This window comes from Cryobacterium sp. Hb1, assembly GCF_004403585.1.
In the GTDB taxonomy this organism is placed as follows: Bacteria; Actinomycetota; Actinomycetes; order Actinomycetales; family Microbacteriaceae; genus Cryobacterium; species Cryobacterium lyxosi.
On the sequence record NZ_SOHI01000024.1, the window covers coordinates 1 to 54,984 of the forward strand.

Sequence of the window (54,984 nt, forward strand, 5' to 3'; positions counted from 1 at the left end):
AAGCCACCAGCCCGCCGCTGATACGGCATAGTAGAAAACACAGATAGTGGTCCTGTTTTCAAACGGCACTATTGGCCCCGTTTTGGCCCAGCGTTAACACGGCGCCGGATGCGGCGAACAACCAGGCCGCGAGCACGCGGCGCACGCGATAGTCCAGAAGCAAGAAAACAAAGTGAACAGCGAGGATGAGCACGGTATACAAGAAAATATAGGTTCCGGCTGCGACAATAACTGCGTAAAGAGCCCACCAGCGCCAGTCTCTGGTGCGCGCGGCCACCAGAAGGACGATGGTGACCCACACTGCAACCGCTGCACTCAGCGCAAACGAACGAGCTTCGATACCCATGGAGGTCGTGCGCGGGAGCACAGCAAAGATCACACCTGCGATGACGGCAACTCTCAGGCTCGTCATAGACGTGACCAAGATGACCAGCCCTGCAGCCGCAGCGCCAACGGCAAGCGCTGAGAGCGACCGTGTCGCCAACTCGGACGCGCCGAACATACCTACCCATAGCTTTAGTAGGGAGTAGTACGCGGCGTGCACCGCATCCTTGTGTTCGATAAACGCAAAGAGCTCCTGCCAACTGAGCCGGACCGCCCGAAGTGTCGCGACCTCGTCACTCCAAAAAGCGGGAACCCCGGAGCCAGCGATTGAGATGACGAGGGCAACCAGGCCAACGACCGCCGCTGTTCGGTTCCTCCTGCCGGGGGCATAATTGCTTACTTCGCCCGCGAGGTGGACTCTCGAAACCATAATTGGAAGTGCGTGCACGGTTGGCCCCCCTGATCGATTTCTGAGCCTATTCCATACGATCCTTTGGCGAGAACTCGCACGTCCCTCAAGCCGAACCTCCTACGGGACGTTCGGGCTCAGGCCACGCGGATGGGTTTTGATTATCGGAAGCTATCTTCCTATAGTGGAACTTATGGCACGTAGACGACCCGGCACACTTTTCCCGATCGAGGTCGACATTCTAGAGAGCGGGCTCGCGCTCCAAGCGAGCGAGGGCAGCTTTTATGGCTTCGCTTTGGCAAAGCATCTCTCCTCCCGCGATGGATCCGCGCTCACGTCGCACGGCACCCTCTACAAGGCGCTGTCTCGGATGGCTGAATCCGGCATCCTCGATGCCAGCTGGGAAGAACCGGCCAGCGCCGAATCCGAAGGTCGGCCCCGTCGCCGGCTTTACACGGTCACTGCGGAAGGTTCGCGTGCCCTCGTCAAAGCTCAGGTGGAAACGCACCGTACCGAGGCAAGCGCGCCCCGCATCGCCCAGGCAGGGGTGACTTTCGCATGAGTGTCTTGACCTCCACTTTCTATCATCACGCCGTTTCCCGTGTCTCTCGCTGGTGCTCGTGGTACACCCGCGAAGTTGATATCGAGGTCGCTGCCACGCGGAGGGACGAACTGGCCTCGGACCTCTATGAGCACGCGATCTGGGCCGATGAATCGGGAACTACGCCACGCGCGGCGGCTCGCGAGATTCTCAGCCGCGCGTTGAGGGGCGCTCCGGCCGACCTGACCTGGCGTCACGCACAGCGCAGAAAAGTCGCCTTGGCAGACCCGACCCGCTTTCGCCGACTTCGAATTGAGGAAGCCGTATCGTCGCTGGTATTAGTCGCGGCTTCCGCGGTGCTGGGCTGGGGACTGTTTGTTCTCACCCGGATTGTACTCAGCACGATCGGCGAGCAGATTCGACCTGGCTCCGCGACCGCCATAACAATCGCGTCGTTCACTGCCCTCGCTGCCTGTGGGCTTGTGTTGTTACTTCAACGGCGGACTCGTGTCGGGGGCGCTCTCATCATGGTGCTTCCGAGTTTTGGACTCGTTCACTTTGGGCTCTATCAGCTCTATTCCCTGAGCACAACGGTGGGAGCCCTGACCTTCACGATGCCAGGGTGGGAGCTTGCTAGCAACAGCCTCATCGTCGGACTCGGCATGTTCTTCACAGCGGCAGCGATCTGGTGGTGGCCGGAACGCCGGACCACCCCGGCAGATACCAGCACCCGACTCAAAACTATTGGAGAGATGGCTCGATGAAGAAGAAACTTGCACTCAGCATCGGTTTGGTCGGAGCAGCATTCCTCACCCTTTCACTGACGGTCTTCGGAATGGGCGCGGCGGCAACGCTCAACCACGCCGACCCGGACCGGCCAACCACACACGCGGCAGAAAGTGACGTCCCCGCCGCGGCAGTCGTCTCCGCCGATGCGATTATCCCCGCGCCAACTGAGACCCCAACAACGACGGAAACGTCGGACGCGGACTCCATCGAACCTTCCGACATCGTCGATCCGCTGCTATCCGACGCCTTCACAGCAATGACCCCCGATGAACAGGCCAACGGGCGCGAGTGGATGCAAACGCAGACGATCACGGCGGCCTGCATGAGAGACAAGGGATACGCGTACACCTTCGAACCATTCTGGGAAAGGGACAACGACAATGCCGTGCGTCCAGTGACGTGGATGAACACGCTTCCCGCCTCCGAGCAGGCAGCCGCCCGACTCGCCCTCAACGGTGACACCGGAGCCGGCGCCGACTACCACTGGGACGACGCTGGATGCTGGGGCTACGCCGTCCATAACATGGGCAACGACAACAAGCACTGACGAGTCGCCGACTTGCACGGCTCGGCTATCGCTGCGGCCGCCGCTTTGACCCACCGGCAATAGGCAACCCATGCCACGCGAAGAAGCACACGAGACCTTGACACTCGGAAGGAAATCATGACCGACAGCGCAACACCCATTCCACCGATCCGACCTGAGACAATCGATGCCCCGAGCACCCAATCGGTCGACATCACACCGTTCGTGACAGAAATGCTGACGCAACTCGGGCAGCGCGACGAGTCGTCGCTGACGACGTAGTCACGATGCTCCCACGGGGATGCCACCAAGGAGGACATCATCGGTCGCGATGGTGAGAGGACGTTCGGTCATAGACCGGGCGCAATGAACGGGGATTTTTGGCAGACACGAGCAGGCGAAGCAAACGGATGGTCGGGATCGCACGGCATGGTCGATTAAAGCGATCGAATCCGTACGCCACCGCCCTCAAACTGGTGGCGGCCATGCTGACCGTTGCCGTGGTCAGCACCTCAGCCGTAGGCGCTGTGGCGGTGTGGAGCTTCAGCAAGACGGTCGACGACAACGCCATCGACATCACCGCTGGCGATACGGCAGAGCCCGTGCCACAGCTCGAGAGCTACGAAAACGGCTTCAACATTCTCATGGTCGGCATCGACAATGATGCAACCCAAAGCGCGGCCTACGGAAAACGTGACGGCACCCGCAACGATGTGAACATTCTCGTGCACGTGTCCGCCGACCACAGCAACGCTGTCGTCGTGAGCATCCCCCGCGACCTCATCGTGCCGCACCCCGCATGCACGGATGCCGAGAGCGGTGCCGAGTTTTCGGCGATGGCCGCCCGCCCCATCAATGAGGCCATGTCCCGGGGCGGACTCCCGTGTGTGGTCAAGACCGTGTCCGAGCTGACGGGACTCACCATTCCGTATGCCGGACTTATCTCGTTCAACGGGGTCGTGCATATGAGCGACGCTGTTGGCGGAGTGCCCATCTGCCTGGATGCACCCATCAACGATGACTCTGCGGGCCTGTATCTGCCCGCGGGCACGAGCGTCGTCGCCGGGGACACCGCACTGGCATTTCTGCGCAGCCGCCACGGCGTCGGCGACCAAAGCGACCTGGCACGAATTTCCTCACAACAGATCTACATGGCGTCGCTCATGCGCACGGTGCAGGGCAACGGAACACTCACGAGCATTCCGACCCTGATCAACCTCGCCAACGCCGCGGCCACCAATATTAAGCTGTCGACGTCCCTCGCCAATATCGACACCATGGTGTCCATGGCCCTGGCCCTCCAAGACATCGACCTGGATCGGTTGCTGTTCGTGCAATATCCCGGCACGACCGGAGACTCCAACTTCCCCGGCAAGGTCGTTCCCCTGGAAGCGGTGGCCGCCGAAATGTTCGCCAAACTCGCCATCGATGAGCCCTTCACCCTCCCCGGAACAACACCAACACCAACACCGGATGCACCGGTGCCGGTCGAAACGTCAACGCCGGCGACGACCGAAACCGCCATCCCCGCCCCGCAGCCGACCGTTCCAGCGTTGAACGGACTCACCGGGCAAACAGCGCAAGATGACTCGTGCGCCCAAGCTTCCACCGGGTGACAGCGATCACACCGCGCTATGAAACGGACGAAATAGGCGCAGGTTTGTCCGGCCCGCCACGAACAATATCGTGTCCTCCCTGGGGTCCTCCAAGCCGAACCCCTCTAGGGGATGGCCGCCCCATCCCGCAGCCGCGTGCAACTGTAGCGTTTGAGGACGACACTTGATTGGCGGGGATGCGGCGGCAACGAGCGGCCGCGTTCAGGCTGTGGTGGCACGAAGTGCAGATTTCGATTGAAGGCGTTGTATGGGTGTGGATCTCGCTGATCGTTTCAAACCGAGGGCCGGCGCTTCAAGCTGATGCCAGGAAAGAGTCGCGACCGCCAGAGTGAAGACGATCGTCAATGCCACCGAGAACGCGACCGGAAGATCTGGATTCACTTGGATGACCAGCTGCTGGATTGGATATCCCCACAAGTAGACGCCGTAGGACAAGTCGACGCCAGAGCTCGATTCTCGAGAGCGCAGTGCAATGGCAAGGACGATCGCGGGTACGACAAGCCACGCAGCGGTCGTTGCGACCGGTGCGCTGAATTCGCCGAGCAGGAGCCATACAACGCCAAGGCTCACGATGAGCACGGTTGGGAAATGCCGATGATCCACGCGGAGGTGGCAGGCGAGGGCACCGATCGCGAAGTAGGAGCACACCGCTCCGACCGCGCGGAGCGATTCCAGTGCGCCTCCAGCGGGCTGCAGCGCGAGAGCGATGGCTGCCGAGCCGAGGATGAGGGTTCCGATCCAGGCGAATCTCCGCAGCGCGATGCCGAGAAGCGCGGTCGCGAGGTAGCAACAGGCTTCGATGCCCAGCGTCCACAGGGACCCGTTCACGGCTGGCGAGACGTGGGAGTCGAAGACACCGGGGAGTTCGTACTGGGGGACGAGCAGCACACCGGATAGGTAGAGCCAGGTCTGCGAGGTGCTCAGGTATTCGCGCAGGGTGAGGTCGGTTGCGAGCGGCCCGATGACGACGACTGTGAGGAGCACGACCGCCGCGAGGGCGGGCAGGATGCGTAATGCTCGATTGCGCAAAAAGGAGAGAAGGTTGGGCCAGCGGTTCCAACTCGACGTGATCAGGTACCCGCTAATCGTGAAAAAGATATACAGCCCGAGGGTGTGGAGAGGGATCCCGCCCACGCGTGGTGCCGGCGTTATACCGTTCAGGACGTACCCGTGCCCGACGACCACGGTAACAGCCGCGAGAAGTCTTAGCTGCCGCATGAGGCGAGCCAGTTGTTCACTGTGGTGCGCGCTTCAGCAAGGCTGTGGACGCCGATGAGGTCTCGAACCTCGGCGGGCGTATAGGCGATGGCGGTGAGACGCAGCTCGACGGAGTGCTCCATGCGCGGGAGCGCGGCTTCCGGTTCCGCACCCAGGAGGAGGGCGATGGCGTATTGCACGCCCTGCTCCCGCCCAAACGCGGGGCCGTCAACCACATTGGGGGCTGCGCAGCTTTCGGAGGTGTACACCGCTTGTCCATAGCTGGCGAGGATCGCAGCGTCCGAGTCGCCTAAACGCATGGAGACCGCATTGATTGGGGACCCGTGTTCCTGCCCATCGCTGAAGCCGCCGACATACGGGGTGACTGCCGCTCGCATCGGGAGGCCGGCGGCAACTCCACGGTGAAATGCCTGAGTCACGACGGGACGGATCGCCGGTCCGAACTCGGTATCCTGCTCAGGCCAGAGACACACTTGCGGGGATGTGCCCTCACACTGCAATTCGGTGAGGTCCCGTGCGACCTGACTGGCTTGACCCAGCGCAGGAACGGACGGTGCGAACGCCACGAGTATCGCCACGATTGTCACTGCCACGCCAGCGAACGACACCGACCTTCGCACGCCGGGGCGTACGGCGACCAGCAGCAGGGTGATTGCGGCGAGTGCTGCGCCACTGGCGATGGCGATGAGCTGAGCCTGCGGATGCGGGACGACATCGACCCAGAGGCAGCACTGGGTCAGGCCGGCGCCGGTCACATTGCGCCACGCCAGCACAACACCATCGAGGGGCACTGAGTACCACGCGTAGAGCAGCACGCCCGCGACAGGAACCGCCAGCACCGGGGGTAACACGGCACCGAGAGCGAAACCTACGGCCACCGCACCAAGTGCGAGCCCGGCAAACGCCAGCGGAACGATCAGTGCGCTTGGCGATCCCGTCGCGGGGAGGCCGGAAAAGAGAAGGCTCAGAAGAACCACCACCAGGTAACCGAGCAGCAGACTGGCCAGCACCGGCGTCATTGCCCATGCCGCCCTGGCTACGCGCTTCCGCGGCCCAACGCCTGAAGCGGCTCGCCGGCCGTGCTGGTGCCCTGTCATGGCGGCGATTGCCGCCGCCAGCGGGAGGGCGAACGGTGCCGACGATCCACCCGCCGCCAGGACCGCAGGCCAGTAGCGCTCCACCAAGAACGCGTTTGGCCCCTGCCCCGATGCCCACAGCATCACGATCAGCAGGACCAGCCCACCCCAGAAACTGGGCGACGTTCGAGCTCGCAGCCAGAGGCCCCGGCTGGCGAGATGAAAATCCTCCAGCAGGTCGCCATGCCGTCGCTGGCGCAGCTCGACGAGCGTGTCAACGACTTCAGCTCCGTACTGCTCCCGCCACCACTGGGGGAAAAGCCGGATCGCCAACCGGGTCGTCGGGCCGAGTGGCTTCACCGTAACGGGGTAACTCATGCCCAGGCTCCGCCACCCCAGCCGAAGGCGAAACCAGGGCGGTGCCGGAGGCGGATAGTTGCCCGAGCAGCAAGCTGCTCCATCCGAGCGATCTCCTGAGTGAGGGTCGCAGCGCCGTCATCGGTCAGTTCGTAATATCGACGCAGTCGACCATCAATGACTTCCTCCCCCGCAGGAGAGATGAGCCCTTCCTTTCGCAACCGATCCAACGCTGTGTATAGCGTCGCCACGCGAAGAGTCACTCGACCGTCCGAAAGCGTCTCAGCCTCAGCGATGAGGCCGTAACCATGTTTCCGTCCCTCCGCCAGAGCCGCAAGGATCAGAAATGTGGGCTCATGGAGGGCAGTGGAAGACATAAGATCAACATACATCAGCGACCGATACATATCAACGCTCGAGTGTTCATATGTTGATTTTCACGATACCGCTCACGAGGTCGTCGCTAACCAGCAGCAGGTGCGGAGGCACTACTAGGCGACCCTCGGCTCGCTTTCCGGAAGAGGAACGTCCACCGGGACACCCCGGCACGCACGGAGCACCGAAGGTGATCCGCACGGTTTCTGGGTGTGGCTTTTAGATTTGTATGGCGGTGTTTCTTCTGAATTTGATGGCGGCATTGACGGCGAGACCCCAATGACCCCGTCGTGTATCCCGGAATGACGGGACCAACCCACCATTTTCATCGGGAACTAACGGCATAACGGGACCACAGATCGCCACCATAGACCGGCAAAGTCCACAGGTGGTCAACAGCCGTAGATCAATCTGGGGTGCACCCCAACTATGCGTCAGGCGCCCTTATCTGAGGTCGTCAGGAGAGTGCCATGTTTTGATTGGTAGACCTCCGGGCATCCGCCGGAAGTCCCATCTCACCACATCAACCAAAGGAGATCCCATGTCCTCACCCCGCCGCGCCCTGATCGTCATCGACGCCCAACAGGAGTATTTCGAAGGACTGCTGCCGATCCAATACCCCGCACGCGATGAGTCACTTATTCGTATTACCGAGGCGATGGACGTTGCTGAGCAGGCTGGCATTCCGGTCGTCGTTGGGCAACATCAATCCCCTGCGGGTTTCCCGGTCTTCGCGCCGGAGTCGTCGACCTTCGAATTGCGTCCCGAGATCGCGAAGCGCGCCGACAACGTGGCCCATCGCTTCACGAAGTCATTCGCCAGTATCTTCGCGGGTACTGGCCTCGAGGAATGGTTGCGCGAGCGCGGGATCGACACAATCACCATCGTGGGCTACATGACGAACAACTGCGTTATCGGTTCCGCCGCCGCTGCCGAACCCCTCGGATTCACCGTTGAGGTGCTGTCGGATGCAACCGGAGCCATCGACATCGTGAATTCCGCCGGTTCTGCGCCGGCAAAGCGGGTGCACGAGACAATCATGGCCGTCCTGAACTCCAATTGGGCTGCGGTCGCCACGACGAGCGCCTGGACCGAAGCCGTAACATCCGAGAACGCTGTCGCAGGAGACAACCTCATCGAGTCAGCTGCCCGGGGGCGGGACGCCAGGTAATTCAACGGACAGCAGGAATCGGTACGCAATGTCGTACCGGTTCCTGCGCTTCCATGCTTTTGAAGGTATGAAAGTGCGTGATCAGTACGCAGCAGCGGAACCCCGAACGGGAAACAAGCATTAGAGTTTCGTTCGAATGGCCTCCCTGCCGATGCTCATTCTGAACGTGCTTTCGGTCGCGCCGCGGCACGGATATGGCATCTCCCAGTCCCTCGCGTCGGCGGGGCTCCAACCCATCAAGGGCGCCCAACTGTATCCCGCGCTGGTACGACTCAAGGACGAGGGAGCGATCGTCGCACGCCGGGAGCAAAGCGAGTCTGGTCCCGCTCGCAAGGTCTATGACCTCACGGCGATCGGTCATGCGCAGAGGGAAGCGCTGCGCGGTCAATGGTTCGCCTTCATAGACGCGGCGGAAGCCGTGGGCCGCGCAGACTGAGCCGAGGAATTCCCAAATCTCTTTGGGATGGAGATGAACGCCTTGCGTGCATTGAGGTAGCGGCGGCCTTCGGCCCATTTGTTGGTCTGTTTGGCGAGCATGGTGGCCCGATGGACTCGGTTCCGGGCATTCTCACCGGCGGGTGAAAATCTGTTCGACCGTCGCTATTTCCGCGGTAACGTCGTTTTCTGGCGTATGGGTCAAGATGAGCTTGTCACTCTCGCATCCCACCTCGGCGGTGGTGTCCGGCGTAGGAGTGAAGTCCTGCTCGTCAGTCGTTGTTTCGCCGCCTTTCGCGACCGTTGTCGTTCCGGAGCCCTTCGTCCAGACAACCTCCCCGTAATTCAGTTCGGAGCCGTGGACGCTGTATCGCTGTTCCGCGGATCCTTTGATGATCTGGTCAACGGTTGCCTCGACACCTTCCACGACAGTCTTCATCGAACTGGTCACATTTACCTGGACCATTACAGTGTCGTCATCAAAGATGATCGTGTAGTTTCCGGTCGTCATATCCGCGGTGGAGTTTGCCTCCGCTGACGCGACAAAGTCGAGGTCCCACGCTCCCAAAAGGCAGGACCTACCACCTGTGGATTGACCACCGTTAGATGTGCACCCTGTCACCGAAACGCCGATCAGGCCCATCGCTGCGATGGCCATGGCAAGCCTGATCAAGCGGAGTCGGGGGCCTACCGCGCGCTGTGCGCGTGTGCGGTGAGCTTGCGCGCTGAGCTTTTCGTTCCCTCTAAACATCGCAGCGTGTCCGGGGACTTTCAACAGGAGATCATCTTGATATAGCTGTTGCCAACGTTCACGTAAATGATCCAACTCGTCGATCCGCACGGTGTCACACACTTGCGCGTGCCGTCGACAAAGAAGTAGTCCGGCTTGAGTTTTATGGAAACGGACGAGCAGTTGCATTAGGTCAGCGTGAAGCAGTTGTCGTCGCCGTATCTGACGTTTTCACCGCACCTGAGAGCGGCCCTAGTGACGTCAGTTGTCACCTCGGTGACCGCGACATCGAGGTTATCGTTGGTCGCGGCCTGGTCCTCGACCAACTCAATTGTTATGGTCACAGCCTCACCGGGCACCACTTCGATGGATTGTGTCACGCTCGGCACAGACGCGGCCGGCTCCGCAGACATCGCCGCGGTCCCGCCGAACACTGCCAGAGCCGCTGCCAGCACGCCGCCGATCGCTAGGTTCGCTACGTCCCGTGCAACTCTCACAATTTGGCTCCTGCCATTTTGATGGTCTATCCGGCGCCGAAGAATCGTTCTGCGTGATTTTCGACTTTTTACAGACGCTTCGCCTTCTTGCGAGCCGCATTCTCACAGGGCGATATTGAGCCGAGAACCAAACTGCGGCGCAAATCGCTTTCTGGTCTAGATCGTAGCGAATGTCAACTGCACCCTATGTAGGCTTTTCGGTGGACAGGCACGCGATGTACTCCTGGCCGAGAAGGGCCCAAACCAGGGGTCAAGCCCCCGGGATGTGGTGTCGCGGTCGGTGATCGGCCTACGGACGGTGGGATGAGGTAGTCAGCGTACCCGTCACAGTCACATGTGTCCGCAGCCGAACCTTCAGCGGACAATAGCGGTAACGGCACAATAAGTGGATGACACTTGATAAGGAGCTCGACCGGATCTTCGCTGATCGCGATCGGAATGACATGCAGCCCACAATCGATGCGCTGCGATTAATTTTGGCGGAGCACCCGGCTGACGCTCGCGTGCTCTACGAAGTCGGCGGCGCTTACGACACTGTCGGTAAGGAGCAGACCGCGCGATCGTTCTACGAGCAAGCCCTCCAGGCTGGCCTCGCGGGTGATCTGCTGCGCCGATGCTACGTCCAGTACGGATCCACGCTGCGAAATCTCGGCGACTTCGCTCGCTCGGTGGAAGTCTTCGAGCGTGCCCGACAAGACTTCCCGGACTCACCATCGCTGGCGGTGTTCCAAGCGATCTCCCTTCATGCTTCCAGCCGCTTCGATGAAGCTGTCGCTGCGTTGCTCGAAGTGGTCGCTGAACGTGTTGAGTCGCCAGATATTGAACGGTATAAGCCATCCATCCGCGGCAATGCCGCCTACATCCGGTCCCTCGCGACCTCCGCGCAGCCAGCGAAGCAACACAACACCCGTTAACGGGACGGCGAGCGGGAAAGCCGAGCAGGGATCGACGACTCTCGCTCCAGTCCCGCAAGCCGAACGGTTTACGGGCTTGCCATGGATGCTCTCATGAGCTCATCCGTCGAATGACAGTCCTCATGGGAGGCTTGAATCTGACGGAGGCTGCCAACGAAGTCGCCGCCATGCACTGCACAGACGAACTCGTACCTTTTGACCCAACCCTGACACGAAGGGGCCGCCGCCCCAGCAGTCGTACACCGCAGGTGCATGCATCAACGGACACAACGACAATCCGAGGAAAATCATGAAAAAAATTTCTACACTCTGCTCCGGAATAGCCGTCATTTTCTTCTTGACTGGCTGCGCTGGCCAGGTGGGTGGTGAGGCAGCGTCTTCAACCCCGTCGCCCACTAGTACCGGTTACCCATCGGCTTCCGCTTCGCCCGTGGCGCCTGATCGGGGGCAGTCCGAGCCCACCGGAGACGCCTCGGTCCCCGCAATCGATCCGGATGTGACTGCGATGCCCGCCGGAGCCGCTAAGTGTGACGGAGACAACCTGGGTATTTCCATCGCCGCACAGCCGATGGCCAGCGGAGCCGGTTCGTTCTTCTCCGAGATCACGTTTACTAACACCGGCGGCGACGCCTGTTGGGTCGAGGGACCGCCTTCCATCTTCAACCTCGCGGACAGCGCTACGGGGGCAATCGCAGGGAAGCGCGCGGCAGACAGCGGCATGCCGGAGGTGGTGCAACTCGCTCCTGGGGCGTCGGCTTACAGCACCATCCATTTCAGCAATGCCGGAGCGTACGACTGTGGCACCGCCGTCGCCGATGTGGCCTACGTGAGTCCACCCAACTGGGATTCGTCGCGGACCATAACGCTGGAAAGTCCCGTCACCGTGTGCAACACACCCGCTACCTACACGGTGTCGTGGATCAGCGCGACCAGTCTCTTCTGATCTAAAGGCATGGGCAGCAACTGATTACGCCTATGCCACGAAGGAGTAGACAACCGGGTTTTATGCCAAGCATCGGTCACCTGCTTGTCAGAGCGGAACCAACGAGACAAGACTTCAGCTCAACGGGCTGAGCCGGTGGAGAGCGCTAGGTGCATCACAACTTTAGGGTTTCGAGACGCCGGCATCCGGATCACATTTCGCCGCCACATAGCGCCGAAAGTCACACCCCGAAATCGTGTGGCGCGCCGATTCTCATAACTACGTCGCATAACCGCATGCCTGAAGCGTGGTACTTGCCATTAGTTATGAGACACGCCGGGAGCAAAAATGACGAAACTGACCGGTGGCGTTTTTCGAAGTCGCCTGCACAAGTGGTCGGACTCGCGCTCACACCTCGCTCCAGCCACCGACGAACCTCAATGCCCGTGAGGCCCCCCTTACGCGACGGTTCATAGCGATCGAAGCGTCGCGCCATTCCCGCGGTCGAGGCCTCGGCTGGACCGGCGATGGGGCCGACTGCCATACTGGGCTCGGCGGGGAGGGGACCTGATGCCACGACTGACGACATTTTTTCTGGGGAGCATCGCTCTGGTGCTCGGACTGGTGGCCTGCTCACCCCCGACGATCGAGACTCCGCCGGTCGAAACGGCGATCCAAACGGATGCGCCGGCCCCGACCGACGACACGGCCGACGTCGTCATCCCCGACGGTGTCATCGGCACGGCCGAGCTCACACCGGCCTCGGGCGACAACACCATCTCCGGAACCGTCGTGGTCACCGCGGAAGGCGGCGGGTTCGACGTCGCGCTGAAGGACTTCAACTCGGACGTTCCCGGAGGCGTGCAACTGTTCTTCAGTCCCTGGTCGAAGACGACGACCTGCCTGGCCGACATGTACAACTTCTCGTTCGGTAACCTCTCCACGGACGCCGATCAGCCCGGGCTGAGCCTGGGCGACAGGGACTTCTCCCGGGGCGACCCCAGTTACTATCTGACCGCCGTCATCACCGCGAGCACCCCGGCCACGACCGATCCTGACGGCTGCGTGCTCACTCCCCGGGCGGTCGGCACGATCACCTGGGAGGTGCCGGACACCCGCCCCGGGTTACTCGCCGTCGATACAGGCGCTCGGTTCGGCGCTGGCGGCGCCACCGCCACAGCCACAGCCACAGCCACAGCCACAGCCACAGCCACAGCCACAGCCACAGCCACAGCCACAGCCACAGCCACAGCCACAGCCACAGCCGGTGATTCTCCCATNGCCGGTGATTCTCCCATCTCCTACCGTGCGGTCGCCGGCGACACGCTCAACGACATCGCCGACCGCTTCGGCATCACGCTCGACGACCTCGGCTTCCTCAACCCGCTTACCAGCCGGCAGCTCCAGCCCGGAGACGATCTAAACCTTCAGGTGGCGCTGCGCGGCGGCGCCTCGGTCCCGCCACCCTCAGCCTGAACCCCACTCCACGCATGAACCGCCGCGGCCGTCTCGCAAGGGGAAGGCTCAACGGGTGCGCTGACGCCTGAACCGCCGACATCCGGTCGGGCGATCCGTCACCGGCCACCTCAGATGATTGCCCGGTTTGGCTCCCGAACGTAGGGTTGAATCATGGCTGAGCATGAAGAGGTGGCAGTTTTTCTGGGTGACTGGCATGCCGAGGGCACTTCTTATGGTGGTGACGAGCAGTCGCTGGACAATCCGCATGCGGGAGCGAGTCCGTGGAACAGCATCCACTCCGCCCGGTGGCATTCGGGCAACTACTTCATCGTGCAAGATGAGCGCGCGAACGGTCCGTTCAACACACTTAGTCTGATGGGCTGGGACGCTGAAGCCGGCCGCTATTTCGCCCGAACGGTCGAGAATCACGGCTTCGCACGCGATTACACTCTGACTGTCGACGGTCATACTTGGACGCTGACGGGCGAGCACGAGCGAGCAACGTATCGATTTGGCGAAGACGGTCGCAGCCAAGAGATCGCTTGGGAGTGGAAACCCGCTGAAGTATGGTTACCGCTTTGCGACCGCACCGCTAATCGCATCAACTGATCGAGCACCAACGGCTTTCAACGGTGGGTAAGTCTGCCTAGCGCTGTGTCATACGGGAGCCCCTGCGGGACGAGCCCATCTCAAGAACGCTTGATGGGTTCAGGACGCAATTTCGAGAGTGACCGGGGCCGCTTCTTCAGGGCCGCCACAACGCGCGCTACCGCCGACTCGGACCCAGTTGAGCGTCACGTCCTCGTCGGCGAGGACAATTCCGCTCGCTGAGAAAGCGCGGAGTGTCACATTTTCCGGGGACGACATGCTGAGGGCGATCTCCCACGAGCGGTCATTGATCTTGGAAGCAAAATACGAGAGCTCCACTGCACGGGGATCGGGCGTGTACGTCTCAAGATCTTCCGGCCACAGAATCTCTCCGGGAGCGTGCTCGTCGGAGTACGGCTGGCTTGGAGCGGGAGTTGAACACTCATCATCGATGCACAGCTGCACGAGGCTGACGTCATCGGTTCCGCCGTCAAGCGTCACTGTAAGCGTGTTTGCCCACCCGATCGCCGTACACGCATTCATAATCGGACCCGAGCAGCCTGACAGTACTGCACTCGCGATGAACACAGCGCTAAGCCCGACGAGACGCTTGCCCGCCGTGGCCAGTACGGTGTTAGCCATGTCGTCCCCGTTCACTCCTTACCACTGAGGCTAGCGGAGCCGCTGATTGCGGCGCGCGCAGTCTGCATCACCGTCTGTGGTTGATTGAACGCGTTCTAATCCCCGTCAGCTTGAGCGCGTACAGCACGGCTTGCCACGGCGGCGGCAGAAAGCACGAAGACGACCAACCCAGCGGCACCGATGAAAATCGATGTGAGCGCAATCGGCAAAGAAACAGGAAGGAAGGACGGACAGCAAAGCAAAGGCGATTGCGCCCCAGCCCGCCCATTGCGTCGGCCGTTTCTCTGCTTGATGTGCGGTGAGCCACGCACTATCGCTCGCCATCGTCACAGGAAGACGTATGCCAGCAACCGGATTGCGTCCAAGACGTCCGCTGACTGCAGCCTGCGCCATCCCGAGCACCAGAACGCCAACGCCCACCATGACCACGAACAGCACCAACCTGGCCATTATCTTGTCGCCCATATCTTCTGCCTACGATCTGCGTCATCCGCCCACCAAACGACTGCACGCCCGTAAGCGGAACCCCCCCCATCGGGACGGTCAGGGGCTAATTCTTCAGAGCGATGCGTGCCAGGTTCGCCGAGTGGCAAGCCGGGCGGTCAGGAAGAGCGCAAAGCCCAGGACTCCGAGGATCGCGGCGAATGTGATTCCCCAGTCCCACACGCTGGTCTGGGTATGTACTAGGAGGAGTTCATGCTCGCTTGTGAAATAGGAGCATTGGACCCCAATGGGGAAGAACGACAATAAGCCGTCCGTAGTCCATCCTGCTGAGGGCAAAGGCAGACTGCCTAGCTCGGGGTTCTGAGAGCAGGATTCTCTGAGACCCGCATGGGAGATGATCGCGAACTGAAGCCCAGCCAGGGTGATGAGGGCGAGCGACGGAATGCCGAGGATCCAGGACCGCGCTGTCACGGCGAGGAGCACGGGAAAAGCCGGTCTTTGCAATTGCATTTCGTGTACCCCCCTTCCTGACAGAGTACGTGCTGCCAGTCACCGGGTATGCGTTTGAAGAAATCACAAGCCTGACAGAGTCAGTGCCCGCAGCCGAGCCCTCACCGAAACAGTTCGTGTCCACCAGGCGGGTCGAGTTCATGGCCGCGTGATTGGAGCGATCGCACCAAGGCGACGGTACTGAGCGCGGTCAGCGCAACTACCGCGGTCAGGCTGCCGATACCAAGACCGGTGGCGAACCAGCCGGGAGACATAATCAACTCCAATCCGTTTGCATCCAAATAGCGACATTGCAGTCCTACAGGCCAGACAGAAAAACTACCTGAAGCGCCGAGCTCGCGCACGGCACCATCCGGTATCTGTTGGGAAATGGCGCACTGATAGTCCGGGGCTCGCGCCTGATAGGCGGCAGCGGCAACGGGCACGCTGCAGAGCAAGGCGGCGGCGAGGAGGACCACGGTCAGTCCAATTTGGAAGCTTCGGTTCATACCTGATCGAACCACACATGTGCGGGTGAGCTCATGAGACGGGCTCTCAACGGTGAGCGGAACAGGTCAACGTCGCCTTGACGGGTCACCGGGTGGCTCGCCAGCTGCGTCGCAGGGGAACAGCGAAGGACCTAAGCTGCCAGCATGACGGATGGCAGTGAGCGGGGTCGATACGTACCGATGCAACGAGGATCGGTCGGTATCGAGCGCGCTCAGCGCCTGCCGTTCGACATTTCCAGCCTGTCAGTGACTGGTCTGGTCATCATCTGCGAACTCGGTGATCCGGTTCCAGAAAACGTCAGGCCAACTATGACCATGACGATGACCCAGTATTTGCGCCTATCTGACGAATCCATGATTCGTCTCGATATGGATCGCGGAGTGTCCGCGTCCAAGTACGGTCATGGGGCTGTCTCTTGGAAACGCTCCGCAGCCGACGTGATCGAGGAAGTTCTCAACCTGGTGCGGGGGGATGACGCTTCGAAACCCGATTCCTTTCCGTGGGAAGCATATGCGGAGGCCGCACAGCTGAGGGGAATCGCAGTTGACGCAGAGGCACTGCGCGATCTTCCGCACACAGTGCTGCTGTCGGATGAGCTCGCCGCAATCTACGAATTCTGAGCAACGACTGGCCTGCACCTCAAGAGTGCTCCCGGTCCTGAACTTTGGCGTCCCACAAGCCGAACCCCGAGCGGGACGCCGAGTTTTCTAGCGATGTTGAGCCGCCGCACCACGACCGCTCCGCTCGTGGCGCTGGAGGTCCCGGAGCTTGGCGCTCGTCCGCCTTACTTAAAAGCGCCTTTGGACCCGTGGAGTTGGCCACCCGGCCTGAGCGGTAACGAGTTGTCATCATACGGCTCTGTAGTGCTTCATGCTGCGCACCGAAATGCCACACTCGTTTCATGACTTCCCATATTCGGTTGAAAAGTCGCCTCGGATTAGTGCTTCCCGCGGTGGCCATTGTGGTCGTTACTTGGCTCGTATTCTGGATGGCGCAAGGATTCCCCACGGCGTGTAACCTCATGGGTCCCTGCTCTGGCCGCGATGTGCGGGTGGCGCCCGCTCTGCTTTTCGGCGGGATGATGCTTGCACCGTTGGCGGCAGTGATTCTCATGTCGGTCGTTCGCTTACCGGCGGGCTGGCTCGTCCGACTGTCCTATGTCGCCCTCGTGCTGCTATCGGTTGTCGGGTACGTCGTTATCAGCTTCAGCGGAGGGTTCAGCGTTGATCCGGCATTCCTCGCTGGTCTCCTCGGAACGTTCGGGACGGCACTGCTCGCCTATGTGGGAATCATTACCCTTCGACGCGAGACTTGAGCGGCTACGCTTCCAAGCCGGGACCCGGCTGGTAAGCCCTTTATATGCAACGGCATCGTGCAGGTGCCCTGCCGATTCCCGGCGCCACGCGGCGCGCCATACGTGATGGCGATTGGTGCCGAACTCCGACGTCGAACAGCTCGGACCATGCTTCGCCGAATGGCTTGCAGCCCAAACGAAGCGAGATTCGAAGACCGCCCGTAGAGAAACGCTAAACGACGCCGAGTATGTCTAGCACCTGCGGGTTGGTCCCCTCGGTACGGGCCGGCGGCGGCCGCTGCTGTTAGACAGGGCATATGAACATCGATCCTGCGACAGTGGTGAATCTCGAGCGAGAGAGACTTCGCGCGCTCGTCGAACGCGACATGGTCGTTGCGGAGCGCCTCCACGCACCCGATTACCAACTTGTGACGCCCAACGGGTCCACACGGACAAAATCGGCCTATCTCAGCGACGTGGAATCGAAGCGACTCGAGTACCACGTATTCGAGCCCGAATCAGAAATCTCCGTCAGAATCGTCAGGAAACCTGACGATTCTGAACTACATTGCACGAACAGTTCTTAGCGTCGGCACCGCCGATGAGCTTGAAATCCGCGCTTGGAACACGGATGTTTACGAGTATCAGGATCGCCATTGGATGGTCGTCTGGTCGCAGGCCACCGCAATAGCTCCATAGGGAGGCCGGCTGCGTTCCAATGCCCGTAGGGGAACCCCAACTGAGACACGAGAAGGCGCCGTGACGCCTACTCACGCAGGCGGACTATCCAGCCGACGATTTTTCCGTGATGACCGCGCAACTGGCGAAAGCTCAGCACACTGTGCTGCATGGCGCCCCTTGTGTCCGGCACCAGAACACCGCGTTCCTCTGGATCCTTCGACGGGTGGTAGCGAACCGAGATCTGATCAATTCGGGCAACGCGACCGGACAGCTGCGTCCGATCTGACCGGTCGGAAGGGTCGCGGGCGGCGTCGGCATAGGTGTCGAGCTGCAAGGGGATCGTGCGGCGGCCGGCGAACAGGCGGGAAACCCAGTTCTGGTCCATGGGCACCAGCGACCAGTCGACGTGTTGGTCAAGTGCAACGCCCAAACTGTCCTCAGCAACCTGCCATTCTGTGAACCACACGTCGGTATCGCGGGGTTCCTGGCTCGGGACGATGTCCTCCGGCTCGATAGCCTCCACGTCCACCCGATCGATTGGCTCGTAGGTGCCGACGTAGCGAACCCGAACACCGGTATCGCGCTTGCTCTCTTTATTCGAAACAGGCGTTAGCTGGCTTCCAAGATCCTTCATGGCACCAGACTAGGAACCCCCTTGCCGCATTGCAATCTGCCGCCAACAGCAGCCCTCTATTCTGATAACCGACACATCGTAGAGAAATACTCATAGCTACGCGGGAGTCAGTTGCTCAGGTGCCACTTGTCGCGGCGGCCTGCGGCAGGGTTCCGGGTACGAGAGTCGCGCCTGACCAGCACAGCAGTGCTGTGCTGCGATATCTGAAGAGGGAGCAATAGATGAAACGATCGCCCATCACCACCGCACTTGACGTGATCGCCGTCACCGCATTGGTCGTCTCGGCAACTACGGACGTCGTCAAGGCCAGAGAGGAATGGCGACTTCGCCTGGGCTCCGCATGGGCAGACCTCTGTCGTCCGCGCCGATTTCGGAGGCAACTTCAGCAACGGATGGATCAAAAGACGAGCCCTGAACTTGCCGACCTGATCTACCAAGGAAATATGGATCAAGCGATCGAACTCGCAAACCAGCTCAACCCAGATGAGATCCGTAAGCGTATTTTGTTTGACGACGAACGGCACCTTCATGACGAGGCGCCCTGTGATGTTTTCCTTCGCCGCTGGTACCAGACTCTGGAGAGCCCCTACCTGCGTGCTGAAGCTGCGGACTGTTTTGTGAGCGCCTATACGACGGAACTCGCGCCCGTACCCAACGGCGAGTACATCGGTGCCTACATGCGTACCGAATCGTTGCGCGAACTCATCACAAAAATCGCCAGCGCGATCCTGGGCCCGGAATTGAAAGACCTGGAAGACACTCCTGAGCACCCGCTCGATGCCGCCTCGGCAGAAAAGTGGCGTGCCGTCGGCCGGATCCTTGCAGATATCGAGCTGCCTCCCGTCGTATCACCAGTCGCTCCTCCGGAGGAAGAAGAGACGAACTGACACAGGTGGCACCCGCGCATCCGACCGCGGGTACCACCCACCCCCTGGTTTCCGCCCTTCCGCAGGGGAACCCCCTGCGGGACAATCGCTCAAATCCGTTAGCGTAGCTTGAATGGCTATGCACGACGACGAGTTGCATATTGACGAGCAAGCAGCTCGCCGGCTGATATCGGACCAGTTTCCCGAATGGCGCCTTGAACCCGTCCGTCGCATCGTGACGGACGGTACGGTGAACGCCATCTTTCGAATCGGTGCCGACCTCACGGCACGATTCCCGCTGCGCTGCGCTGCGCCAGCTGATGTGACCTCCGAACTCAACCGAGAAGCCTCAGCAATGCGCGAGCTGGCGACGTGTTGTCCGGTCCCGACTCCGGTGCCCGTGGTCGTAGGCAATCCGGGTTACGGCTTCCCCCTGCCATGGTCTGTACAGACGTGGCTACACGGGGCCGTGGCAACGCCCAAAGGTTTAGCGCACTCCAACATGTTCGCTCATGACCTCACCGGCCTCGTGCATTCGCTTCGCGCCGCGGCAACCAAAGGACGCCACTTCGCGGGCGCTGGTCGCGGTGGAGATCTGAAGGACTCCGACGAGTGGATGGAACTCTGTTTCCGAGAAAGCGCCGGGTTGCTTCCCGTCGATCGGCTACGCATTCTCTGGATGAAGTTTCGGAGTTTGCCGCCTTCTGGCCGCGAGGTGATGACTCACGGCGATTTGACTCCGAGCAATCTCCTCGTCGAGGGCGACCGACTGGTTGGCGTCCTGGATGGCGGTGGGTTCGCTCCGGCCGACCCGTCACTCGATCTTGTCGCCGCGTGGCACCTGCTCGATGACGAGAGACGAGCGCTCGTCCGTAGCGAGCTGCCTTGCGATGACCTCGAATGGTGGCGCGGAGCCGCGTGGGCGTTCCAACAGGCGATGGGCCTGGTGTGGTACTACCGGGAGTCGAACCCAGGGATGAGCACCCTCGGGCAGACCACCTTGGCGCGCATCGTCAACGACCCAGAGTTTTCGGCGCCTACCTCCGGTAGCCCGGGAGCCCGTTAGGGGAACCCCCTACGGGATGGCCTCGTCAGTCGATCACAGCAGCGACGGCTTCGATCTCGACGAGCTGATCCGTACACCCGAGGACGGTGACGCCTATGAGCGTGCTCGGTACGTCATGCGTTCCAAAGGCCTCGCGAACGACTGCCCAGGTCTTGACGAGGTCGCTCTGATTAGAGGAGGCGACGAGAACTCGTGTGCTCAGGACATCATCAAGTCGGGCGCCCGCTGCGTGCAGGGCAATAACGAGGTTTTCCATCGCCTTGCTGGCCTGCGCCGAGTAGTCTCCGACTCCTGCGGTGCTGCCATCGAGATTGAGCGGGCAGGCGCCGGCCAGAAAAATGAGGCGCGCCTCAGCCGGAGCTGTTGCCGCGTAGGCATACTGTGCCACATTGGAAAGCTCAGCAGAACGGATCAAGACAACATTTTGGGACATGCCCTCACTGTATTGGAGAGCCAACGCGCGGCTGGCTTGCTCACGAACGCCCGCAAACCGAACCTCTACCGGTCACGCGCATTCCTCAGCGGGACATGATTCCGGAAGGCTCAGGCCTTACGAGCCGCCACAGAGAACATCAGCGGCACCCTCTCGCGACCCGAGGCCAAAGCAAATCCGGCCGGCGTCTCTACGAGTGGGGGCAACGGCTTCCAGGGCATAGCGGCCCGTCCACCCTCGCAGGCCGTCGAGGTGCGAGTGTGGTCGACCACGTGCTGCCCGCGGAGGTTCCTTGGCCGTCCCCAGCCTGATCAATCCGTGCAACGTTCGGCTCGCGGCCTCAAGCGTCGTTCGGTCAAGGCCTCGACGGCTTGGAGGGTCAGGCGGCCATCGCCCCGTAACGCTTGTGGCCTTTGACGTCGTAGCGGTCGAGCATCATGACCTTCGACCAGACGCGGATGAATTCGCGGACGAACCGCTCTTGCCCGTCGCTGCCCGCGTAGGCGTCGGCGATCGACCGCAGTTGCGCATTCGAGCCGAATACCAGGTCATTCCGGGAGGCCCTCCAGCGAGCCTCGCCGGTCGCCTGAACCCGACCAGTGAAGGTCATCGCGGTCTCGTCGTCCTTCGTCCAGATGAGGTCAGTGTCGGTCAGATTCACGAGGAAGTCGGTCGTCAGGGCTCCGACGTGATCCGTGAGCACACCCACGTCGGACTCGTCCCAGTTGCTGCCGAGCACGCGGAGCCCGGCGTGCAGGACGGTCCACTCCGGTGCGGTGAGAGTGAACAGGTTCGCCTTGTCGAGGAATGCCGCCTCGGGCGCGACGCCCGGAGCAAACTCTTCGAAGCGCTCGGACACGAAGTTGCGGAACCCGTCCGCAATGGGTCGCAGCCACTCGAACATCTCGATGTCGGTCAACTCCTGCGTCGTGTCGACACGGCCTGGCGTAAACGGCACGCTGGCGTCAGATCCTGCCGCCCGTGCCGCCTGCTCCACGGCGGCGCTGCCGGCGAGGACGATGAGGTCGGCGAGAGACACCGTCCGTCCGCCCGACGTCGCCGTGAAAGCCGCCTGCACGTTCCGGAGCGCGTCGATGACTGGGACGGTGCGTCGGTTGACCGCCCAGTCTTTCTGCGGCGACAAGGCCAGGCGGGCACCGTTCGCCCCTCCGCGCTTGTCGCTGTCGCGGTAGGTCGAGGCGGCGGAGAACGCCGTGTAGACGAGGTCGGACACGGACAGCCCGGTCGCGAGGACGGCTTCCTTGAGCGCTGCCACGTCGGCCTCGTCGAGTGAGGATCCTGCTGCGTCCGGGAGCGGGTCCTGCCAGAGCAGGTCGTCGGCGATGGTGACCTCCGGGCCGAGGTACCGGTGCTTCGGCCCCATGTCGCGGTGCGTGAGCTTGTACCAGGCCTTCGAGAACGCGAGGGTGAACAGATCGAAGTCGGCCAGGAAACGCTCGCATATGGCCCGATACTCCGGGTCGACCTTGAGTGCGAGGTCCGAGGTCATCATCATGAGCGGGTTCATCTGACCGGGTACGTGGGCGTCCGGAGTCTTCGGCGCCTCCGAGTCAGTCGGTGTCCACTGCAGCGCGCCGGCCGGGCTTTTCGTCTGCTCGTAGTCGTACGCGAACAGGTTTTCGAGGTAGGTGTTGTCCCACTGTGTAGGGTTCGGAGACCAGCTGCCCTCGATGCCGTTGGTCGAAGTGTGCTCGGCACTGCCGGTACCCACCGGGTTGTGCCAACCGAGCCCCATCGACTCGATCGGGGCTTTCTCGGGTGATGGTCCGATGTCGGATGCGGGTACCTGGCCGTGGCTCTTACCGAACGCGTGGCCACCGGCGATCAATGCCACCGTTTCCTCGTCGTTCATCGCCATCCGCGTGAACGTGATGCGAATGTCGCGTGCTGAGCCCAGCGGGTCGCCGTTCGAATAGGGCCCCTCAGGGTTGACGTAGATGAGCGCCTGGTGCGACGCGGCCAGGGGGCTCTGCAAGTCGTAGCCCGCGTCGCCGTTCTGACCATGCCAGCGTTCGTCGCGGCTCACCATCTCGTCAGGGCTCGCGACCGCGTGCGGGTTCCAGACCTCCGGGCCCCACCAGGTGCCGTCGTCCGGTTCCCACGCATCGAGTCGTCCACCACCGAAGCCGTACGTCGGCAGGCCCATCAACTCGAGGGAGCAGTTGCCGGTCAAGACCATCAGGTCGGCCCACGACAGAGCGTTGCCGTACTGGTGCTTGATCGGCTGTAGGAGTCGTCGTGATTTGTCGGTGTTGCCGTTGTCCCACCAGCTTCCGATTGGTGCGAACCGCTGCATCGCGGTGCCCGCTCCGCCACGGCCGTCGGCAATTCGGTACGTGCCGGCGGCATGCCACGCCATTCGGATCATCTGTGGACCGTAGTTGCCGTAGTCCGCCGGCCACCAGTCGACCGATGTGGTGAGCAGCCGCTTGATGTCCGACTTGAGCGTCGTGAGGTCGATCGTGGCGAAAGCCGCCGCGTAGTCGAAGTCCGCGCCGAGCGGGTCGGCGTCTACGCCGTTCCGGTGGAGAAGCTCAACCCGGAGACGCTGCGGGTACCAACTGTCCAGGGTCGGCGACTGACCGAAGGTGCCACCGAGGTGGTCGCCACCTGCTGGCAGCGCACCGCTCATGTGGAAACTGCATGTGTTGGTCTGGTCGTCAGTGCCCATTGATGCTCCCTGTGTGCTTTGGCTGGATGAGAAACGGTGTCGTCGGGGTCACAATTTAACGATTAGCCGCCGCATCGCAGCGGCGTCAATCTGTGGTGCAGCGATGCTTCGACGCTGCTGTGAGGCGGTGCGTCGCGGGCTGCCGACGTGACGGGAAGCCCGATAGAGAGATCGTATTCCCGCAAGGTGCGCGTGGCCTGCCAAGAAAGTGACTGACTTCTAGACGGCGGTGGTGCGGTGGCCGAGCGCACGACGGCCACACCAAATAAAGCCCTGCGCCGATTGCTGCGGTGCGGGCGGTGCGAAGCCCGGTGAAACCGACGCCGGAGGAGGGGGGCTGTCGAGAGCTTGATTTCCGCGAAGCGTGTTCCGCTCGCGGTGACCTGGGAGCACCCCCGCCAGAGGCTCCTAGGGGGGACGGTTATCGGGGCAGCTCATCAGTCAGGTCGAAGTTCATTTGAATACGCCGGCCGTACCCAAGTCCTCGCTGTTGCTCTGCCGCTGACAGATCACGAAGAAAATCAGAATCGGGATCACGCTCGATGAAACCACAGCTCAAGTAGAAGGGCGCATTCCATGGAACGTCCGTGAACGTTCGCAAGGTAACCCGTTTGCATCCGCGCAGTCGTGATTCGCTCTTGACTGCCTCGACGAGCGCGCGCCCATACCCGCGGTGTGCCGCCGACGGCATGACCGACAGCTGCTCGAGATGACTGCTGCCAGGGACTTCGAGGACATGGGCAAACCCGATCGGGTCCGATTCCGGATTTTCGCTGGCTAAGAGGATGAAGCCACTCTGCAGTGAGGGCGTCGTATAGGAAGGAGCAGGCCGCCAGTCGACTATCGAGAACACGGTCGCGAACAGCGCATCTGCTTCATTCTCGATCGCTTCAAGAAACTCCAGGTCGTCGGCCGTCGCCTGTCGCACAAAAGTCCTCCACATGACTCCGAATGTAGCTTGACGAAGGGTGCCGTAAGCCGGACCCTCACGGGTTGCTTTTGGCGGATCGCGCGCTAGCTTTCATGCGAGTCATCCTGAGACTTGTCGAGCGCAAATTTTTGCAGATAGCGGGGACGACCGTAATAGATGAACGCCGCTAGCCCGCAGATGAACTGAATAACACCGAGTACCAACACGAATATGTCACCCGGCTCGCCCTCCCCCTCAGCGATCCGAAGTAAAACTTGCGCCAGGCCAGCGACAGCGAGGACCGCGGCCGCCAGGATGATGACGGTGCTTCGCGTCTTGCTGATCGGGGGTATCGAATCCATGCAGCCAAGCATACGCTCGGAGAAATTTGCGTGTCGCTCATGCGACCGCCCGCAAGCCGGACCCCCTGCGCGACGGATCCGCGGCCAATCGGGCCGATTGCCGAGCGCCCAGATTCTGGGTCAGTGGGGGGACCGTAGCTGGTCGCCCGGCTGGAGCGCCGTGCCGGCTGCGCACCCGAGCTCTCCGGGCTGAAGCAGAATCTTGGGCACCTGCAACACCTGCACGCCGACGACGTCTCGTTTCACGAGCAGGCAGTCGTCCCCATCGCCCATCGCGAAGCCGATGTCGCCGTCGACTACCGTCGCCTCGGGATCGAACGCGACCTCACGCTCACCGGTCGGCTGCGGCATCCGCTTGACGATCTCGGCGACTATGTCATCAGCGGATGCCGCGGACGGCGCGTTTGTCAGCACCTCGACGACGAGAGCCTCCGCTCCGTCGGGAACAACGTCAACCAAGCGGGTGTCGACCGGAGGGGGGATGCGCTTTGCGTCCGGCGGGCAAGCGATGTCGTGGGCGACCGCTGTGTCGTCGCTCCATTCGCCGGGCTCCTCGGTCGCGACGCCCCAGAAATCAAACTGCGACTCAAAGCAAGCGACGTGCGGCCCTTCGTTCGGGGTGGGCTGCATCGTCGCACGAAACTGCAGCGCTCCAACTGGTTCGCCGTGGATCGCGCCGGGATATGGTTCGTAGCCGATCAACTCGACCACGGACGATTTCTCGGTGTCGGTGTCAGCCCAGCGGGCATAGTCATCGATCACGTCCGTCCCCTCACGGTAGAGACCCCGAGAGACGTCAGCGACTGCCTTGCGCGCCGACACTTGTGACACCGCGTCCAACGCCGGGACTGCTCCCGCGCAACCAGTGAGCGTGCCGCACACCGCGAGGGACAACCATACGACGGTGCTCGGACGGTGTCGGTTCGAAACGGAATGGCGCACGTTGTTGATCAAACCACAAGTCGGCCGGATGTTGTTGCGTGGGGGATGGCCCACATCAGCACGGCGTGCACGCCGAAGGCGAAGTCAAGCGGTGGTAATCATGTCATCGACGGTACCGCGGCCCCCGCCCGCAAGGGGGACGGCGACCAGGACACGCGAACAGTCGATCCGTATGGGGAACCCCTTACGGGCGTTCTTCGGCTAAAGCAGTCCAAAGCCGAAGGGCTCGGATCCTCAGCCCGCAAAGCGGTTCCGAGTCCTGGAAAAGACCTCGCGGTATCTATGACTGGCGTTACTGTCTCCTGACCTATTCTTGAGGACACGTGGACAAAACGGGTGCCAGCGGTCATGTACTGAGTGAATGTACTTATCGGAGGGCGCACCATGGACAACACTGAACTCGAACTCTTGCTCCGAGAGACGGCACCCCAGCCGCTGCTGCCCACAGGCTTGACCGGGCATCGTGAGCGGATCCTCGCTGAAGCAAAGCCGCGCCGTGCACGTCGTTTGCAGGCGTGGACCGCCGGCGTCGCAGCTTCGGTGTTGCTTCTCGGTGGAGGGTCAGCAGCGATGGCTGCCGGCGGCATGGAAACGCCCTGGGGTTGGGTCGCGGACAATGTCTTCTCAGTCTCCAATGGTGCCGAGATCTGCTTCGCAGGATTCACCGTCAGCTTCTTGGATGGCGTAGACGAGGACTCAGACATCGCGCGTGAAACACGAACGTTCGTGGGCGCTCTCGATCTTGAAACGTTGGACACCGCGCAGATGGAAGCCGAAAACCGCCAGTCGTATCTCAACGCCCACGATGAGAGTGGCGATGTAAATCCGATCACCATGAGCGATGCGCAGGCCAAGCAGATGGCTGTGTGGCGGGTGGCCTCGAACTTGACGTGGGAGCACCTGGAGGCAAAGGGTTACGACCCCAATCTCGTCGGCTTCAACATGGCTGCGGAAGGGTGCGGCTTGTGAGCACTGCGGACTGTCAAGCTCGCTTTAAGATTGCTATAAAAGACAGCGAAGGCGACCTATTCCGCTACTTCTTGCGCAGGATCTCGAACCCGGCTGACGCCGCCGAAGCATATGGTGAGCTACTCATCACGGCATGGAAACTCCATCGCAAAATGCCGACAGACGCGACAGAAGCACGCATGTGGCTATTCGGCATCGCTCACAATGTGTTGCGAAGCACCCGACGCAACTCTGCACGCCACTCGGCCGCGGTGCAGAGATTCGCCGACGAACTGCGAACCACTCCGGCACCCCAGCCCGAAGACAAGGTCGTTGAGCTCCGAGACGCGATCGCATCACTTTCCGCCGGTGAAAGTGGATTAGTCCGACTGATCTACTGGGACGGCTTTAAATCACACGAGGCAGCAGCCATCCTCGGCATCAACCCCTCAACCGTCAGATCGAGGATGACAAAAGCCAAGGCGCAGCTACGAGCGCTACTGTCAACGGCACGGCCCGAGCCAGCGAACCTCGCACACGTTCCGTGTTTATCCGTTCGATAGCTCGCCAAATGCCAGCAGGACTTCTACTTATCCACGGCGGTATGCTGCCCCTTCAGCGCCGACACCGCCAACACCGCCAGACGATGCCCGCAAAGGGAACCCCTTGCGGGACAAATGGCGCGTCGGCGAAAAGTGGTCAGTGTGATGTTTTGGTGCTCTTTGCCAGAGCCATTGGAAGCTTTTTAGAGCTGCAACGACGGAGGCGATTCTTTTCGACTGCGATGGCATTTTCATTGCGATAAAACCGTTCGGTATTTGCCGGAGAAATCTCATGATGAATATGTATGCTCAGAGCGAGATATCGAGGAATGTCGACACGTTGGACGGAAGTATATGCAGTCGGATCCGGGTACCACTCCAGATGAAAACTTAGTTGAGGTTTTCAAGGCCCTGGGCAATCCGATTCGACTCCGAATACTTCAATGGCTGAAGAATCCTGAGGTCAATTTCGCTGACTACGAGCCGATCGCTGACCGCGTTGAGGTTGGCGTGTGCGTGAGTCATATTCAGGCGAAAGCCGGGCTGGCACAGTCCACCATCTCGGCCTACATGGCGGTACTCGAACGAGCCGGTCTCGTCACGTCAACCCGGATCGGCAAGTGGACGCACTACCGTCGGGATGAATCGCACATTGAAAAGCTCGTGAATTCCTTGGGACGAGACCTTTAACGCCCGGGAAAGTTGATTACCTCTTACTTGTGACACTCATCATATCGGTATTATTCGATATGACGATACGATGTGCAGATGAACTTACCTCCGGACGCAGCCGAGCACACGGCGAAACCAACAGCTTTGATAGTGCACGCTCATCCCGAACCTAATTCGTTTAGTAATGCGCAGATGCGGTCTGCCAGGTCATCCCTGCAGGACCAGGGCTACGACGTCAAAACAATATATTTGTACGAGAACGGCTGGTCACCCGTGCTTGATCACTCAGAGTTCCCGTCGGCCTCGACATATTTCAAACCGCAGGCCGAACAAATGGCCGCAGCAAACGCTGGAACTCTCGCGCCTGAAGTTCGTGCAGACCTCGACGCGCTACTAGATGCCGATCTCCTCGTACTGTCGTTCCCCCTCTGGTGGTTCTCCCTCCCCGCGATTCTCAAGGGGTGGATTGACCGAGTGTTTGTCATGGGAGCCGTTTTCGGAGGCGATCACGGACTCTTCGACCAGGCTGCCCTTGCAGGTCACAAAGCAGTCTTGCTCATAACTACCGGAGGTTCGCCAGACTCGTTCGGTGAGGGCAGCCGATTTGGCGTCCTCGACACGCACCTATTCCACATACATTTCGGGATGCTTCGCTTCGTCGGCTACGACGTTCTGGAACCGATCGTCACGTACGGGCCAGCTCATCTCGACGCCGATAATCGTAAAGCCGCGCTCTCCGCAATTCATGACGCGTTCGAACGGATTGCCACACGAGCCGCGCTACCGCTCACCACACCGGTCCCACCTCAAAATCCTTAGAGGAACGCCAAATTGCATGACCCGAAATCTTCGGAGCGACGTGAATTGGCATCCTTGAGCGAAAGAAGCTTGGGGTCACGATGCGAGAAGTCCTTTGCAATAGTTCCGTAAGGGGAACCCTCTGCGGGACGGCTTCGTCATTGTGTGTGCCGAGTACCTGGTCTGTGAAATGGCGTTGTTCTGACAGCGGTATATGGCGGGCGTCAGTTCGTGAACCAGCACTGGGCGCTCTTGCGCGATGCGGGCGATGCCGAATGGAATTTTCGGGCGTCTGTTTCGGGGCCTCTTGAGGGAGGCGGGCAACAGGAGGACCAGGTCTTGCGCTGGCTAGCTGATAGCGCGATTCACGGATATCGCAAAGTCAACCAATATCGACAGGGGTCTATTCATGGTGCAGCGGTGTCGTTTGACGACATGGTTGCCCTGATACTCGAAATCGTCACCGCTATATGGCGGCTGCGCGGCTGCGCTCTCTACATCCTGCACGGGACGCGGGAAGGCCTGGCTTTGGGAGCGGTCGAAGGTGAATGGGATGGAAACGCAAGCTACGTGAGGTAGCGGGATGCAATTTGCACGGATTTCAGAGCGACAACCTAGAAGGTGAGCCCTGCCGCCTTGAGTTCCAAGCGCACAGCGTCCTTCCAATTCGTACCGGGATATTCCACGTAGCTCAGACTCGCGAAGTCAGAGGGGCGTTCGATTTGCGTTGACGACGAAATCTGTTCACTCACCCGAGTCGTAATACGCAAACAATGTTCTTTAACGCTGGAAGCCCGGGCAATGACCCTCATTTGTTTGAGACGCGAATACCCTCGCATAACTTGTTTGATTTAGGAATTTTGACGTCGCTTCAATCGCAAGTTACCCTCCAAATAGCGAATGCACATTCGAGTGAGAATTCGCCAACGGCAATTAATATGATCGGGGTAAATAAATGCGCGTAAAAACTTTAGTGACATTAGCAGTGGCAGCGACGCTGTCCATCGGTGGCAGCGTTGTAGGCGCGACCGCGGCGTTCGCTGATGCGAGTGGTACATCCAGCTATGGATGTACAGCCACCTCTTACACGCCCTACAAGGCCGGATCAGGGCAAATTTACGGACGTGGGTACGTGTCCTGTTCCGGATCTCCGAATCGGACGGTCTTTATCGAAGTCCACCGGAGCGAGGGGTGGTGGCATCCGGTAATCGCCACGAACAGCGACTCACGCGCTAGCACTATCTATTCCATCAGTGCCCAGGGCTGCGACGACAACTCGGGGCATGTCTATTTTGACGAGGTGTCGATGTCAGGTGGCGCCGAGATAAATAGCGGCAATTCCAGAACTCTCTCCACGGACTGCCCCCTCTAGTGGTTGTCGTCCTCAGCGCTAAGGACTTGACGGTCCAATACAACGGTACCTCCTCCCCGCAAATCCAGAACTTTAACCTGGAACTGGACGGGGGCGTTGTCGCCATCGTTGGTCGCAACGGTGCAGGAAAGTCCACGCTGCTGAGGACTCTCGTGGGGATTCAGAAGGTCGGTGCCGGGACTCTGGAAGTTCTTGGCACCGACCTTCGCTCGGCTGGGCCGAAGTACGACTTGCTCAGCCGAATTGGGTTTCTGCCCCAGGACTTTGGCTATGTACCGAGCTTCACTGTCGAAGAATTCGTCATGTATGGCGCATGGCTCAAACGACTTCCGCGAAAACATATCCCCATCGCCGCGCGTGACGCCATCGAGCAAGTGGGTCTCGGCTCGGCGTGCAACACAAGAGTTGGAAAGTTATCTGGCGGAATGAGGCGGCGGGCCGGAATCGCTCAGGCAATCGTTCATTCGCCCGACCTGCTGATTCTCGACGAACCAACCTCGGGCCTCGATCCCGAGCAGCGGATCAGCTTTCGCGAACTTATTCGATCGATTCAAGCCGAACGTTGCGTTATTCTCAGCTCCCACCTTATCGAGGACGTGCGAGCACTCGCCTCTCGAGTGCTCGTCCTTGACGCAGGTAAGAACTTGTTCGACGGAACTGTTCCAGAGCTCGAGGGTCAGGAACTGCCAAATGCCCCCGGCGATTCAGCGCTTGAGCGGGGCTACACAAGCGTGATCGCTGGGAATCGGGCGGCAGACCAATGAGGCAACTCAAGCTTGAGCTTCGACATTCATCGTTTCGATTCGTAGCTCCGGCCCTGGCCATCCTCGCCATAGGGGTCGGTGTCACGAGTTCATGGACTCAGGTAGCGAGTTGGCAGAACATCTCCGAAGCGCTCCTGCAGACAACACATTTCCTTGCTCCATTCCTTGCCGGATTTGGGGCGTGGGAGTCGTTCAGATCCGCACGTAGAAACCTGACGGTGTCAGAAAGTACGGCATCTCTCAGCCTCGCCTCCATACGCGCACCACAGTTCATCGCCATGGTGCTGTGGGTGATTGCCCTCACGATCGTGATCTTCCTGTCGCTCCTTATACGAGCGGGAATCATAGGTCATCTAGACGGGTCGGCTGAGATATTTAGTCTCACTTTGGCCGTTGCAGCGAACGTTTTGTTCATCACGGTCGGTTTCGTAGTCGCTGAGATCACGCGGCAGTGGTGGTCCATTCCTTTCGCTGTGCTCATTCCACTAGCCCTATATGCAATTGAGCTCTTTGGAAATGGAACGCGTTGGTTGTTGGCGCTCAACCCCCTGCATGGCTACATTGCGGCCAATGGTCAGCTCCCTGATTCATCTGCGTTTGCTGGCCAATGCCTTGTCGCACTGGCCAGCGTCCTACTGCTAATCGCGGTCGCAATGAGTCGCGACAGGACACGAAGCGCGGTGACGATCGGGTTGATCGGGATCCTCGCCATAGTTCCGCTCGTCACCGGTGGCGCTCTGGTTGCTTCGAGCAACGGCCAGGAGTGGAGGGCGCAGGCCGACGCTGAGCTGGAATGGACAACGGAAAAGAAGAACGGGGTATCGGTCACTGTTTTGAGCACGTACACGCCTGTCCTCGATCAGCTCACCAGCACCTGGGCGCGAATTTCGGACCTCACCTCGACAAGCGACCTCGCCTTCACCTCACTTCAACAGGACCTCGATCCCGCCTACGACCCCGAAGCACCCAGCAAAACGTTCTTCCGTCTCGACCTGAACCCGAGAGCGGCCGACATCGTTTCAAGCTCCATCGAGGCAGGGTTTAACGATGTTTCCGCATGCACTCCTAATGATCAGTCCGGAGACTTCTGGCTGCAGGGCCATCTGATCGTCCAGTCGTGGTTCATGGATAGGCGCGCTTTTGGCTCGAATGTCTCCGTTGACAGCGACCCGCGCGTAGGCGAAGCGCTGTCGGCTTTGTTCTCGCTGTCTCCCGACGAAGCACGCGCATGGGTCAAAGAGCACCCACAGAACATCCGAACCTGTTCGTGGGGCTACGCAGACTTCGAGTTCTAGATGCGGCTGTTCCTCAGGAGCCGCGCTCTTCTGGCTTGCGTCCTATTCGCCACCGCCCTCGAAGCGTCATTACCGCTTTGGGGTGCGAGGGCGTTCAAGATCACTTATCCCGGCTTCTTCGAAGCCGTACCTCTTGGCGTACCAGCTCAGTTCGCGGCTGTTGCAGCGATTCTCTACAGCACCGACTCAGCGTTCCACCCCCTCGAACGGATGGCCGCACGTCCGCTATTTCCAATGCGCCTGTTGTCCCTCCTAATCGTCACAACCCCACCGCTTGGCGTGCTCGTCCTGGCCTGCGCGGTGATGGGCGATTCTGGAACTATTGGGTGGGCCGCACCCGTTCGAGCTTTCCTTGGAATGCTCGGGCTCGGATTAGTCGCCGCTCAATTTATCGATAGGCGGCTAGCGGGCCTGTCCGCTGTCCTTGCCATAGCTGCCCCCATGACCCTCAACCCGATTCAAGTTACCGGGTTCGAGGTTTGGGGATTTGCCTATTCAGGTTCCCCTGAGCCAACATCGTGGCTCGTTGCCACTGCCCTTTTCGTCTTAGGGAGCATCCTTCATGTCACATTCCTACCAAGGGGACCCCAACTCGCAAGCTGACCGTGGCGCATAAGACTTCCATTTCGCCCCGTGCTCAGCTCCTGATGCCACGAACACTTTCATATATATATTTTTTACGACGCTCTTCTTTAGAACGGTCCCCAACTCGCTCGGTTGCTCAGCCACAACCAAGTTGGGAGGTGAGACCGGTGCCTGCCGCTGCGTCAAGACTATAAGTCTCGCTTCCGGCAGTCGGTCCGCGGTGGACCAGCTGCGGCGGCAGCAACGTCAGATGTCGCGAGGCTTTCCATCACTCGAGGCCGGCAACGACCTCGACGACCTCAAGCCCGTCGACGTTGAATAACTGTAGGACACATTCCTGTAAGGGGGACCTCGACCGGGCACCGAATCGCGTGAAGGCAACCGAGTCGACGCCTGAGCTGAGATGCCCGTAAGCCGAACCCCTATGGGAACTGAGCTAGACCTCGGGTTTGTAATGTTCGCGGGCTTGCAGGATGACGATGTGGTCGTCCGTGACGTAATAGACCAAGCGGTTCGTGTCGTCGATGCGGCGGGACCACGCGCCGGAGAGGATGTGCTTGAGGGCCTCGGGTTTGCCGATGCCAGCGAACGGATCGCGCAGTGCGTCGGTAATCAGCTGGTTGATTCGCTTGAGAGTCTTACGGTCCTGAGTCTGCCAGTAGACGTAGTCCTCCCACCCATTCGGGTCGAAGGCGATCGTTCGACTCAAGCGTCGAAGAGATCGTGCTGCTCGAACTCGCCACGCCGGGCCCGCTCAATCGCCGTGAGCAACCGCTCGGCATTGGCGGGGCTCCGCAGCAGGTACGCCGTCTCGGTCATCGCGTCATAGTCCTCCTTTGAGAGGATGACAGCGTTTCCGTGCCGGGATACGACCTCGACTGCGATGTGGTCGTCGTTGACCTGCTGAATGAGCCCGAACAGGCTCTTGCGTGCTTCCGTCGCGGTGATCGCCGACATGATTGCCTCCCTGAGTAGTACTTGATAGCGTACCACTGAAGGATGCGGTGAGGGAAGTGCTCCGTTCCCGAATGGGGAACCCCTTGCGGGACAGCGGGTCAAGGCAATTTACGATGGCGTCGGAAAGCACGCGGATTGCAACCGATGCGCGCCGCATGTCAATCCAAGGTTGACAAATGCGCCAGTCAATCTATGATTGACACATGGTTCACGACAATCCGGCCCTAAAATCTCGGGCAGCATTCACCGCTACATTTATCGCGCTTGCTTCCGTTGGCATCGCCCTTTCCACGCTTCTCGTTGCTTCCATTGTGATCAAGGTCATATTGCTCTTCGTCGCCGCGTTGCTGCTCGGCGCAGTGGGGGCTTCCCTTGCAGTAGTGATCGCACGCGCCAAGCCACCCCGCGACCAGTGAGTGAAGAACCCGAGCAGACCGACGACGGCCTGCGCCGCGCCCTGTCAGACGCAATTGCGTCAGTCGACCCAACTCTGGCGGGGCGCCTTGAACACGAGCCCGACTCCTATCTTGACCTCATTGATCTGACATCCCGGAGCGCTGAGGAAATAGCTCAGCTTTTGCAGTTTGCAGTCGCATCCGCTCGTCAGGCGAGCGTGAGCTGGGAGCGCATCGGGCAGCAACTTGGCATGAGTCGGCAAGCAGCCCAGCAGAGATTCGGGCGGGTTCTCGACAGTACCGACGTTCATTCTTCTGACGAGAAACGTCGACTCTATCCCTTGACGGCGTTTGACGAGATGGACGCGCTAGCCGAAGCTGGACGCGCGGGGTGGCATTCAATTAGCTACGGAATGTACTTCCACGACGTCATCCAATCTAATGAGCAATGGGAACACCTCCGAGTCGCGGCATTCGAATCCAGCCGACACCGATTAGAGGGTGAAGGATGGCGTCGAATAGGAACAATGTGGTTTCCATGGGCCTACTACGCTCGTCCCACGGGAAAGCCCATTGAAGCAGACGGTGCGCCCGCTGATCCAACCGCCTAGCCGAACTTCGGTTCCAAGGTGAGTACCTGGCCGCGATCTCGGCGCCGGTCGTCCTCTGCCCGCATGGGGAACCCCCAACGGGACGAGACGACTTCCGTCTTCGCACCTTTGGTGGACTGACGAGTCTCGCTATGGGCAACGCGGCAGTTCGTGACCAAAGGGACGGAGGAGAGGTTGCACCGAGTCTGTTCCTTTGCATTTCCCTAAGCCGTCGGGGATAGCCCAGCCGCGATGGCTTGGAGCGACCCGCAAGGTAGACTTCTATCCCGACAGATCGTCATCGGGCTGACCTCGATTACTCGATAGGGTGCGGAGATGGCATTGCATCCGATTGGCCTCGTCCCGCTCGTCATCGCTGAGCTGCCCTCTCTCCAGGGTGGATCGATGACCGTGGGTGGCTACCTGCCTCGTGGGCACGTTTCATATGCGCGTGTGATGAATCCCATGCACGACGATGACAATCAACCCCTCGCCTGGTGGACCTTTGCTGCGGAGCAGTCCGAGGTGGACGCAACTACAAAGTGGACCGACCTCAACGACGGCGAGCGGGAAGTAAATCCCACAATCGGGACCATCGAACCCACCGTGGCCGCAACGCTCGCCCGGCTTCTCCGAGCACACACCTCCGCACCCACCGAGTGTTTCTTCCTCGTCTGGGAAGGGTACACCGGCATGCGCGATGACTTACGAGACACGGCAAGCATCACGATCCTGCCCGATCGTGAAGTGCTCATTCTCGCCGGCGACCTCGCCGATGGCGCGGAGCCCTTCGATGGGATGGCCAACGGCAGAAGTGCTCAGTGGTGGATGCCCGCAGACGGTGTGTGGGCAGTCGGGAACGACCTCTACGGCGCGAGCGTCTATATCTCAGGAACCGAAGAGCTGATCACTGATATTCTCGCCGCCGATGACATCGAGGCATACCGTGCGACAGCATCGATGCAGATCGTCTCCGAAGAGTGGGCCTCTTAGCTCCCTGCGATCGCTGGCTCTGGGTCCGTTCCCGATGAGGGAACGCTCACCGGGACGAACGCTGGTGACAACTGTGGGACGATGATCGCGTCAGCGTAGTGCTCAATCGCACCGCCATAGAGTGGGCGCCCTCTTCTCGCCACGCATTAGTTAGCTGATCGATCTCGGCTCTGCTGGGGTCCCTTCGGTTGATCAGTTGCGTGCATATTGGCAGCGCACCCAAGCACAGCGCGGCAGAGGTGCTCCCTGCCGGCGAGGGTGGGTTGACCTGCGCGCCCCGTATGCTTGCATCCGTGATCGCCGCCATCGCCTTCGTCACTCTGATTGGACTGCTGGTTCTCTTCCAGCTTTCCCTCGCCTTCGGTGCGCCGTGGGGACGATTCGCGTGGGGCGGGCAGCATCCCGGCGTGCTGCCGCTCGGGTATCGGATCGCCGCCGGCGTCTCCATCCTGATCTACGGGTTCATCGCCCTGCTCGCCCTCGACCGGGCGGGTGTCGCTGACGTGTTTCCGAACGAGTTCTCGCAAGTGGGGATCTGGGTGGTCTTTGGATACCTCACCCTCGGCGTGATGATGAATGCGATCTCCCGGTCCAAACCGGAGCGGTATGCGATGACACCGGTCGCCCTCGCGCTCGCGATCCTCGCGCTGCTGATCGCGTTGAGCGGCCCCGCCGAGGAATCGTTCGCCGGCATGGTGCTCGATGACGGAGACGGACCGGTGTTCTGCACGACGATCATGGAGTCCTACCCGCCCCAATGCGGCGCCGACTCGCCTGCTATTACCGGATGGGATTGGGCCGCAGTCGAGCACGAGCAGTCGCAATCGATCCGCTGGGGCGAGTACCGATTCAGGGGCGAGCGCGGGGGCAACACCATCTCCGTCAGCGGTTCGACATCGCCGCTGCACTGACCGGGCGGAGGGAAGGAAGCAACGCACCCATGAGGTGTAGCTGTCTTCGGTACGAACTCTGCGTCGGCCGTGATCATCCACGCGGTCTGATGCCCGTAAGCCGGACGCTGAGCGGGACAATCGAACACGCACGGAACGCCAACGATGATCCGCAGCGTATCGAGGCCGCTCCATTCCCGTATGCCCCGCCCGAGAAAATGCCCGGTGAAGGGGGGACATACGGTGCACTTCAGAAGCACGGCCGGATACAGAGGGCTGTGACTTTCGGCGTTATGTGGCGGCGTTCTGTGATCGCTCTTTGGCGCACCAACCCGGTTGCCGGCGCTGGCTCAGAACGCAGTCAGCGTCTTGCGCGCGTGATGGTTACAGCTTGGCGGCAGGGCGGTCACAAAAACACCCGGCTGAGGTCACTCAACCGGGCGTTTCAGGACCTGCCGCTTTTCGGCTGGCCATCCCTCGTGGTGTTACAACTCCTGAGAGCCGCCGCATTACGGGGCTATCGCTTTTTCCGCCCCGAGCGCGCTGCTCAGGACCGGCGAACTCTTACATAGGAATCAGGCCTCGAGCTTTTCAAGCTTCTCGACGATCTTGTTTCGTTCCCGATTCACCTTCCACCAACTGACTGAATGGCGCATGGTGAGCAAACCGATCTCAGCCAGGTCAGGAAGATCCTCCTCGGCCAACTTCTTGTTCACCAACTCCTTGTCGTCGCTGTCAGTGGACTCGATGATGGCATGGGCGCGAGTGACCCGATCCGACGCGAGCGGGTGGGCTGCCACGGCAGCGTTCGCCGAGGCGAGCTTCGCTTGTAGCTCTTCCGTAGATTCACGATTGAACATAGGTCAGCTCCTTACTTTCCCTTGATGCAGGCGAGAGCGGCTTTCGCAAAAGCCCCGCCGAGGGACCCTGTTGAGCCCGATGCAATGATGTTGGAAATCTGCGGTGCATTCAGCCCAATGCCACGAAGGCACCTGATTACTGCCGGTGCAAACCACACCGGGTCGGCAACGACCGGCTACGCGACGTTTTCTGCCGCGGTGTGGTCGACACTCTGTGTCAGTGTCGATCCCTCTACGGCGTAGCTTGTCGAAACGTTGGCGCCGTCGGCATCCACGGCCCATGCGTCGCCCACAATCACTGCCGTGCTGCCGTCAGGATTGAGGATTGCTGCTCCGTCATCCACCAGCGCGAGCGTTTGGCCCTCGTCGAGCGTTACCTCGTACGAGTAATCGGTAGGTGCGTCCGCACCGACAATGGTGGTGAGCATCTGCACACCGAGGTCGCTAACCACAATCGAATTCGCACTCGACTCCCCGGGATACGTCACAGTGCCGTCTGGAAGTGTGACCGGTGCCCCTGCCGCGGACGCATTGGGTAGCTGGATCGTGAAGAGATCGCCGTCCTCGCCGGTCATCGTGACGCCATCGGAAAGGGCGGACGGCACAGATACTTCGCCGCTGCCCAGCTGAGTGGTGCCAGTGCCAGTTGCTACGGAATCGTGAAGCAGGGCGGGGTTAGTGTTTCCGACGTTCGCTAGTGATTCAGCAATCACAGTGGACGATGCGTCAGACTGGTCGGTGGTGCTTGCGAAAGCACTCGCGGGTGCTGCCAGCGTGGCGAAAGCTACTGCGCCTGCCACGCAAAGTGCCGTCGATCAAAAAGACGTTGAACGACCATAAGTTTTCATTTCATACCCCCATTTTGTGTGTACGCGATAGATACTGCGCCTCTGAAAAACTGTATATGTTGAGCGAGCGACACTCAGCTTTCTCTCAGGCTATGCGCCGTCCCAAGAGCATCTCGGACGGCATCGACCCGTCGACGACCTCGGGCCGGCTGATGCTGAACATGCTCGCCACATTGGCCGAGTACGAACGTGAGCTGATCACGGAACGCGTGAACGCCGGGATCACGGCAGCGCGGAAAGGCGGCACCAGGTTCGGGCGGCCCCTGTCGGACCCCGTCGTAGTCGCCGACAAGCTCAAGCTTGTTTCCGAAGCTCGAGCGAAGGGACGGACCGCTGAGGACGCGGCGAAACTCGTCGGGTGGAGCCGGGCCACTTTGTACCGCCACCAGCAGGCCTTCGCGGCTCGCGAGAGCGCGACCGTGTAGGTGACTCGTGGACGCAGCCGAGCGGTGGCATGTTCTTCGGCTGCATGTCGAAGACCAGATCCCGCTCGCTGTCCTCGCCCGAGAGATCGGGATCTCCGCTCGGACACTGCAACGCTGGCGCCGATGGGAAACCCGACCGGCCGTGGCTGACCACAGTGATGGACGACTACTCCCGCGCGATCTGCGGGTACATGGTCTTCACCGGTGCCCCCTCAGCAATCAACACTGCTCTGGCCCTTCGGCAGGCGATCTGGCGAAAAACTGACCCGGCGTGGGCGATGTGCGGTATCCCGGACATCCTGCACGTCGACCACGGCTCCGACTTCATCAGCCACCACCTCGAGCGGACCGCCATTGCCCTGCACGTCAGGATCATCCACTCGACCGTCGGACGACCCCAGGGGCGGGGCAAGATCGAACGGTTTTTCGGCACTATCAACACCGAACTCCTCAGCACCCTCCCCGGACATCTCGGACCCGGCAGCCGGACACCACAACCAGTTCTCGACCTGGCAGGGCTCGATCGCGCGATCGGTGAATTTATCGGCACCTACAACGACAGAGTCCATAGCGAGTTGGGGATCCCGCCGCGGGACGCCTGGGTTGGCGACGGTTGGCTACCCCGAATGCCAGAGAGTCTCGAAGAACTCGACGGGCTGCTCCTTACTGTTCCGAAGAGCCGGGTGGTGCAACGTGATGGCATCCACTTCCAAGGCCAGCGTTACCTCGCCCCGACTCTTGCTCCTTTCGTTGGGCACACCATCACGATCCGGTACGATCCACGCGACATCTCCGAGATCCGCGTTTACGACCGTGACACGTTCATCTGCACCGCCATCGACGAAGCCCACCCCAACCTCCGACTCAGCCTTCGCGACATCGAAACGGCCCGCCGCGCCCGCCGCAAGCAGCTGCGTCGCGCCATCAACGATCGCATCCCAACCATTGCTACCCGCGAGGAACCGCGCACCCCCGGACCGGCGAAGCGGCGGCCGCGGCTGCGCACCTACGAAGAGGACGAGTGATGAACCAAGCATTCATCGTCACCAAGGAACACCGGCGCTTCACCGAATTCGCCAACGCCGTCCGGAAGGAGAAGACCATCGGGATTTGCCACGGGGCCGCTGGCGTCGGTAAAACCAACTCCGCCCGCCGCTACGCGAACTGGGACGCCCTCGAGGCCTACATCAATGATTGGGGACCGCGCGGCGACCAAGACGCTCCGCACTACGCTCTGGCGAACCGATCCCGAACCGTCTTCTACACACCCGAAGTGCTCTGCAGTCCTAAATCGCTGATGAACGAGATCATGCACTGGCAGATCAAAGTCGGGATCTGCGCCGATGAGCGCCTCCGCTCCCTGAGCCCCGGGGCCGCGGCTGCAAAGCAGAAAGACGTCACTCGTTTTGTGGAGCTGCTGATCATCGACGAAGCCGAACGGCTCACTCCCACCGCCCTGGAACCGCTCCGCGACAAACACGACCGCACCCACCTTGCGATGATCTTGATCGGCATGCCCGGCATCGACGAACGATTTCGTCACTACCCCCAGCTCTACAGCCGGCTCGGGTTCTCACACCATTACCGCACCCTCGGACGCGACGAGCTCCTCTTCGTTCTCGACCGCCATTGGAAGCGACTGGGCAGGACTCTCGACCCTGACGACTTCACCGACGCGCAAGCAATCGCCGCCATCGAACGCATCACCCGCGGCAACTTCCGCCTCCTCGAAAGACTCTTCCCCCAAATCAACCGGGTACTCAAGATCAACCAGCTCGACACCATCACCGACGACGTCGTCGAAGCCGCAGCCAGCATCCTCGTCATCGGCAACTAGCGACACGAAGCGATCACAGAACACCGCCAAGAAGCGCTAACAGTCACAACAGAGGGCTACGCACGCGTATTGCACACAACCGCGACCTCACCGCCCAAAAAACGCTTCCGAATCACTGAACTTTTCCGCGCCGCCGAGTTCACGGGTTACCGCGGCAGCCAGTGTGTCGGCGACACCACGACCTCATTCACTCAAATACACACGCCAATTCACTGCCTGCAGGCGGGGTCGGGGCGACCGGTAGACTTGCCGGGTCAAGCATCCGCTATCTCGGGGAGAATTCCACACGTGACCGCTGTTTCCAAAACCTCTTCCCGCGGCGTCGCTGACACCGTTTCCAACGCTATTGCGACGCCCGAAAAGGAGCAGCCCTACGGGGCGCTCGGACTCAAAGCCGACGAGTACGCGAAGATCCGCGAAATTTTGGGCCGCCGCCCAACGTCGGGCGAGCTGGCAATGTACTCGGTGATGTGGAGCGAGCACTGCTCCTATAAAAGCTCCAAGATGTACCTGCGCCAGTTCGGCGATAAAGTCACCCCCGCCATGAAGAAAAACCTCATGGTCGGCATGGGCGAAAATGCCGGTGTTCTCGACGTCGGCGAAGGCTGGGCGGTCACGTTCAAGATCGAATCGCACAACCACCCTTCATACATCGAACCGTTCCAGGGCGCCGCGACCGGCGTCGGCGGCATTGTGCGCGACATCATCTCGATGGGCGCCCGCCCGGTTGCCGTGATGGATGCCCTGCGCTTCGGCGACATCAACGACCCCGATACCGCCCGCGTCGTACACGGCGTGGTCTCGGGCATCAGCTTCTACGGCAACTGCCTCGGCCTGCCGAACATCGGCGGCGAAACCGTGTTCGACCGGGTCTACCAGGGCAACCCGCTCGTCAACGCTCTCTCGGTTGGCGTGCTGCGCCACGAAGACCTGCACCTCGCCAACGCTCGCGGCGTTGGCAACCAGGTCGTGTTGTTTGGAGCCCGCACCGGCGGCGACGGCATCGGCGGGGCATCCATTCTTGCCTCGGACACGTTCAGCGCCGGCGGGCCCACCAAGCGCCCCGCGGTGCAGGTCGGCGACCCGTTCGCCGAGAAGGTGCTCATCGAGTGCTGCCTCGAACTGTTTGCGGGCAAGCTCGTCGAGGGAATCCAGGACCTCGGGGCGGCGGGCATCTCGTGCGCGACCAGCGAACTCGCCTCGAACGGCGACGGTGGCATGTTCATCGAACTCGAGAAGGTGCTGCTGCGCGACCCCACGCTCACCGCCGAAGAGATTCTCATGAGCGAGAGCCAGGAGCGCATGATGGCGATCGTCACGCCCGAAAAGCTCGAGGGCTTTCTCGCCGTCACCAAGAAGTGGGACGTCGAGACCAGCGTTCTCGGCGAGGTCACCGATACCGGCCGGTTGATCATCAACTGGCACGGCGAAGAAATCGTCAACGTTCTGCCGCGCACCGTTGCCGTGGACGGCCCGGTCTACGAGCGTCCGCTCGCCTACCCGACCTGGATCGACGCCCTGCAGGCCGACACTGCCTCCGTGCTGCCGCGCGCGCTCGACGGCGAGACCCTGCGCGAGCAGTTTCTCGATCTGCTCGGCTCGCCCAACCTCGCCGACCCGAGCTGGATCACCGACCAGTACGACCACTACGTGCAGGGCAACACGGCGCTGGCTTTTCCCGACGACGGCGGCATGATCCGCGTCGACGAAGAAAGCGGACTCGGTTTCGCGATCGCCACCGACGCGAACGGCCGTTACTGCCAGCTCGACCCGTACCGCGGCGCGCAACTCGCCCTTGCCGAGGCCTATCGCAACGTCGCCACGACCGGCGCGATCCCGGCCGGCGTCAGCGACTGCCTCAATTTTGGCTCCCCCGAGAACCCCGAGGTCATGTGGCAGTTCCGTGAGGCCGTCACGGCCCTCGCCGACGGATGCCTGGAGCTCGAGATTCCCGTCACCGGCGGCAACGTCTCGTTCTACAACCAGACCGGCGACCAGCCGATTCACCCCACCCCGGTCGTGGCCGTGCTCGGCGTGATCGACAACGTCGCACGCCGCATCCCGAGCGGCTGGCAGGACGACGGGCACAACATCTACTTGCTCGGTGACACCCGCCTCGAACTCGACGGCTCGGCCTGGGCCGGTGTCGTGCACAACCACCTCGGTGGTCGTCCGCCGGTCGTGGATCTCGGCCGGGAGAAGGCCCTCGCCGGACTGCTGCACGCCGCGTCGAAGGAAGCCCTCATCGACAGCGCCCATGACCTCAGCGAGGGTGGGCTCGCCCAGGCCCTCGCCGAAGCCGTGATGCGTTTCGGTGTGGGCGCTCGGGTCTGGCTCGGCGACATTCTGGATCGGGACGGGGTGGATGCATCCACTGCCCTGTTCTCGGAGTCGGCCGGTCGCGTCATCGTAAGCGTGCCGCGCGAAGACGACGTGAAGTTTCTCGGCCTGTGTGCCGGTCGCTACATTCCGGTGCTGCGCATCGGCGTGACCGACGCCACGCTGCACGCCCTCGAGATTCAGGACGTCTTCTCGGCCTCGCTGCCGGAGATGCACAATCGACACCGCACCACTCTCCCCGCCGCCTTCGCCTAACCCTCCCCGGTTTTCGAGGCGTCGACCCGGGCATAACTCCTGCAATTTCTGCAGCGCACCAAGTTCGGTCCCGGAAACATGCGGCACTGTCACCGTCGGCGCGCAAATTGCAGGAGTTATGCGCCAAGAGGCAGGTGGAGCAGATGGAAATGGTTAGAGGAACGGTTCGGCGATCAGGGTCTCGGCTCGCTCCCAGAGGCGGGCGGCCACCGCGCGGTCGCGGGAGGTTCGGGTGGCCGACTGGCGAGTCGGGGCGCCGCGGGTGAGCAGGCGCGGGCCGAAGTAGTCGCCGCCCTGGGCATTTGGGTCGATAGCCGCGCGCACGGTCGACCAGGCGCCGTGGTGCTTGCCCTGGGCTCCGATCACGGTTTGCAGGCCGTCGATCACCCGTTTGCCGCGCGACACCTCATTGATCGAACGGATGCCAGGGGTCAGCCCCGAGATGGAATATCCCGGATGCGCCACCAACGACTGCACCATTCCGGCACCGTTAGCCCGCAGGCGCCGGTCGAGCTCAAACCCGAACACCTGCATGGCAATCTTGGACTGCGCGTAGGCTTTCCACCCGTTGTACGTGGTCGCCAGCTGCAGGTCGTCGAGCGAGGAGTCCATCAGCCGGGAGATCAACGACCCGAGCGACACCACCCGACTACCGGGCGTGCGGCGGAGCGCCATGAGGCTGCCGGCGGTGAGCGCGAAGTGCCCGAGAAAATTCGTCGCGAAGATCAACTCGTTGCCATCGAGGCTCACCTGGCGATCCCTGGACGGATGCACGATTCCGGCGTTGAGAATCAGACCGTCGAGGCGCGGCAGCGCGCGCAAGGTCTCGCTCACGCTTCGAACGGACTGTAGGTCGGCCACGTCGAGCTGCAACACAGAAACGGATGCTCCCGGGACGCGGGCGCGGATGGCCGCCGCCGCGGCATCCGCTTTGGCGAGGTTGCGGCAGGCAAGCACAACGTGAGCACCCGTGCCGGCGAGCTGCTCGCTCGTGAAGTAACCGAGTCCGGCGTTGGCGCCGGTCACGACGAAGGTTTTGCCGGACTGGTCTGGCAGCGAACGCGGGTTCCAGCTCACCCGGCTACGACGCTGAAATCGGCGACGATGCTGGTTCCGCCCCGGCAGAGCGCCCCGGCTCCACCGGCTCGCCGCCAGCGATTCGAACGTGGTGGTGGATCACCTCGGCGATGATGAAGTTGAGAAACTTCTCGGCGAAGGCCGGGTCGAGATGGGCTTCCTCGGCGAGGCCGCGCAGGCGGTCGATCTGCATGAGTTCACGCGCCGGGTCGGCGGCCGGCAGCCCATGGGCCGCCTTGAGCCGCCCGACCTGCTGGGTGAACTTGAACCGCTCGGCCAGCAGGTGAATAAGCGCGGCGTCAATGTTGTCGATGCTCTCGCGAATGCTGTGCAGCTGCAGGGTCGCAGCCGCGTCGGCGTCGGCGTCGGCGTCGGCGGGTAATTCCTCGTGTACGGCCATCCTTTTACGATAATGCATGCCCCCGCGGTCAAGCGGATGCCGCCGCCGCCCGGCTGCGCGCCCCGAACGACCGCAGCCGCAATCGTTTCTGCGTCAGGAGTATGCCAAGCAGCACCAACAGCGCCCCGGTCGGCTCGTGCCAGGAGAATGTTTCCGCGAGCACGAGTACCCCCAGCGCCACGCCGACCACGGGCGTCACATAGGTCACCGTGGACGCATTGGTCGGACCCCAGGCGCGCAACACGTTGATGTTCCAGATGTAGGCCAGGCCGGTGCCGAGCGCACCGAGCGCGAACAGGCACAGCACGATCGGCACGGTCAGCGCCACCGGGCTCCAGGCCAGCGCCGGCGTCAGAAGCAGCATGATGCCACCGGCAATGCCGATGTTCAGAAAAGCGAACGTCGATGCTGCGATCGGCCGCCCACTCAGAAAGCGGCGGGTGTAGCCGAAGGTGAAGCCGTAGCAGACGGCCGCGCCAAGGCAGGCAAGCTGGCCCCAGAGATCGCCCGTGAGCGAGGAATACTGTCACGGACCGATGATCACTACAACACCGACGATGCCGACCACGACGCCCGCAACCTGCGCGCGCACGAGTTTCTCCACTCGAAAGGCAAGCGTCGCCATCAACGCCGTCATGATCGGGGTGACCGCGTTGTAGATGCTCGCCAGGCTCGATGAGACGTATTGTTCGGCCCAGGCGAAGAGCAGGTGCGGAATCACGCATCCGCTGATCGCGATGACCAGAAAATGTAGCCAGACCACGCCCTCCCGCGGCAGCACCGGCCCGCTCCTGATGCGCGGACGGGTCACGAACACGATCAGTCCGAGGGTCAGCCCGCCGAGCACGAGTCGCGACCATGCGATCTGCCCGAAGCTGACGCCATCGAGCGCAACCTTCATGAAGAGAAAGCTCGAGCCCCAAATCACTCCCATGCCAAGAAACTGCAGCACGATGAGGCTTTTACTGGCGGCAGTCGTCGAGGGCACTCCCCGAGCCTATAGCGGCCACGGACCAGCCCGGGCCCGGCGGGGCTCAACGTCTCAAAAGCGGCGAACAATGGCAGCGGATGCTCACACGGGCGCGCCCTGGCCGTGGCCGATTCAGAAAAATCCAACCGGCGGGCCGCGGGAAAGTCGCTGGGTTTGGGGACGCAGGCGCCTGACCACCAGGTTTTCCTGACTTCGCCACCAGAATCATCGTCCACTGATAGGAGCGGATGCCGCTCTCCTACGAAGACGCGTCGGCTCCGGCGTTGCTCTCGGCATCCGGCGTATCAGGCACATCCGGCGCACCCGGCGCATTCCCGGTGGCCTGACCAAAGCCGCCGCTTGGCCCGCCGCCCAGGATTGTGCCGCTCGGCCCGGTGGGACGCAGGTCGCGATAGGTCACGAATCGGCCCGCGAAGCCGTCGAGGCGAGCTTGCAGCCCGGCGCGCACGGCCGGCCATTCGTCAGCGAGGATCGAGTAGACGGCGCTGTCCCGCCAGGTGCCGTCGGCCCGCGGGCAATCACGGCGCACGATGCCCTCGAACGTGGCGCCGATGCCCAGGATGGCGGTGCGGGAACGCTCGTTGCGGGCATCCGCCTGAATCTTGACCCGGCCGAAGCCGTTGTCGAAGGCGGCACCGAGCACGAGCAGTTTGGTTTCGGCATTGACAGGGGTGCCCCAGACGCGCGGGTCGTAGGCGGTCCAGCCGAGGTGGATGGCTTCTTTGACGACGTCGATGTCGCCGAGGGTGGTCGTTCCAACGACGTCACCGTCGTTCGGGCCGCCGAGCAGTCTGACCACGTAGGGCAGGGCCTCCCACTGAAAGTAATCGTGCGCCCACTTGATGAAGCCGTCAACATCCCGCTGCAAGGCGGCCGGGCCGCCACCGTAACCGGCCGCGAACACTTCGGGGTGCGCGATAGCGCGCGCCAGGTCGGGCAACACCGCACTGCCGAGCGGTTGAAGCTGCACAAAACGACCGGTCAGGGTCAGGGAATGGGGTCTCACGGCGTTCACACGACCAGTGTGACAGGTCAAAGTGAGGAACTTTCACTCACCGCGCCAACCGGGCACATTACGGGCCCGGTTGACGATTCAGATCTAGTCGATCAGGTCGTGACGCACCACGATGGCTTCACGGTCGGGGCCGACGCCGATCGCCGAAATGCGCGATCCGCTCATGCTCTCGAGCGCGAGCACATAGTTCTGCGCGGCCTGCGGCAGCTTGTCAAACGTGCGCACGCCGGTGATGTCCTCGGTCCAGCCGGGGAAGTTCTCGTAAATCGGAACGGCGTGGTGAAAGTCGCTCTGCGAGACCGGCACTTCGTCGACGCGCACACCATCAACCGAGTAGGCCACGCAGACTGGGATCTCGGCCAGACCGGTGAGCACATCGAGCTTGGTCAGCACGAAGTCGGTGACGCCATTGATGCGCGCGGTGTAGCGGGCGATCGGAGCGTCGTACCAGCCACAACGGCGCGGGCGCCCGGTGGTGGTGCCGAACTCGAACCCGTTGGCGCGCAGGTAATCGCCCGACTCGTCGAACAGTTCGGTGGGGAACGGACCGCTGCCCACGCGGGTCGTGTAGGCCTTGACGACGGCGATGACCCGGTCGATGCGGTTCGGAGCGATACCCGAACCGGTGACCGCACCGCCCGAGGTAGCGTTCGACGACGTGACGAAAGGGTACGTGCCATGGTCGACGTCGAGCATGGTGGCCTGGCCACCTTCGAACAATACGGTCTTGCCGGCATTCAGGGCCTGGTGCAGGAGCAGGGCGGTGTCGATGACCATGGGGCGCAGGCGTTCAGCGTAGCTGAGCAGTTCGGTGACGATCTCCTCGACCTCGATGGCGCGACGGTTGTAGACCTTGACCAGCATGTGATTCTTCTGGTCGAGGGCACCGTCCACTTTTTGGCGCAGAATGTTCTCGTCGAACAGGTCTTGTACGCGGATGCCGACACGGTTGATCTTGTCAGCGTAGGCGGGGCCGATACCGCGCCCGGTGGTACCGATCTGGCGCTTGCCGAGAAAACGCTCGGTGACCTTGTCGAGGGTGCGGTGGTATGCGGTGATGACATGCGCGTTGAGGCTGACCTTGAGCCGCGAGACATCGACGCCGCGCTCCGACAATGCATCGAGCTCTTCAAACAACACCTCAACGTCGACGACGACGCCGTTGGCGATGACCGGGGTGACTCCGGGGCTCAGGATGCCCGACGGCAGTAGGTGCAGCGCGTACTTCTCGTCGCCGACGACGACGGTGTGGCCGGCGTTGTTGCCGCCGTTGAACTTGACGACATAGTCGACCCGGCTGCCGAGCAGGTCGGTGGCCTTACCCTTGCCCTCGTCGCCCCATTGGGCTCCGATGAGTACGATCGCGGGCATCTAGTCTTCTCCTCGAATAACGAAAGCTTCGGTGGGCGGCGCCGGGTCGAAGCCCGGGCTGCCGGTGTACAGGGTAGCGATGATGGAAATAGCGCTCGCATCGGCATCCGTCAGAAAAGCCGTCAGGCGGGAGACCTCGTCGGACTCACCGATTTCTTCGGCGCCCCGGCGCAACGCGAACAGGGCGCGCAGCACGCCGCGGTTAGGTTCATGGCGCCACGGAATAGGACCGTGGCCGCGCCAGCCGGCCTTGCGCAGGGCATCGAGTCCGCGGTGGTAGCCGACCCGGGCGTAGGCGTACGACTCCAGGAGTCGACCCTCAGCGTGGGTGGCATCGGCGAGTTCAGCCCAGGCCAGCGGAGAGGTCGGGTGCACCTGCGCTACCGCAGCGATCTCGCTCCTCGCGGTTCGGCGCAGGGCCTCGAGCACCTCCGGTTCTGCGGGAAGAAGGGTCTCGGGCTCAGAAATCAAATTGTCGCCAGTCACACTGAATCCTACCAAGGCCCAGGTGCCCTCACCCCGGCGACGGGCCCGGTGGGCCGAAAACGCTAGGCCGGGCTTTGCTGCCGGGCTGCGACGCGCCAGCCGCCGTTCACGAACAGGTAGGTCGTCGACATGTTCAACTCGGCGACCACCTCGCCCCGGCGGGCGATCGCCTTGTAGACGACGACACCGGCGTGCTCGCCGAGGCGGATGATGGCGGGTTCGTGAATGCCGTAGCTCTCCCACGGAGCCGCCTGGTCGAAGTATGCGGTGACCTGGTCGCGAGTGATGACGGCGCCGGGCACGATCATCAGGGCGTCGTCGGTCATTTCGCGCTGATAGTACGCGCCGCCCTGCCCACCCAGGATGGCCTGCCAGCCGGCGTTTTCTTCGTGAAGGAGCCGGGCGGGAAGATCATCAGTGATCGCAGTCATACCGTCACGCTAGCCCCAAACCGTCACCGAATGCAGAAAAGGTCAGAACCGGTTCTGAACCACCCAGGAATGCATGGTGACGGCCGCGGCGGCCGAAGCGTTGATCGACCGGGTCGACCCGAACTGGCTTATTTCGACGATGGAATCAGCGGCGGCGATAGCCTCCTCCGACAGTCCGGGACCTTCCTGGCCGAACAACAGAACGCAGCGTTCGGGAAAGGTGAAGGTCTCGATGATGACACTGCCGGGCACGTTGTCGATAGCGATCACCGGCAGCGATTCAGTGGCACACCATCCGACGAAGGCAGCGACATCACTGTGGTGCAAAACGTGTTGGTAGCGGTCGGTGACCATGGCGCCGCGTTTATTCCACCGTTTACGCCCGATGATGTGCACGGTGTCGGCGCCGAACGCGTTGGCGCTGCGCACGATGGAGCCGATGTTCATGTCGTGCTGCCAGTTTTCAATGGCTACGTGAAACGGATGCCGGTGCTCGTCCAGGTCAGCCACGATCGCCGCCATGTTCCAGTAACGGTAACGATCGATCACGTTGCGGGTATCACCGTGCTCGAGCAGGTCGGCGTCGTAGCGCTCCTCGCTCGGCCACTCCCCCGGCCACGGGCCGACGCCGTAAGTGGATCGCTCGGGCGTGGAGTTGTCGGCGGCGAAGGTTGGGGCGGCTGGCTCGGTCACTACATAACCGTAACCCGCCCACAGCCCTCACATTTGGGCTTTCGGTTCGCCGAAAGTCTAGCTATGGTTTCGGCATGACTAAAACGGATGCTGCCGCTACCGATCGCCTGCTCTCCCGAGCTCCCACCACGGTCGCCTCCAGCCGGCTGCTCTGGCTTCTGGGCCCGGCTCTCGTTGCCGGGGTCGCCTACCTCGACCCGGGAAACGTCGCGAGCAATATGACCGCCGGTGCCCGCTACGGCTATCTGCTGGTCTGGGTGGTCGTGGCCGGCAACGTCATGGCCTGGCTCATCCAATATCTGTCCGCCAAACTCGGCATTGTCACCGGGGCGAGCCTGCCCGAGATTCTCGGGGTGCGCATGAAGCGGCCCACGGCGCGGCGCCTGTACTGGATCCAGGCCGAACTGGTCGCCATGGCCACCGACCTCGCCGAGATCATCGGCGGTGCCGTTGCGCTCAACCTCCTGTTCAACCTGCCGCTGATCTGGGGCGGCGTGATCACCGGTACGGTCTCGATGATCGTGCTCATGGTGCACACCCGTCGCGGCCCCCGCATTTTTGAACGCGTCATCATCGCACTCATGCTCATTATCACCGTGGGTTTCACCGCTGGTGTATTCTTCTCGCCGCCCGAGGCCGGCGGGGTGCTCTCCGGACTGGTACCGCGGTTCGAGGGCTCCAACTCGGTGCTGCTCGCCGCATCGATTTTGGGCGCCACGATCATGCCGCACGCCATCTACGCGCATTCGTCGCTCGCCCGCGACCGGTTTCCAGAGTGGCAAGGCGTCGTCGCTACTCGCCGCCTGCTCTGGGCCACGAAGTGGGACGTCACGATTGCCATGGCGATCGCCGGAACGGTGAACCTGGCGATCTTGCTGTTGGCGGCATCCGCTTTGCAGGGTGTGGACGGAACCGACACCCTGCAGGGGGCCTACGCCGCCCTCAAGGACACGCTCGGGCCGGCGATTGCGACAACGTTCGCTATCGGGCTGCTCGCCTCGGGTCTAGCCTCGACCTCGGTCGGTGCCTACGCCGGAGCCGAGATCATGCACGGCCTGCTGCACGTGCGCATCCCTCTACTGTTGCGCCGATTGGTCACGCTGATTCCGGCGCTGTTCATTCTCGGTGTGGGGTTCGACCCGACCCAGGCGCTCGTGCTCAGCCAGGTGGTTTTGTCCTTTGGTATTCCGTTCGCCCTGATTCCGCTGGTCTGGCTCACCGCGCAGCATGGCCTCCTCGGCACCTTCACCAACCGCTGGTTCACGACCGCCGCCGGGGTCGTCTGTGCCCTCGCCCTCGTCAGTCTGAACGTCGTGCTGCTCGTACTCGTTTTCACCGGGGCTTGACCGGTAGCCTGAAATAGACATGACGCAAACGACCGGCGCGGCCGAGGACTACCTCAAGACCATCTATGCCCACACCGAGTGGCAGCCCGACCTGATCACTCCCTCGGCGCTCGCCCTACGGCTGGGGTTGGCACCGTCATCCGTCACGGAAATGGTGAAGAAGCTCGCCGCAAGCGGGCTCATCACCCACGTTCCCTACGGTCCGTTGGCGCTGACGGATGCCGGCCGGTTGCGCGCGACCGCCGTCGTGCGGCGGCATCGCCTGATCGAGACCTGGCTGGTCGGCGAGATGGGCTACGACTGGGACCAGGTGCACGACGAGGCCGAGATTCTCGAGCACTCCATCTCAGACCGGTTGCTCGAGGCCATCAATGCGCGGCTCGGGTTTCCGGCGCACGATCCGCACGGCGATCCGATTCCGTTCGCCGATGGCACCGTACTTCGACCGCCGGCCGTGCTGCTGGCGGGGGTCACGGTCGGGTATACGGGCACCGTACTGCGCATCAGCGACCGCGACCCGGCCGTGCTGCGCGAACTCGCCGCCGACCTGATCGGACCCGGCACCGAGTTCACCCTGGCGGCGGCGCTGACCATCGTTCTAGCGGATGGCCAGAACCGGCTACTGACGACGGCTGCGGCAGCGTCGATCTGGGTGACCGCCTGATTGAGTGCGGCATCCGCTTATTTGTGTGCTGCCGGTTACCGTGGCGAAACTTGGCGAGGCTAGGCTGAACACGACGAAAAGGAGCGCCTGATGGCACGACGCGACGAAATCGAATGCTGGCTCACCGACATGGACGGTGTGCTCGTGCACGAGAACCAGGCCCTCCCGGGGGCGGCCGAGCTGCTGCAACAGTGGAACGACGCGGGCACGCCGTTTCTGGTGCTTACCAATAACTCTATTTTCACGCCCCGCGATCTGAGCGCCCGGCTGCGCGCAAGCGGGCTGAACGTGCCCGAGGACCGTATCTGGACCTCCGCTCTCGCAACGGCAGACTTTCTGAAGTCTCAGGTCTCCAGCGGCACGGCGTTCGTGATCGGGGAGGTCGGCATCACGACAGCGCTGCACGAGGCCGGGTTCATCATGACCGAGACCGACCCCGACTATGTGGTGGTCGGCGAGACCCGCAACTATTCGTTCGAGGCGATCACCAAGGCGATTCGGCTGATCCTCGGCGGAGCGCGGTTCATCTCGACCAATCCGGATGCGACCGGACCGAGCAAGGACGGCCCGATGCCGGCGACCGGCGCTATTTCGGCGCTGATCACCAAGGCCACCGGCATGGAGCCCTATGTCGTCGGCAAGCCCAACCCGATGATGTTCCGCTCGGCGATGAACAAGATCGGTGCGCACTCGGAGAACACAGGCATGATCGGTGACCGCATGGACACCGACATCGTTGCTGGCATCGAGGCCGGGCTGCACACGATTCTCGTGATGACCGGCATCAGCGACGAGGCCGAGATCAACCGGTACCCGTTTCGTCCCGACGAGATCGTGGCCGGCGTGCACGAGCTGCTCTCGACTGACCCGATCGAAAGTGACGAGATCTAGCTGACTCCTTCCAGCCGGTTGTCGAGCGATCCGTCTCTGCGCCAAGCCCGCGCCGGCTTCAGACGGTCGGACCGGCGCCCATGATGCTCGCCGTGAGCGGCTCGGCTGCTGTTCGGCTCGCGAAGCAGTAGTAGTAGCGCGGCTCGTCGGTCCACTGTTCTTCGCTGATCGGATAGCTCCCCTGCATCTGCAGATTCGGGTAGGCGCCGGCCGCGTTCAAGTCGAGGATGCCGGGCGCCGTGCAGAGCAGGTTGATCTGGGCGGCCAGCGCGGCCTCCCCCGGAAAGGCTGTGGTCGCGTCGCCGCCAAAATTGCCGCGATATACCAGCTGGGCCGTGTGTGCGGCTGCACAATCGAAGACCGTGAAGTCCTCCGCCCACGGGGACTCGTACGGTTCGAGGCACTCGCCACCGAACAGGGTGTTCCACTCGTTTACCCCGGCAGGCTGCGCCGCCGTGATCTCCGGGGTCGGCGTTGGTGTGGGTGTTGGTGTGGGAGTTGCCGTCGGCGTCGCGGATTGGGTCGGTGCCGGCGCCGCCACCGGGCTCGCGACCAGCCGCTGGCCGAGATAGAACAATCCCGCGAGCACGATGAGTGCGAGTAATCCGACGACGGTCCAGACCAAAGCGGCCTGCGTGCTTCCGGGAGCACGGCTCCGGGACCGGTGGCGGCTCGGCGGCTCGGCGCCGATTACCTCCGCGCTGGTTACCTCGGTGCTGGTTACGTCCGTGCTGGTTACGTCCGTGCTGGCATCGTCCGTGCTGGCTACCTCGGCAGTGGTTGCCTCGGTGCCGTCTGTTGAGGCGAGCACTCCTGCTACCGGCACAAGCTCCGTCGGCCGGTCGGCTTCGGCTGCTGCTGCCTCTGCCTCTGCCTCTGCCTCTGCCTCTGCCTCTGCCTCTGCCTCTGCCTCTGCCTTTGCCTTTGCCTTTGCGAAACGGTCACTCGACGCCGGGGCGGGCGCGACCTCGGCACCGGGCGTCGCGGCAAGTCCTGGCTCAACAACGTCGGACGGGACGACTTTGTGCCCGACGCCAGCGACCGACACGACAGAATCTGATGACTCCGAGCGCGCAGAGGGCAGAGCCTCAGGGACTGCGGCGTCGGCCGGTTGCGGCAGTGGTGTCGTCCACCACGGAGCTGGTCCAGCCAGAGCCGGTCCAGCCAAAGCCGGTCCAGCCAAAGCCGGTCCAGCCAGCGCTGCCGGAATGGATGGTTCCGGGAGCTCGATGACCTCCGGTTGCGCCGGCACCGGCTTGGCCCGACGGGAGCGGCGGCCGAACCGGGTCACCAGCGGGTCGGCATCCACTGCGTCATTAACCGACATCTCGTCAGCTGAATCTTCGTCAGCTGAGTCATCGTCAGCTGAGTCATCGGAGCTTTGCTCCAATTGCGACGCGAGCCAGTCAATTCCGCGCTCGTCGTCGTCTGCTGCCACTAGCTGAGCCCCAGATCCTCAAGGGAGATCGCGGCGAAGTAAGGGTAGCCGGCAGCCTCGATCACTTCGCGGGCACCGGTGTTGCGGTCAACCACGACGGCGACGCCAGCAATCTCGGCACCGACCTTGAGAAGGGCTGCGATGGCGGCGAGGGGAGAGCCACCGGTTGTCGAGGTGTCTTCGAGCACGATCACACGCTTGCCGGCGAGCTCGGGGCCCTCAACCTGGCGGCCGCGACCGTGGTCCTTGGGCTCCTTGCGCACGACGAACGCGTCATAGGTCGCGCCGCGGGCAGCACCCTGGTGCATCACCGCAGCGGCGATCGGGTCGGCGCCCATGGTCATGCCTCCAACGGCAACCACATCCGGAACATCCTTGATGAGGTCGAGCATGACCTGCCCAATCAACGGGGCAACCCGGTGGTCGAGGCTCACCCGGCGCAGGTCCACGTAGTACGTGGCCTTCTTACCGCTGGTGAGAACGAAATCTCCGTGAAAAACGGCCTCGGCCGAGATGAAGTCGATGAGTTTCTGCCGTGTATCAGTCACAAATCTCAGTTTAGGGCATGCCCCGCAGGCCGAGCGTGGTCGCCAACAGTCGCGACGGGAGAGGGTTTTTTCACGTGGTGTCCGAGTTTTCGGGCACAACCGGGCCAGCCTCCGACTACCGCTGCTGAAACACTCGTCGCGAGATTACGATGCTCCCGAGCGACAGTGCCGCGATCGCCACGAGGTAGTACCCCGGAACGAGCAGTGAACCGGTGGTGCTGATCAGGAACGTGAGAATGAACGGTGCGAACCCACCGAACACGGTCACGCCGATGTTGTAACCGAGAGACAACCCCGTGGTGCGGATCTGCACGGGGAACATTGCCGACATGATCGCCGGCAGCGGCGCGAAGTAC

64 protein-coding genes and 4 pseudogenes (1 of these 68 only partly in view) are annotated in these 54,984 nt (G+C 61.9%); 35 read left to right on the top strand and 33 right to left on the bottom strand.

All coding sequences use genetic code 11. The features are described from left to right. Positions 1-58 precede the first annotated feature (58 nt). A complete protein-coding gene (locus tag E3T38_RS07410) occupies positions 59-754 on the bottom strand; it encodes a glycosyltransferase family 39 protein (RefSeq protein WP_134547556.1) in 696 nt (231 codons plus the stop codon). Positions 755-926: 172 nt separating this feature from the next. On the opposite strand from E3T38_RS07410, the gene E3T38_RS07415 reads away from it, so the two are divergent. From E3T38_RS07415 to E3T38_RS07430, 5 genes are all read left to right on the top strand, one after another. Beyond that, positions 927-1,295 (top strand): PadR family transcriptional regulator, encoded by a 369-nt coding sequence (locus E3T38_RS07415; protein WP_134547558.1) that lies wholly within the window; start codon positions 927-929, stop codon positions 1,293-1,295. Then, positions 1,292-2,038 carry a hypothetical protein gene (locus tag E3T38_RS07420; RefSeq protein WP_134547560.1) on the top strand — a complete coding sequence of 249 codons (747 nt, stop codon included), beginning with the start codon at positions 1,292-1,294 and terminating at the stop codon, positions 2,036-2,038. The genes E3T38_RS07415 and E3T38_RS07420 overlap by 4 nt, the downstream gene beginning before the upstream one ends. Next, positions 2,035-2,610: a hypothetical protein gene (locus E3T38_RS07425; protein WP_134547562.1), complete on the top strand. Its 576-nt coding sequence runs from the start codon at positions 2,035-2,037 to the stop codon at positions 2,608-2,610. The genes E3T38_RS07420 and E3T38_RS07425 overlap by 4 nt, the downstream gene beginning before the upstream one ends. Positions 2,611-2,727: 117 nt before the next feature. Beyond that, positions 2,728-2,871, top strand: coding sequence for a hypothetical protein (locus E3T38_RS16690; RefSeq protein ID WP_166805465.1), 144 nt, complete (start codon positions 2,728-2,730; stop codon positions 2,869-2,871). Positions 2,872-2,999: 128 nt separating this feature from the next. Next, on the top strand, positions 3,000-4,205 hold the full coding sequence (locus E3T38_RS07430) for an LCP family protein (RefSeq protein ID WP_134547564.1): 1,206 nt from the start codon (positions 3,000-3,002) through the stop codon (positions 4,203-4,205). 201 nt (positions 4,206-4,406) lie between these two features. On the opposite strand, the gene E3T38_RS07435 is transcribed toward E3T38_RS07430, so the two are convergent. Genes E3T38_RS07435 through E3T38_RS07445 form a run of 3 tightly spaced genes read right to left on the bottom strand, consistent with a single transcriptional unit; the run spans position 4,407 to position 7,233 of the window. Beyond that, a complete protein-coding gene (locus tag E3T38_RS07435) occupies positions 4,407-5,423 on the bottom strand; it encodes an acyltransferase (protein ID WP_134547566.1) in 1,017 nt (338 codons plus the stop codon). Next, the gene (locus E3T38_RS07440; RefSeq protein WP_134547568.1) at positions 5,411-6,877 is read right to left on the bottom strand and encodes a hypothetical protein; all 1,467 of its coding nucleotides are present in this window, start codon (positions 6,875-6,877) and stop codon (positions 5,411-5,413) included. The genes E3T38_RS07435 and E3T38_RS07440 overlap by 13 nt, the downstream gene beginning before the upstream one ends. Further along, positions 6,874-7,233: a PadR family transcriptional regulator gene (locus tag E3T38_RS07445; protein WP_134547570.1), complete on the bottom strand. Its 360-nt coding sequence runs from the start codon at positions 7,231-7,233 to the stop codon at positions 6,874-6,876. Before E3T38_RS07445 ends, E3T38_RS07440 begins: the two co-directional genes overlap by 4 nt. Before the next feature lie 539 nt (positions 7,234-7,772). Between E3T38_RS07445 and E3T38_RS07450 the strand changes: the two genes are divergently transcribed. Next, positions 7,773-8,402, top strand: coding sequence for a cysteine hydrolase family protein (locus tag E3T38_RS07450; RefSeq protein WP_134547572.1), 630 nt, complete (start codon positions 7,773-7,775; stop codon positions 8,400-8,402). 136 nt (positions 8,403-8,538) lie between these two features. Then, positions 8,539-8,838, top strand: a complete 300-nt coding sequence (locus E3T38_RS07455) for a PadR family transcriptional regulator (protein WP_241984357.1) — start codon at positions 8,539-8,541, stop codon at positions 8,836-8,838. Between the two features lie 132 nt (positions 8,839-8,970). Here the strand turns inward: E3T38_RS07455 and E3T38_RS07460 are convergent, their stop codons facing one another. Next, a complete protein-coding gene (locus E3T38_RS07460) occupies positions 8,971-9,756 on the bottom strand; it encodes a hypothetical protein (RefSeq protein WP_134547574.1) in 786 nt (261 codons plus the stop codon). After that, a complete protein-coding gene (locus tag E3T38_RS07465) occupies positions 9,756-10,064 on the bottom strand; it encodes a hypothetical protein (protein WP_134547576.1) in 309 nt (102 codons plus the stop codon). The genes E3T38_RS07460 and E3T38_RS07465 overlap by 1 nt, the downstream gene beginning before the upstream one ends. A gap of 389 nt (positions 10,065-10,453) precedes the next feature. Between E3T38_RS07465 and E3T38_RS07470 the strand changes: the two genes are divergently transcribed. The 4 genes from E3T38_RS07470 to E3T38_RS07485 all read left to right on the top strand — a co-directional run bounded on the left by E3T38_RS07470 (position 10,454) and on the right by E3T38_RS07485 (position 13,967). Beyond that, positions 10,454-10,978: a tetratricopeptide repeat protein gene (locus E3T38_RS07470; protein WP_134547578.1), complete on the top strand. Its 525-nt coding sequence runs from the start codon at positions 10,454-10,456 to the stop codon at positions 10,976-10,978. 430 nt (positions 10,979-11,408) lie between these two features. Beyond that, positions 11,409-11,921 (top strand): DUF4232 domain-containing protein, encoded by a 513-nt coding sequence (locus tag E3T38_RS07475; protein WP_166805466.1) that lies wholly within the window; start codon positions 11,409-11,411, stop codon positions 11,919-11,921. Between the two features lie 549 nt (positions 11,922-12,470). Beyond that, the gene (locus E3T38_RS07480) at positions 12,471-13,376 is read left to right on the top strand and encodes a LysM domain-containing protein (RefSeq protein WP_134547582.1); all 906 of its coding nucleotides are present in this window, start codon (positions 12,471-12,473) and stop codon (positions 13,374-13,376) included. A gap of 153 nt (positions 13,377-13,529) precedes the next feature. After that, positions 13,530-13,967: a hypothetical protein gene (locus E3T38_RS07485; protein WP_134547584.1), complete on the top strand. Its 438-nt coding sequence runs from the start codon at positions 13,530-13,532 to the stop codon at positions 13,965-13,967. 99 nt (positions 13,968-14,066) lie between these two features. Here E3T38_RS07485 and E3T38_RS07490 read toward each other — a convergent pair whose 3' ends face one another. The 4 genes from E3T38_RS07490 to E3T38_RS07505 form a co-directional block, all read right to left on the bottom strand. Continuing rightward, the gene (locus tag E3T38_RS07490; protein WP_134547586.1) at positions 14,067-14,588 is read right to left on the bottom strand and encodes a hypothetical protein; all 522 of its coding nucleotides are present in this window, start codon (positions 14,586-14,588) and stop codon (positions 14,067-14,069) included. Between the two features lie 105 nt (positions 14,589-14,693). Next, entirely contained in the window at positions 14,694-15,053 is a 360-nt protein-coding gene (locus E3T38_RS07495) for an SdpI family protein (protein ID WP_134547588.1), read from the bottom strand. Positions 15,054-15,146: 93 nt separating this feature from the next. Then, on the bottom strand, positions 15,147-15,542 hold the full coding sequence (locus E3T38_RS07500; protein WP_134547590.1) for a hypothetical protein: 396 nt from the start codon (positions 15,540-15,542) through the stop codon (positions 15,147-15,149). Positions 15,543-15,643: 101 nt separating this feature from the next. Beyond that, positions 15,644-16,030, bottom strand: a complete 387-nt coding sequence (locus E3T38_RS07505; RefSeq protein WP_134547592.1) for a hypothetical protein — start codon at positions 16,028-16,030, stop codon at positions 15,644-15,646. Positions 16,031-16,174: 144 nt separating this feature from the next. Here E3T38_RS07505 and E3T38_RS07510 point away from each other — a divergent pair, with 144 nt between their 5' ends. From E3T38_RS07510 to E3T38_RS17460, 3 genes are all read left to right on the top strand, one after another. Further along, positions 16,175-16,651 carry a hypothetical protein gene (locus tag E3T38_RS07510; RefSeq protein WP_134547594.1) on the top strand — a complete coding sequence of 159 codons (477 nt, stop codon included), beginning with the start codon at positions 16,175-16,177 and terminating at the stop codon, positions 16,649-16,651. Positions 16,652-16,932: 281 nt separating this feature from the next. Beyond that, positions 16,933-17,346: a hypothetical protein gene (locus tag E3T38_RS07515; RefSeq protein WP_134547596.1), complete on the top strand. Its 414-nt coding sequence runs from the start codon at positions 16,933-16,935 to the stop codon at positions 17,344-17,346. A gap of 296 nt (positions 17,347-17,642) precedes the next feature. Beyond that, on the top strand, positions 17,643-17,912 hold the full coding sequence (locus tag E3T38_RS17460) for a nuclear transport factor 2 family protein (RefSeq protein WP_134547598.1): 270 nt from the start codon (positions 17,643-17,645) through the stop codon (positions 17,910-17,912). A gap of 179 nt (positions 17,913-18,091) precedes the next feature. Here E3T38_RS17460 and E3T38_RS07525 read toward each other — a convergent pair whose 3' ends face one another. Continuing rightward, a complete protein-coding gene (locus tag E3T38_RS07525) occupies positions 18,092-18,640 on the bottom strand; it encodes a DUF6578 domain-containing protein (protein ID WP_134547600.1) in 549 nt (182 codons plus the stop codon). 221 nt (positions 18,641-18,861) lie between these two features. On the opposite strand from E3T38_RS07525, the gene E3T38_RS07530 reads away from it, so the two are divergent. Further along, complete coding sequence (locus tag E3T38_RS07530) at positions 18,862-19,527, top strand: hypothetical protein (protein ID WP_134547602.1); 666 nt, start codon at positions 18,862-18,864, stop codon at positions 19,525-19,527. Between the two features lie 112 nt (positions 19,528-19,639). Beyond that, positions 19,640-20,572 carry a phosphotransferase gene (locus E3T38_RS07535; protein ID WP_241984358.1) on the top strand — a complete coding sequence of 311 codons (933 nt, stop codon included), beginning with the start codon at positions 19,640-19,642 and terminating at the stop codon, positions 20,570-20,572. A 25-nt stretch (positions 20,573-20,597) separates the two neighbouring features. Here the strand turns inward: E3T38_RS07535 and E3T38_RS07540 are convergent, their stop codons facing one another. The 5 genes from E3T38_RS07540 to E3T38_RS07560 form a co-directional block, all read right to left on the bottom strand. Further along, a complete protein-coding gene (locus E3T38_RS07540; protein ID WP_134547604.1) occupies positions 20,598-21,005 on the bottom strand; it encodes a RidA family protein in 408 nt (135 codons plus the stop codon). 379 nt (positions 21,006-21,384) lie between these two features. After that, on the bottom strand, positions 21,385-23,697 hold the full coding sequence (gene katG, locus E3T38_RS07545; protein ID WP_134547606.1) for a catalase/peroxidase HPI: 2,313 nt from the start codon (positions 23,695-23,697) through the stop codon (positions 21,385-21,387). A gap of 421 nt (positions 23,698-24,118) precedes the next feature. Further along, positions 24,119-24,625, bottom strand: a complete 507-nt coding sequence (locus E3T38_RS07550) for a GNAT family N-acetyltransferase (protein ID WP_241984359.1) — start codon at positions 24,623-24,625, stop codon at positions 24,119-24,121. Positions 24,626-24,711: 86 nt separating this feature from the next. Beyond that, complete coding sequence (locus E3T38_RS07555; RefSeq protein ID WP_134547610.1) at positions 24,712-24,969, bottom strand: hypothetical protein; 258 nt, start codon at positions 24,967-24,969, stop codon at positions 24,712-24,714. A gap of 120 nt (positions 24,970-25,089) precedes the next feature. Continuing rightward, positions 25,090-25,731: a hypothetical protein gene (locus E3T38_RS07560; RefSeq protein ID WP_134547612.1), complete on the bottom strand. Its 642-nt coding sequence runs from the start codon at positions 25,729-25,731 to the stop codon at positions 25,090-25,092. Positions 25,732-26,295: 564 nt separating this feature from the next. On the opposite strand from E3T38_RS07560, the gene E3T38_RS07565 reads away from it, so the two are divergent. The 5 genes from E3T38_RS07565 to E3T38_RS07585 all read left to right on the top strand — a co-directional run bounded on the left by E3T38_RS07565 (position 26,296) and on the right by E3T38_RS07585 (position 29,450). Then, positions 26,296-26,880 (top strand): hypothetical protein, encoded by a 585-nt coding sequence (locus E3T38_RS07565; RefSeq protein WP_134547614.1) that lies wholly within the window; start codon positions 26,296-26,298, stop codon positions 26,878-26,880. Then, a complete protein-coding gene (locus E3T38_RS07570; protein ID WP_134547616.1) occupies positions 26,877-27,422 on the top strand; it encodes an RNA polymerase sigma factor in 546 nt (181 codons plus the stop codon). The genes E3T38_RS07565 and E3T38_RS07570 overlap by 4 nt, the downstream gene beginning before the upstream one ends. A gap of 333 nt (positions 27,423-27,755) precedes the next feature. Beyond that, positions 27,756-28,091 (top strand): helix-turn-helix transcriptional regulator, encoded by a 336-nt coding sequence (locus E3T38_RS07575; RefSeq protein ID WP_134547618.1) that lies wholly within the window; start codon positions 27,756-27,758, stop codon positions 28,089-28,091. Positions 28,092-28,169: 78 nt separating this feature from the next. Then, positions 28,170-28,892, top strand: a complete 723-nt coding sequence (locus E3T38_RS07580; RefSeq protein ID WP_134547620.1) for an NAD(P)H-dependent oxidoreductase — start codon at positions 28,170-28,172, stop codon at positions 28,890-28,892. Positions 28,893-29,102: 210 nt separating this feature from the next. After that, complete coding sequence (locus E3T38_RS07585; protein ID WP_134547622.1) at positions 29,103-29,450, top strand: hypothetical protein; 348 nt, start codon at positions 29,103-29,105, stop codon at positions 29,448-29,450. A gap of 35 nt (positions 29,451-29,485) precedes the next feature. Here the strand turns inward: E3T38_RS07585 and E3T38_RS16695 are convergent, their stop codons facing one another. After that, on the bottom strand, positions 29,486-29,623 hold the full coding sequence (locus tag E3T38_RS16695) for a hypothetical protein (RefSeq protein ID WP_166805467.1): 138 nt from the start codon (positions 29,621-29,623) through the stop codon (positions 29,486-29,488). Between the two features lie 646 nt (positions 29,624-30,269). On the opposite strand from E3T38_RS16695, the gene E3T38_RS07590 reads away from it, so the two are divergent. Together E3T38_RS07590 and E3T38_RS07595 are read left to right on the top strand one after the other, a co-directional pair. Continuing rightward, on the top strand, positions 30,270-31,007 hold the full coding sequence (locus E3T38_RS07590; protein WP_166805468.1) for an ATP-binding cassette domain-containing protein: 738 nt from the start codon (positions 30,270-30,272) through the stop codon (positions 31,005-31,007). A 278-nt stretch (positions 31,008-31,285) separates the two neighbouring features. Then, entirely contained in the window at positions 31,286-32,302 is a 1,017-nt protein-coding gene (locus tag E3T38_RS07595) for a hypothetical protein (RefSeq protein ID WP_134547626.1), read from the top strand. 1,021 nt (positions 32,303-33,323) lie between these two features. Here E3T38_RS07595 and E3T38_RS07600 read toward each other — a convergent pair. Together E3T38_RS07600 and E3T38_RS07605 are read right to left on the bottom strand one after the other, a co-directional pair. After that, positions 33,324-33,596: a Txe/YoeB family addiction module toxin gene (locus tag E3T38_RS07600; protein WP_134547628.1), complete on the bottom strand. Its 273-nt coding sequence runs from the start codon at positions 33,594-33,596 to the stop codon at positions 33,324-33,326. Further along, the gene (locus E3T38_RS07605) at positions 33,593-33,844 is read right to left on the bottom strand and encodes a type II toxin-antitoxin system Phd/YefM family antitoxin (RefSeq protein WP_035878994.1); all 252 of its coding nucleotides are present in this window, start codon (positions 33,842-33,844) and stop codon (positions 33,593-33,595) included. The genes E3T38_RS07600 and E3T38_RS07605 overlap by 4 nt, the downstream gene beginning before the upstream one ends. Positions 33,845-34,047: 203 nt before the next feature. On the opposite strand from E3T38_RS07605, the gene E3T38_RS07610 reads away from it, so the two are divergent. From E3T38_RS07610 to E3T38_RS17085, 4 genes are all read left to right on the top strand, one after another. Continuing rightward, on the top strand, positions 34,048-34,260 hold the full coding sequence (locus E3T38_RS07610) for a hypothetical protein (RefSeq protein WP_134547630.1): 213 nt from the start codon (positions 34,048-34,050) through the stop codon (positions 34,258-34,260). Further along, positions 34,257-34,850, top strand: coding sequence for a hypothetical protein (locus E3T38_RS07615; protein WP_134547632.1), 594 nt, complete (start codon positions 34,257-34,259; stop codon positions 34,848-34,850). Before E3T38_RS07610 ends, E3T38_RS07615 begins: the two co-directional genes overlap by 4 nt. 315 nt (positions 34,851-35,165) lie before the next feature. Beyond that, positions 35,166-35,822: a hypothetical protein gene (locus E3T38_RS07620; RefSeq protein ID WP_134547634.1), complete on the top strand. Its 657-nt coding sequence runs from the start codon at positions 35,166-35,168 to the stop codon at positions 35,820-35,822. A gap of 293 nt (positions 35,823-36,115) precedes the next feature. Next, positions 36,116-36,733, top strand: a complete 618-nt coding sequence (locus E3T38_RS17085; RefSeq protein WP_241984361.1) for a hypothetical protein — start codon at positions 36,116-36,118, stop codon at positions 36,731-36,733. A gap of 554 nt (positions 36,734-37,287) precedes the next feature. On the opposite strand, the gene E3T38_RS07630 is transcribed toward E3T38_RS17085, so the two are convergent. Together E3T38_RS07630 and E3T38_RS07635 are read right to left on the bottom strand one after the other, a co-directional pair. Next, positions 37,288-37,572: a hypothetical protein gene (locus tag E3T38_RS07630; protein ID WP_134547636.1), complete on the bottom strand. Its 285-nt coding sequence runs from the start codon at positions 37,570-37,572 to the stop codon at positions 37,288-37,290. A gap of 176 nt (positions 37,573-37,748) precedes the next feature. Next, complete coding sequence (locus tag E3T38_RS07635; protein WP_134547638.1) at positions 37,749-38,147, bottom strand: hypothetical protein; 399 nt, start codon at positions 38,145-38,147, stop codon at positions 37,749-37,751. Positions 38,148-38,524: 377 nt separating this feature from the next. Here E3T38_RS07635 and E3T38_RS07640 point away from each other — a divergent pair. The 5 genes and pseudogenes from E3T38_RS07640 to purL all read left to right on the top strand — a co-directional run. Beyond that, positions 38,525-38,845: pseudogene (locus E3T38_RS07640) on the top strand (recombinase family protein); the annotation flags it as partial. 7 nt (positions 38,846-38,852) lie between these two features. After that, positions 38,853-38,921 (top strand): annotated as a pseudogene (locus tag E3T38_RS17465) (hypothetical protein); the annotation flags it as partial. 40 nt (positions 38,922-38,961) lie between these two features. Beyond that, positions 38,962-39,870: pseudogene (locus E3T38_RS07645) on the top strand (Mu transposase C-terminal domain-containing protein); the annotation flags it as partial. Further along, the gene (locus E3T38_RS07650) at positions 39,870-40,682 is read left to right on the top strand and encodes an AAA family ATPase (RefSeq protein WP_134547642.1); all 813 of its coding nucleotides are present in this window, start codon (positions 39,870-39,872) and stop codon (positions 40,680-40,682) included. The pseudogene E3T38_RS07645 and the gene E3T38_RS07650, both read left to right, overlap by 1 nt. Positions 40,683-40,970: 288 nt before the next feature. Next, entirely contained in the window at positions 40,971-43,277 is a 2,307-nt protein-coding gene (gene purL / locus E3T38_RS07655) for a phosphoribosylformylglycinamidine synthase subunit PurL (RefSeq protein WP_134547644.1), read from the top strand. A gap of 153 nt (positions 43,278-43,430) precedes the next feature. On the opposite strand, the gene E3T38_RS07660 is transcribed toward purL, so the two are convergent. From E3T38_RS07660 to E3T38_RS07695, 9 genes and pseudogenes are all read right to left on the bottom strand, one after another. Then, positions 43,431-44,354 carry an SDR family NAD(P)-dependent oxidoreductase gene (locus tag E3T38_RS07660; protein ID WP_134547646.1) on the bottom strand — a complete coding sequence of 308 codons (924 nt, stop codon included), beginning with the start codon at positions 44,352-44,354 and terminating at the stop codon, positions 43,431-43,433. A gap of 4 nt (positions 44,355-44,358) precedes the next feature. Further along, a complete protein-coding gene (locus tag E3T38_RS07665) occupies positions 44,359-44,754 on the bottom strand; it encodes a chorismate mutase (protein ID WP_134547648.1) in 396 nt (131 codons plus the stop codon). A 28-nt stretch (positions 44,755-44,782) separates the two neighbouring features. Further along, positions 44,783-45,244 (bottom strand): annotated as a pseudogene (locus tag E3T38_RS17470) (EamA family transporter); the annotation flags it as partial. A gap of 36 nt (positions 45,245-45,280) precedes the next feature. After that, positions 45,281-45,742 carry an EamA family transporter gene (locus tag E3T38_RS17475; protein ID WP_370449006.1) on the bottom strand — a complete coding sequence of 154 codons (462 nt, stop codon included), beginning with the start codon at positions 45,740-45,742 and terminating at the stop codon, positions 45,281-45,283. A gap of 241 nt (positions 45,743-45,983) precedes the next feature. After that, positions 45,984-46,760 (bottom strand): GNAT family N-acetyltransferase, encoded by a 777-nt coding sequence (locus E3T38_RS07675; RefSeq protein ID WP_134547650.1) that lies wholly within the window; start codon positions 46,758-46,760, stop codon positions 45,984-45,986. A gap of 84 nt (positions 46,761-46,844) precedes the next feature. Next, entirely contained in the window at positions 46,845-48,131 is a 1,287-nt protein-coding gene (locus tag E3T38_RS07680; protein ID WP_134547652.1) for an adenylosuccinate synthase, read from the bottom strand. After that, positions 48,132-48,617, bottom strand: coding sequence for a DUF3151 domain-containing protein (locus E3T38_RS07685; RefSeq protein WP_104197375.1), 486 nt, complete (start codon positions 48,615-48,617; stop codon positions 48,132-48,134). Positions 48,618-48,679: 62 nt separating this feature from the next. Further along, positions 48,680-49,048, bottom strand: a complete 369-nt coding sequence (locus tag E3T38_RS07690; protein WP_104128644.1) for a nuclear transport factor 2 family protein — start codon at positions 49,046-49,048, stop codon at positions 48,680-48,682. A gap of 42 nt (positions 49,049-49,090) precedes the next feature. Continuing rightward, positions 49,091-49,741, bottom strand: coding sequence for an RNA methyltransferase (locus tag E3T38_RS07695; RefSeq protein WP_134547654.1), 651 nt, complete (start codon positions 49,739-49,741; stop codon positions 49,091-49,093). 74 nt (positions 49,742-49,815) lie between these two features. Between E3T38_RS07695 and E3T38_RS07700 the strand changes: the two genes are divergently transcribed. From E3T38_RS07700 to E3T38_RS07710, 3 genes are all read left to right on the top strand, one after another. Further along, on the top strand, positions 49,816-51,087 hold the full coding sequence (locus tag E3T38_RS07700; protein WP_134547656.1) for an Nramp family divalent metal transporter: 1,272 nt from the start codon (positions 49,816-49,818) through the stop codon (positions 51,085-51,087). A gap of 19 nt (positions 51,088-51,106) precedes the next feature. Continuing rightward, entirely contained in the window at positions 51,107-51,751 is a 645-nt protein-coding gene (locus E3T38_RS07705) for a metal-dependent transcriptional regulator (protein WP_134547658.1), read from the top strand. Between the two features lie 90 nt (positions 51,752-51,841). Then, complete coding sequence (locus E3T38_RS07710) at positions 51,842-52,642, top strand: HAD-IIA family hydrolase (RefSeq protein WP_134547660.1); 801 nt, start codon at positions 51,842-51,844, stop codon at positions 52,640-52,642. Between the two features lie 58 nt (positions 52,643-52,700). On the opposite strand, the gene E3T38_RS16890 is transcribed toward E3T38_RS07710, so the two are convergent. From E3T38_RS16890 to E3T38_RS07730, 3 genes are all read right to left on the bottom strand, one after another. Continuing rightward, positions 52,701-53,969 carry a hypothetical protein gene (locus E3T38_RS16890; RefSeq protein ID WP_166805469.1) on the bottom strand — a complete coding sequence of 423 codons (1,269 nt, stop codon included), beginning with the start codon at positions 53,967-53,969 and terminating at the stop codon, positions 52,701-52,703. 110 nt (positions 53,970-54,079) lie between these two features. Further along, on the bottom strand, positions 54,080-54,628 hold the full coding sequence (gene pyrE / locus E3T38_RS07725; protein ID WP_134547666.1) for an orotate phosphoribosyltransferase: 549 nt from the start codon (positions 54,626-54,628) through the stop codon (positions 54,080-54,082). A gap of 115 nt (positions 54,629-54,743) precedes the next feature. Then, positions 54,744-54,984, bottom strand: the 3' portion of a protein-coding gene (locus tag E3T38_RS07730) for an MFS transporter (RefSeq protein WP_134547668.1). The gene runs 1,073 nt beyond the window's last position; only the last 241 of its 1,314 coding nucleotides appear in the window; its start codon lies beyond the right edge, outside the window — the gene reads right to left on this strand; it ends in the stop codon at positions 54,744-54,746.

What these genes read in the sequence shown, in the direction of transcription:
- E3T38_RS07410 (WP_134547556.1), bottom strand. Translation starts at nt 754, where the DNA reads ATGGTTTCGAGAGTCCACCTCGCGGGCGAAGTAAGCAATTATGCCCCC.
- E3T38_RS07415 (WP_134547558.1), top strand. Translation starts at nt 927, where the DNA reads ATGGCACGTAGACGACCCGGCACACTTTTCCCGATCGAGGTCGACATT.
- E3T38_RS07420 (WP_134547560.1), top strand. Translation starts at nt 1,292, where the DNA reads ATGAGTGTCTTGACCTCCACTTTCTATCATCACGCCGTTTCCCGTGTC.
- E3T38_RS07425 (WP_134547562.1), top strand. Translation starts at nt 2,035, where the DNA reads ATGAAGAAGAAACTTGCACTCAGCATCGGTTTGGTCGGAGCAGCATTC.
- E3T38_RS16690 (WP_166805465.1), top strand. Translation starts at nt 2,728, where the DNA reads ATGACCGACAGCGCAACACCCATTCCACCGATCCGACCTGAGACAATC.
- E3T38_RS07430 (WP_134547564.1), top strand. Translation starts at nt 3,000, where the DNA reads ATGGTCGGGATCGCACGGCATGGTCGATTAAAGCGATCGAATCCGTAC.
- E3T38_RS07435 (WP_134547566.1), bottom strand. Translation starts at nt 5,423, where the DNA reads ATGCGGCAGCTAAGACTTCTCGCGGCTGTTACCGTGGTCGTCGGGCAC.
- E3T38_RS07440 (WP_134547568.1), bottom strand. Translation starts at nt 6,877, where the DNA reads ATGAGTTACCCCGTTACGGTGAAGCCACTCGGCCCGACGACCCGGTTG.
- E3T38_RS07445 (WP_134547570.1), bottom strand. Translation starts at nt 7,233, where the DNA reads ATGTCTTCCACTGCCCTCCATGAGCCCACATTTCTGATCCTTGCGGCT.
- E3T38_RS07450 (WP_134547572.1), top strand. Translation starts at nt 7,773, where the DNA reads ATGTCCTCACCCCGCCGCGCCCTGATCGTCATCGACGCCCAACAGGAG.
- E3T38_RS07455 (WP_241984357.1), top strand. Translation starts at nt 8,539, where the DNA reads ATGGCCTCCCTGCCGATGCTCATTCTGAACGTGCTTTCGGTCGCGCCG.
- E3T38_RS07460 (WP_134547574.1), bottom strand. Translation starts at nt 9,756, where the DNA reads ATGCAACTGCTCGTCCGTTTCCATAAAACTCAAGCCGGACTACTTCTT.
- E3T38_RS07470 (WP_134547578.1), top strand. Translation starts at nt 10,454, where the DNA reads ATGACACTTGATAAGGAGCTCGACCGGATCTTCGCTGATCGCGATCGG.
- E3T38_RS07485 (WP_134547584.1), top strand. Translation starts at nt 13,530, where the DNA reads ATGGCTGAGCATGAAGAGGTGGCAGTTTTTCTGGGTGACTGGCATGCC.
- E3T38_RS07490 (WP_134547586.1), bottom strand. Translation starts at nt 14,588, where the DNA reads ATGGCTAACACCGTACTGGCCACGGCGGGCAAGCGTCTCGTCGGGCTT.
- E3T38_RS07495 (WP_134547588.1), bottom strand. Translation starts at nt 15,053, where the DNA reads ATGGGCGACAAGATAATGGCCAGGTTGGTGCTGTTCGTGGTCATGGTG.
- E3T38_RS07500 (WP_134547590.1), bottom strand. Translation starts at nt 15,542, where the DNA reads ATGCAATTGCAAAGACCGGCTTTTCCCGTGCTCCTCGCCGTGACAGCG.
- E3T38_RS07505 (WP_134547592.1), bottom strand. Translation starts at nt 16,030, where the DNA reads ATGAACCGAAGCTTCCAAATTGGACTGACCGTGGTCCTCCTCGCCGCC.
- E3T38_RS07510 (WP_134547594.1), top strand. Translation starts at nt 16,175, where the DNA reads ATGACGGATGGCAGTGAGCGGGGTCGATACGTACCGATGCAACGAGGA.
- E3T38_RS07515 (WP_134547596.1), top strand. Translation starts at nt 16,933, where the DNA reads ATGACTTCCCATATTCGGTTGAAAAGTCGCCTCGGATTAGTGCTTCCC.
- E3T38_RS17460 (WP_134547598.1), top strand. Translation starts at nt 17,643, where the DNA reads ATGAACATCGATCCTGCGACAGTGGTGAATCTCGAGCGAGAGAGACTT.
- E3T38_RS07525 (WP_134547600.1), bottom strand. Translation starts at nt 18,640, where the DNA reads ATGAAGGATCTTGGAAGCCAGCTAACGCCTGTTTCGAATAAAGAGAGC.
- E3T38_RS07530 (WP_134547602.1), top strand. Translation starts at nt 18,862, where the DNA reads ATGAAACGATCGCCCATCACCACCGCACTTGACGTGATCGCCGTCACC.
- E3T38_RS07535 (WP_241984358.1), top strand. Translation starts at nt 19,640, where the DNA reads ATGGCTATGCACGACGACGAGTTGCATATTGACGAGCAAGCAGCTCGC.
- E3T38_RS07540 (WP_134547604.1), bottom strand. Translation starts at nt 21,005, where the DNA reads ATGTCCCAAAATGTTGTCTTGATCCGTTCTGCTGAGCTTTCCAATGTG.
- katG (WP_134547606.1), bottom strand. Translation starts at nt 23,697, where the DNA reads ATGGGCACTGACGACCAGACCAACACATGCAGTTTCCACATGAGCGGT.
- E3T38_RS07555 (WP_134547610.1), bottom strand. Translation starts at nt 24,969, where the DNA reads ATGGATTCGATACCCCCGATCAGCAAGACGCGAAGCACCGTCATCATC.
- E3T38_RS07565 (WP_134547614.1), top strand. Translation starts at nt 26,296, where the DNA reads ATGGACAACACTGAACTCGAACTCTTGCTCCGAGAGACGGCACCCCAG.
- E3T38_RS07575 (WP_134547618.1), top strand. Translation starts at nt 27,756, where the DNA reads ATGCAGTCGGATCCGGGTACCACTCCAGATGAAAACTTAGTTGAGGTT.
- E3T38_RS07580 (WP_134547620.1), top strand. Translation starts at nt 28,170, where the DNA reads ATGAACTTACCTCCGGACGCAGCCGAGCACACGGCGAAACCAACAGCT.
- E3T38_RS07595 (WP_134547626.1), top strand. Translation starts at nt 31,286, where the DNA reads ATGGTGCTGTGGGTGATTGCCCTCACGATCGTGATCTTCCTGTCGCTC.
- E3T38_RS07605 (WP_035878994.1), bottom strand. Translation starts at nt 33,844, where the DNA reads ATGTCGGCGATCACCGCGACGGAAGCACGCAAGAGCCTGTTCGGGCTC.
- E3T38_RS07610 (WP_134547630.1), top strand. Translation starts at nt 34,048, where the DNA reads ATGGTTCACGACAATCCGGCCCTAAAATCTCGGGCAGCATTCACCGCT.
- E3T38_RS07620 (WP_134547634.1), top strand. Translation starts at nt 35,166, where the DNA reads ATGGCATTGCATCCGATTGGCCTCGTCCCGCTCGTCATCGCTGAGCTG.
- E3T38_RS07630 (WP_134547636.1), bottom strand. Translation starts at nt 37,572, where the DNA reads ATGTTCAATCGTGAATCTACGGAAGAGCTACAAGCGAAGCTCGCCTCG.
- E3T38_RS07635 (WP_134547638.1), bottom strand. Translation starts at nt 38,147, where the DNA reads ATGACCGGCGAGGACGGCGATCTCTTCACGATCCAGCTACCCAATGCG.
- E3T38_RS07650 (WP_134547642.1), top strand. Translation starts at nt 39,870, where the DNA reads ATGAACCAAGCATTCATCGTCACCAAGGAACACCGGCGCTTCACCGAA.
- E3T38_RS07665 (WP_134547648.1), bottom strand. Translation starts at nt 44,754, where the DNA reads ATGGCCGTACACGAGGAATTACCCGCCGACGCCGACGCCGACGCCGAC.
- E3T38_RS07680 (WP_134547652.1), bottom strand. Translation starts at nt 48,131, where the DNA reads ATGCCCGCGATCGTACTCATCGGAGCCCAATGGGGCGACGAGGGCAAG.
- E3T38_RS07690 (WP_104128644.1), bottom strand. Translation starts at nt 49,048, where the DNA reads ATGACTGCGATCACTGATGATCTTCCCGCCCGGCTCCTTCACGAAGAA.
- E3T38_RS07700 (WP_134547656.1), top strand. Translation starts at nt 49,816, where the DNA reads ATGACTAAAACGGATGCTGCCGCTACCGATCGCCTGCTCTCCCGAGCT.
- E3T38_RS07705 (WP_134547658.1), top strand. Translation starts at nt 51,107, where the DNA reads ATGACGCAAACGACCGGCGCGGCCGAGGACTACCTCAAGACCATCTAT.
- E3T38_RS07710 (WP_134547660.1), top strand. Translation starts at nt 51,842, where the DNA reads ATGGCACGACGCGACGAAATCGAATGCTGGCTCACCGACATGGACGGT.
- E3T38_RS16890 (WP_166805469.1), bottom strand. Translation starts at nt 53,969, where the DNA reads ATGTCGGTTAATGACGCAGTGGATGCCGACCCGCTGGTGACCCGGTTC.